Source organism: uncultured Treponema sp., assembly GCF_945873775.1.
Taxonomy (GTDB): domain Bacteria; phylum Spirochaetota; class Spirochaetia; order Treponematales; family Treponemataceae; genus Treponema_D.
On the sequence record NZ_CAMCEC010000005.1, the window covers coordinates 57,672 to 115,342 of the forward strand.

A 57,671-nucleotide genomic window follows, 5' to 3' on the forward strand; every position below is an offset into this window, starting at 1 on the left:
GCAAAGGGAAAAAGCCTTGAGATTTCAGTTGAAAAAGCAAAGGACTACATTTCAGGCTGTCTTGGAGCAATGCTAGACCTTGGCAAAGGAAGCGGTCCGATGAATCACGCATTCAAAATAAACGGAGAATATTAAAAATGAACATAAAGTCAAAAGAAGTAAACATGGCATTGATTTGGTTTGGAGCCGGAGTTTCAATCGCTGAAATTATAACAGGAACATATTTTGCGCCATTGGGATTTTCAAAAGGAATACTTGCAATTTTGGCGGGACACATCATCGGATGCGCGCTTTTGTTTCTTGCCGGAAGCATAGGCTCGTTTTCAAAAAGAAGCTCAATGGAAACAACAAAGGGAAGCTTTGGAATTCTTGGAAGCAAATTTTTCGCGTTGCTGAATATACTTCAGCTTACAGGCTGGACTGGAATCATGATTTACGACGGCGCGCTTTCTATAAACGGAATTTTTAAAAACGGAGCATGGCTCTGGGCAATCGTAATCGGACTTTTAATAGCCGCCTGGATTTTGATTGGAATAAAAAATGTAAGCAAGCTGAACGTCGCATCCTTGTCTGCCCTTTTTATTCTTACACTCGTTTTGTGCAAAATAATTTTTTTCAACGGAGACAATTCAGTTGTAAACTCCACTCAAGAAGAAGCGATGAGTTTTGGAGCGGCAGTAGAACTTGCGGCAGCAATGCCGTTGTCATGGCTTCCGTTAATCAGCGACTACACAAAAGAAAGCAACAAGCCTGTCATGTCCTCGCTTTTGAGCAGCCTTGTCTACGGAGCAACCAGCTGCTGGATGTACCTGATTGGAATGGGTGCGGCAATCTTCACTTCGGAAACAGACATTTCACTCATTCTGTTAAAGTCAGGACTTGGCTGGGCGGCTCTTGTAATCGTGATTCTTTCAACTGTAACAACAACTTTCCTTGACGCGTTCTCGGCTGGAATTTCTTTTGAAACAATTTCTTCAAAGCCAAGCGGCAAGACTGTCGCGCTGATTGTAACTGCGCTAGGCACAATAGGAGCAGTCTTTCTTCCGATGGACAACATCACGGACTTTTTGTACTTAATCGGCTCGGTCTTTGCCCCGATGATTTCAATTCAAATTGCAGATTTCTTTGTCCTGAAGAATGACAGTTCAGCAAAAAGCATTGACCTGCAAAAAGCCGTAATCTGGATTCTAGGATTCGCGCTTTACAGAATTTCATTAAGCTGGAATTTCATCCTCGGAAACACACTACCTGTAATGCTCATAATTTTTGCCGTAACAGTCGCCGCCCAAAAAATTCTAGGCAAGAAAAAATAACGCAAACTGAAAGTATGTAATTTCCACAAACGTTAAAATAACGCAATAGGAAATTACGTGCTTTCTTCAAACGTTAAAATAACACAAGCTGAAATCACGTACTTTATACAAACGTTATAATGACGCAACCAAAAATTGCGCACTTTCTTCAAACGTTAAAATAACGCAAGCTGAAATCACGTACTTTCCGCAAACGTTAAAAAAACACAAGCAAAGCAATGCATAAGACGCAACACAAACTTGCTAATATTGCACTTTACGCATTTTATATTCAGTGTTAAAATCAAGTCATTATCTTAATTTAGACTTTTTACAGGAGATTTTTATGGGAAACAATTATTTCAATTCAATTCCGTGGCGCGAGGCCCGTCTGCAGCTCGGTCACTGCCGCTCAATGGCAAAAGAAGAATTCGCTGACGGAGTAAACGCTCTCAAAGGCAAAAAAATCGTAATCGTTGGATGCGGCGCTCAGGGCTTGAACCAGGGTTTGTGCTTGCGCGACTCAGGTCTTGATGTTTCTTACGCTCTCCGCGAGTCTGCAATCGCCGAAAAACGCCAGTCTTGGAAAAACGCGACAGAAAACGGCTTCAAAGTTGGAACTTACGACGAATTGATTCCTACTGCCGACCTTGTCGGAAACCTTACTCCGGACAAGCAGCATACAGCCGTTATCACAGAAGTTATGAAGAGAATGAAGAAAGGCTCGGCTCTGTGGTACTCACACGGATTCAACATGATTGAAGAGGGAATGCAGATCCGTCCGGACATCACAGTTGTAATGTGCGCTCCAAAAGGACCGGGAACAGAAGTCTGGCACGAATTCCAGAGAGGATTCGGTGTTCCTGACCTTATCGCCGTTCACCCTGTAAACGACCCTGAAAAGAAAGGCTGGGCTTATGCAAAGGCCTTGGCTGTAGGAATGGGCGGAAGCAAGGCAGGTGTTCTTGAGTCCTCATTCGTTGCGGAAGTTAAATCTGACCTTATGGGCGAACAGACAATTTTGTGCGGAATGCTTCAGGCCGGAACAATCGTCTGCTTTGACAAGATGGTAAGCGAGGGAATCGCTCCTGAATATGCCACAAAACTTTTGATGCACGGCTGGAACGTAATTTCTGAGGCTCTCAAATGGGGCGGAATCACAAACATGATGGACCGTCTTTCTAACCCTGCAAAAATCCGCGCTAACGAGCTTTCAAAGGAAATCAAAAAACTTTTGACACCGCTCTACCAGAAACACATGGACGACATCATCAGCGGAAAATTCTCTAGCACAATGATGCAGGACTGGGCAAACAAAGACCACGACTTGCTCACATGGCGCGAAGAGACTGGAAAACTTCCGTTTGAGTCAACTCCAGAATCAAAAGAAGAAATCACAGAACAGGAATATTTCGACAAGGGAATTCTGCTTGTAGCAATGGTAAAAGCCGGATGTGAGCTTGCATTCGAGACAATGGTTGACGCGGGAATCAAACCGGAAAGCGCTTACTACGAATCATTGCACGAAGTTCCGCTCATCGCAAACCTGATTGACCGCAAACGCCTCTACGAAATGAACCGCGTAATTTCCGACACAGCAGAATACGGATGCTACCTTTTCAGCCGCGTTGCAGCGCCGATGATGGCAAAAGAGCTTATGCCGAAACTCCACACAGACGTTATCGGAAAAGGCCTTGAGCTCAAGGATACAAGCGTAAACAACACACAGCTCGTAGAAGTAAACGCCGAAATCCGCAACCACCCGATTGAAGTTGTGGGCCGCAAGCTCCGCGAGTACATGACAGCAATGAAGCCAGTTCTGTAATCTTAGATTAAAGTACTGTAGCAAGGAAATGTCCCAAAAGTATTTTTTATATCATTCTCGTGCTACGACACGGGAATCTGTTGTAAAGTTTCAATAGATTGTCGTATCAAGTACGACAATGACATTTAGAACTTACTAGACAGCCCCTTGCTCTTTTGTATTTTTCAATTGTTTTTTAAGGACTGTCCGAATTTTATTCGGGCAGTTTTTTTTACAACTACTCCGTCAATCCCCTTATAAACTGCTCAATTCCAATCGTGTTTTTTTCTCCGTTTTTCAGGACTGTAATCTGCCATTGCGATTTGTCCTGAATCGGGAGATAGAAAATATGATTTGTTTTTCTTGAACATTCCAAGTAGCAGTTTGTCAAAGCCTTTACTTTCTTTGCGTATTCATCTTCGTCAATATTCAGCTGGGAAGATTTATTCACGCTTTTAACTTCAAAAATATGAATCTGTCCTTTTTTGTCTTTCATCACAAAATCGGGATAAGATGAATGTACATTTCCGTCAAGATAATATTCAAATTTTATTTCTGAATTGAACGGAAAATTCTTTCCCCAAAGAAATTTGTTGCCGAACAGTTCGCTTGAAGTCTGCAAGATTGAAGCAGAGCGTATGTCCTTTAAGATTTCCGCCCATTTTTTTTCGGCTTCGCTGTCAAAAGAAAAATCGTTTTCGTTGTCTTTTCTGCGCCAAACCCAGTCGTCCAAAGTTAGAGTCTTGCCGCTTTCGTTGTAGCAGCTGAATGTAGGAAAACTCACGTTGCCGCAGGCGTACATGCTTTTTGAATAATCCAGAATATATTCGCTGCATTTTGTTTTTATTGAGCCTAGATTTTCTGCAAAGATTCTCCAGTCCGAATAATTTTTTGCGTATTCATAGCACATTTTCTGAATGGCGACATTTTGTTTTTCTTTTTACAGTATTACTCCGCATCCGCTTAAGAAAATCGCCATATTTCCAAACGATTTGAACAAGTCTCTTTCCTGTGGCGGAAGTTTGTTGCATGAATTATAAAAATCTGATTCTTTTAATAGCATATATTCATTATATTTACTTCCAAAAATTCGACACTTGTTAAGAGCATCGCAAAACTCTTTGAACTTAAAAGCACATTCAAATTTCTTCCTCATATAATCAAAATATTCCATTTTATTTCTCCTCTTTTTTCAATCTGTCTAAAAATGTTTTCAGTCTATTTCTGTCCTCTTTTGATTTGTCGCCTTTAAAGTAGATTTCTATAAATGTTACGGTTCTAGTTTTTCCTGCCATACGAATATTATTCTGATTCCTGACTGATTTCCTCTTCTCGGCAAACTTCTGCATGCAAATTTTCTGACTTTGTTTGCTGTATAATTTTTCCCGCAGAACCCTTCGGTTGGAAGAAACGCTGTAGAAGGAACATTCATTTCGTAAAAAGTTTCTATTATGTTAGAAGGTTTCTGTCTCCTGTCAGAAATCTTTATGTTTTTTTTCTCTGCGACATTCTGTAATCCATAGTCTTGTTTAATATTGTATGTGTATTTTTGCTCTTCGCCAAAAAACTCCAAATTCGGTGCGTCACGCATAAAATCCTGCAAAATCATGTTTGCGTATTTTGACGGAATAAAAACATATTCCAGTCCGCTTGCCGAATACATCTGCTTTGCGTACTGAACTTTTGCCTGCGTGCTTGCCTTTTCAATCAGATTTTCGCCCTTGATTTCCACGATATAATATTTGCCGTCGTCCAGTTTCACAAGAAAGTCCGGGTAATAGGAACGGAGCGTGTGAAGTTCCGGGTCGATGTAGTGGACGTAAAAATCGCTCTGCCCGTTGGTGAGCATTCCGGTGAACCAGATGTGCCTTATTCCTGAGTTTCCGAAGAGATTGCGCACAAAAAAACTCTTTTCGGAACTTGAGTCAAAGCCGTAGCCGGAAAGATTGAAACTTTTCTTTGCGTTCTGCGTTTTGGAGCTTTGGCTGTATTCGCGGAATTTTGCGTCGCTTTCTTCCACAAACAGCTCATCGTCAAAGTTCAGGTTATAGCAACCATCCGTTCCGTCCGGATTTTTCGGCGGGTCTTTGGTAAGCCATTTGATGATCTCCTTTTTCTCGCCTTTTTCGTAGCTGATTTTGTAAATCTGCCTGAACAGCTTTGGCACAACCCAGTTATAAAGAATTTCGTTCGAGTAGTTCACTTTTTCAAGGATAGCGTCCATTCCGTCCGTGCAGCGGGTGAGCAGATTTTGAATCTCCACAGGAGACCACCGGCTTGTCTTTTTCCCGGTTTCCTTGTCTGTCTCGTGCTGGGTAAGGTAAAGCGAGAGTTCCTCGACAAGGGAATATTCGGTGAAAGTCCGTTCATCGCTGGAAGCGACTTCGCGGCGGATTGACGCGGAATCGATATTGGAAAGAGTGTGCGTGCTTTTTGTGCGGCGGTATTTTTCAAAGTCAAAACCGCTGCCGTTTCCGAAAAGCGTAAATTCGCCCGGTTTCAGTTCCGAGATTCTATATTCGTAAGTCTGCTCGACCATTCTGACCGGAACTTTTTCCCGCACATAGATATGCCGAGTCTTCTTGCCGGAATCGTCCTTGCCTTTTAAATCTTCTACGCACACCTTGAAGTTCTTGTCCAGTTCGTCCTGCAAAATGCCGAGGTTTTCCGTGCTAAGGAAAATCTGCCCGGTCTGCTGGGTTTCCGTGATGGAACGCAGACAGCGCATTGTGGCCTGCAGTACAAAAATCGTGCTCTTGGGTTTTCGGAACAGGGCGACGCTGAAAAGCGAGCGGCAGTTCCAGCCTTCCTTTCCCTTGCCCACAAGAAGAATGAACTGCTTTTTGCTTTCGGCGGTGTCGAGCTTCAGAAATTCGCGCAGGTCGTCCTGCTTGGTGAGCTTGTCATCGCCTACGTTCACAAGAATGGAATCTTCTGAAATGCCGAACTTTTGGAGCGTCTTTTCAAGTGCGGGTTTTAATTCGCTGTTCAGTTCATCGATTGTGGTGGCGAAGAGCGCCATCTTCGGAAGCATGTTCTCGTAACGCTTCCAGAGTCCTTTTTCGTTTTTGTGCTGATTCACAAAGCTTTCCACCGCATTGGAGACAAAGCTCTGCGTATGGACGTTCGCATAGTCATCGATAAGAGTTTTCTTGAGATAGCCGGAATCAATCGCCTCCTTCAATCCGTATTCATAGACAACTTCTGGCATCAGGCGGTTTTCGATATACGGCGTTCCTGTAAAGTTGTAGCAGGCGACAACCTTTGTTCCTGCCGCGTCCAGTTCTTGAACAAGTCCGTCAATCGTAAGTCGCAGGCTTGTTTCCTTTGTGCGGTCGAGCATATCGTTTTTCAGGGATTTCCCGAAAGCGTGGTGCGCCTCATCGACGTAGATTCCAAGCTGCCTTAGCCGGGTGAGTTTCTGGTAACGCTGGTTCGCCATCAGGGAAGAATCGTCATCGAGCATATAAAGGTCGGCGTTCGGGCTCTCGCGGATTGCGTCTTCCCAGGAATCCTTGAAAAGCAGGTTCTCTGCCGAATCTTCCTTGCGCTTTTTCTTGAGAATGATTTTCTGCGATGTGGAGATGATCAGGTTGAAGTCCGAGCCGTCCATTGTGCTGAGCGCGGCTCCGTCCTCTTCAAGAAAATGGAACTTGATGATTGTATCCAGCTCGTTGGCGTATTTTTCGGTAAAGACCTTTGCCTTATCAAAAGTCTGGATTTCCTTGAGCGACTGCAAGACCGTCGTGTCCGGCGCGAGCACCAGCGCATTGTGGCAGAAACGCTCATCCTTCGGGTATTTATGGGCAAGCAGAAACTCATAGAAGATGCACAGCGCCATCAGGATTGTCTTTCCGGTTCCCATGGTGAGCGCAAAGATGTAGTTCGCATATTCCTGCCGTAAATCCGAAAGCTGTTCAAAGAATGAAATTAGCGTGTCGCGGTTCGTCGTGTCCAAGACAGAGAAAAGCCCATCGCCGTAATAATGGCTATTGTCGAAAGTGAACGGAACAGCCGCATTCTCGTTCGCACCTTGAACCATGCGGTTTTTCCGCCAGTCATCGAACAGGTCGGCCAGGCGCGGATTCCCCAGATATTCTTTTAGGAACACATACATTTCAAACGCCTCGTACTGCGGCTTCCTCAAAAAGGCGTTCGGATTGTCCTTGCGAGGCTCGGCATTTGCAAGAATTGTGCGTGTAAGATTCGTGTACGATTTTCTGATTTCCTTTTTGTTTGCCGAATAGAACTGCCACATAATGCGGTAGAACGGAAAATCGATTGAGTTTTTTTTGACTTCGCCATTATTTTTCCTCCGCCTGAACCGTGCATTCCCAGGATTCGCTGATAAGGTCGGTAATCTTTATATGGATTGCACCGGCCGTTTCTGGAATATCGTATTCGCCTTTTACCAGCGCGTTCTTTTCCGGGATGTCGGTGAGGGACGGGCTGAACGTTACGCCGTCGTAGTTCCAGTCGATGAACACGCTTTCGGCAAGCTCCTTCCAGTCGCTCACGTCGGTCTTTTCGATGCTGAGCTTCTGCAGCAGGTTCATCGGGAAAAAGTTCTCGATGACGAGTTTTCTTCCCTTGACTACAACTTTTGCGTCGCTGTCTCGCTTGAAGCGCAAATCCTTCTTGTCACGCAAGAGGTCGATGATTTCAAGGTCCACCCGGAATCCCATCTTGTCCGCTTCCTCTTCAAACTGCGCTTTTAAATTCGGGTCGTGCCCCATGCACACAAAGGTTATCGCTTCGACAGGCTTTGCAGGATTTTCCTTTTGCCTCTCCTGCCACACGGAAATATCCACGTTGGAAAGCAGCCTGGCGAACTCGCTTGCGGTGGCAATTCGGTTGATTCCGAGAATGCACACCTTGCGGCCGTCGAGCAGCGCGTCATAGACATTGCTGTCGGTGAGCTGCTCCATGCCCATCGCTTCGCAGATAAGGCGTTTGGCTTCCAGCTCGTTGCGGAAGAATTCGTAGTCGTTTACGTTATAGACTTCAAAGCCTGTGTAGAAAGTGCCGGTACGGTCTGGGGATTCCCGTGTCGGGGCACGGGAATGACATTTCGTAGAAAGGGTTCCGTTTGAGGGATCAGAGGGGGGGGAAGCCTTCCCCCCCCTGCGTCGCACTTCGTTGCGCCGACACCCCCGCAACGCCCCCGTCATTCTGCGAAAACAGCGTGTCATTGCCGGGCTTGACCCGACAATCTATCTCCTTCGCCGCTTTCAGAAGCCGTTTTGTGGTGGTCTGGATGGCGCCCAGGTTGATGTCCGCGCCGATAAAGCGCCTGCCGAGCTTCATGGCGACCGCCTGCGTGGTGCCGCTGCCCATAAAGCAGTCGAATACGAGGTCTCCGGGATTGGAAGATGCCTTGATAATGCGTTCGAGCAGGGCTTCGGGCTTTTGGGTGGGGTAACCAAGAAATTCTTTACTTGCAGATTTCGTTGTAGAACTCTGTCCAATTTCCCAAACATCATCTGCTTTCTTTTCGTAAAACATTTCATAGATTAGGCTACCATCAGGATTTCTTGCTGAAACCAACTTTCCTAATTCTGAAGACCAAATGCGTTTATCACGTTTAGTCGGTTTATCAAGAGGAATCATAATTGTATTTGCAACAAAACAATTCCCTTTTTTGAACCAAAGGATATTATTGTGATTTGTAGCAAAACCTTTTACATTTCCCTGAAAATTATCCGCATAATGCCAAATTATTTCATTCACAAAATTTTGATTTCCGAATACTTCATCAAGAAGTAGTCTCAAATGCCCGCTCTTATGCCAGTCGCAGTGCAGATAAATGCTTCCGTTGTCCGCCAAAAGTTCCCGGCACAGAATCAGGCGCTCGTACATGAACTGCAGGTATTCGTCGTTTGTCCAGATGTCGCCGTACTGCTTTTCCTCGAACGTGGTGCTGTCGGTTTCCGCACTTTTTCCGCGCAGCTCAATCTTCTTCTTGTAGTCCGCCTTGGAATCAAACGGCGGGTCAATGTAAATCAGGTTCACCTTGCCCCGGAAGTTTTTTAGCAGGTGGCTCATCACCTGCAGGTTGTCGCCCCAGTAGATTTTGTTCCGCCAGCCGTCCACGTCGTCTCCGTATCTTTCCTTCAGCTGCGCCGGATAATAGGGCGTGCCGGTAAAGGGGCGCTTTCCCGTCCATCGCAGTTCCGGGTAGCCGCGGATCGGCTCGTAGTTGAATTCAAAAAGTTCTTTCTGGTCAGTCATGTTTTCCTCGTTAAATGTTTTTTCCGCAATAGAATCTGAAGTCGCATTCGGCGCACTGGGCGGGGGCGCATTTTCCGCTGCGTGTAAAGTTTTTTCGTTCTATTTTGTGAACAACCTCGTCCACTTCACTGATTGTTTTTTCCACGGAGCTGTTTTCATATCTGTAGCTGATTACCGGATTTTCATCGCTTGTGCCTGTGTAGAATAGGTTCAGCCGGCTGATTTCCTTTCCAGTACGCTCATGGAGAATCTTTGCATAGATTTCGAGCTGACGGCGGTATTGGGAAAGCCGTTCCTTGCTTTCCTCGTTGTTTACATCTGGCTTTTTGCCGGTCTTAAAGTCAAGAATTTCATAAGTGCCGTCCGAGCCGCGCACAAGGTCGATTTTTCCTTCAAGAATGTAGTCTTCCTTTTGGAGAGTAACAGGAACTTCCGCCTCTTTTACTTTCTGCCAGTCGTCTTTTGCATAATCCACATAGTTCTGAATATTCTTTAGCACAACTTTTAAACTGCTTTCTGAAAAATATGCGTTCTGTGCTTTTGAAATCTGCCGGTAGTTCTCTGCTAGCCAGAAGTCAATTTTTTCTTTGGTGATTTCGTTTGCCCTGCCTTCAAGAACTGTCCTGTGAATATCCTCGATTGTCTGATGGACAAGTGTTCCGAACAGAAACGAGTTATTGCGCACCGGCATAAATTCCAGTTCTCTGTAAAACTTGTACTGCAAAGGGCAGGCTTCATACAAAAGAATATGGCTGGTAAATGAATATTCGTGCTTTATCTCGCTTGTTTTTACTTCTTCCAGAACTGGAATTGTGTTTCCGCTTTTGAACAGCTCTTCCCAGTCCGGCACATCGTTACATATAGAAGAAAAATATTTTGAGGGGCAGTTGCGCTGCCGTTCCGCCCGGTTTCCTCGTGAAGTGTCAATGTCGCTCAATACAAGCAGATTCTGTGCGCGGCTGAATGCGGTGTAGTAGAGCCGCCAGAAATCAAAATACTTTGTGCGGTTGAGCGGCTCCCATGGTGTTTTTTGGTGATAGAAATTTGCTATGTCCTCATCAAGAGTGTCAAAATTCTTGCGTGGAGTTCTGCCAAGAGAAGTTACAACAGTTATGGGAAATTGTAATCCCTTTGACTGGTGAATTGTCATAAAGCTTATACAGCCGCTCGGAGTTGCCATGTCAAAGTCTTCGTATTCTTCAAGGCCGCCGTCATACAGAAAATGAAGGTAGTTTCCAAAAAACTGCTTCAGCACCCAGTACAGCTTCTTTTTTTCAGAGATGAAGACATTCACATTGAACATCGCTTCAAAACGTGTCAAAAGCTGGCTGAACTTTGCAAGATTGTAGCAGGGGCGCAAATCCTGCACACCTGAATCAAGTTCCACATCAAGAAGCTCCTTGAATAGCGGAAACTGCAAAAGCTGATAGAACAAATCCGCAAATGCGTAGTCGGTGTTGTGTGTAAGGTTGTTCAGCTCCTTGAATTTCTGCGTCGCAAAAATCAGAAGTTTTTTGTGCTTTTCCTTGTCTTTTCTGATTTCATCTCCAAAAAATCTTGAGCAGTTCTCATAATATGAATAAATATCATCTTGTTTTCGGCTGTCTGATTTTGGCTTTAAGACTTCCTCAATCAGATTTGGAAAGATGAACATATAAAAGCCCACTGCAAGACGGATTTCTTTACGCTCAAAAAACATATCGCTTCTGGGACTGAATGTGGGGATTCTGTGTTCTTCAAGATATTGCGCAAGAAAACGTGTGTTGTCATTTTTTACAGAATATGAAAGGACTGCAATCTGATTGTAGTTTTTTAGAATGTTTTTCTGACGTAATATGCTGATAAAATCTAAAACTTCCTTGCACCATGTTTCAACTTTTGCGTCTCCCATGACGCGGACCACGCCGGGATAGTTCTCCTGTTCCTCCGTGGTGTTTTTTGCATGAAGAATCGTCTTGTCATAGCGGAAAACTTCTCCGTTTTCTCCTTGCCAGTCGCCTGAGCCGCCGTCCTTATCTTCAGCAAGCCATGGGGGTTTCATGTATTTGTTGTAGAAACTGATGATGTCTTTGTGCGAGCGGAAATTTCTGTTCAGCTCGATTTTTTTACATTCACCTTTTGAGAAATTTTCCTGAAAGCGCAAAATATTTTCTACAGTTGCGCCACGGAAACGGTACAAAGCCTGGTCGTCATCGCCTACAACACAGATTCTGTTTTTAGGCGCGGCAAGCTTTAAAAGAATCTGCTCTTGAATACGGTTTGTGTCCTGGTACTCGTCTATCATCAGATATTGGATTTTCCTGCGCAAATCATTCAAGACAAAATCGTCTTTTAAAAGTTCCCACATCATCGTCTGAATCAGCGAAAAATCCAAAGCATTTCGTTCGGAAAGAAGCCCTCTGTATTCTTTTGTGAGTGCGGCAAGAACTGGAAGCGTTTTACTCTCTGTGCAGGCGGAAAGTTTTTCCAGGTCAAGATTTTCTTCGCTTGGACGGCTCACAAGGGCCGCAATTTTTTTTGCAAAATTCCAGCCGAAATGTCCGCTTACAAGAGTGTCAAGATTTTCTATTTTATTGAACCGTTCTGAATTTTGAAAAATAAGATACTGCTTTTCAAAGTCATCAAGCACGCGGTAGTTTCTTTTTAGTGTTGTGTGGGCGCGGTATTCCTCAAGAATGTTCAGAAAAATCGAGTGGAGCGTGCCAATGTACATATCAGAAATATTGATTGTTATTCCAAGTTCATGGGCAAGAGAAGAAATTCGGCTCACAAGTTCCTTCGCCGCTTTTTCGGTAAAAGTCGCCACTAAAATGCTGGATGACGGAATACCCAAATCTGCGACAAGATGAATCACCCTGTCCACAAGCGTTTTTGTCTTTCCTGCTCCAGGGCCCGCAATTACAAGAAGCGGCTGTTCGGTGGTGAGGATAACGGATTGTTGCTCCTGTGTGGAGGCGGAAAAGTCTAAAACTGGCATCTTACATTTTTTAGGCGGTAGAACCGATTTTTATGCAGTAAAATACGGATAAACCCACCTTTTGTATATAATCGGACAGTCTAACCCACTTCTATAGTTATTTAAACGGTTATTTTGACCTTATGAATAATTATAAAAATGATTTTATAGATAACCTGATTTTTTACAGAACTCAAAAAAAAATGTCCCAGCTGGAGCTTTCAGGAATTTGTGATTGCGCAAAAAGCACGATTGGCGGAATCGAGTCAAGAAAAAATTTTCCTTCCTTTGAGCTGATTCTGAAAATAGCCTATGCGCTTGAAATCCACCCTGCAGACTTGTTCTTGCGGAATGCCAGCCAAAGCCGCAAGGAAGTGCGGAAATTCTTTGACGAGGAAGTTTCTGCAAAACTAAAGGAAATGGTTGAAAAAAGATTCCCTTTGGTAGAGTTTGAGTAGTTTTTTCAATGTCTGTTCATTTTTTTAGCTAAAGATTATGTAGAGAAATTAGAAGTAAAGGGCAGTTTATGCCGTTGTTTTTGAAGGAATGTTCATAAATGAGCCGTGTCCGATGATTGTTCCTGCCTATGAGTATTTGCTGCACATTCTGAATTCCAAGCTGGAGAAATATTATATACGAAGTCTTGGCTTTACAAGAAACCGCAGCTGCTGAAACAATTTGTTTATTCATTCCTAAATTTCTTTAGAATGAATCAATCAGATAATTCATTTTCGATTAAATCTTCTGCCAGATTTTTATAGTCCAGATTTTCTATTCCATTTTCACCTGATTCAATTTGTTTTGCAAGTTTACTGGAATAATATTTATCCATGGCCTCCCGCAAATCTATTTTTAATGTTGCCGCAAGATAATTAATAATATCTGTTTCGAGATTCTGTTTATAAATTTCAGTTAAATCTTTTGAATTTGTCATTTATTTTCAACCAAATAGGATTTTTCGAATTTTAAAACAGCAGGAATAATTCCTTGATTTACGATGCAGATTTGATCGTTCATTTTATAATATCTCAATTCTTCTATGGTTCTTTTTTTATCCCATAAACCTCGGAAATACATATCCACTGTTTTAAATACATCGTCATTGGCAACATTTCCAATTATTATATCATAGGCTTCATTCAGATTGTCACCATTTCTGCATGCACATACAAAATCAAGCCATTTTTCATTCTCATTGTCGAACCTTAAAGTTCTGTACTGGGAAAAATCTTCAATTAGTGTATAAACATTTACTGTTGGTTTTCCGTTATACCGGGCGGCTTTTCTAGAAGCCCATTTTTCAGCCTGATTCTGATAAGTGGTGATATAAAATCCTTTTCCGAAATCCAAATAGTTTTTAGAAAAAGAAACATCAGGACTCTGAATTTCCTTGTTGGAACCGTGGAAAACTGTCATACAGCAATTCCTTTTTCACGCACAAAGCCTGAAATATCTTCGGCTAAAGCCTTTTCTCCCTGCGTATGAAGCACATCGTAATATTTTATGATATAGTCGTCGAGTATTTTCGTTTTGTTCAATGTATGATAAACATCGGCAGGTGTCATGTGCCATTTTTTAGCAAGCTGATGTATCATAAAAATTGAAAATTCCATCTCAGTTTTTTTGCACATACCGCACCTCCAAAAATATTCTTCTATAAGATAGCATAATTCTTACAAAAAATCATCCTTTAAATACCGCGTGTAATTACTGCACTAATAGCCTCATTATTAGTTCAGTAATCAACATTCATTTAGTGCAGTATCGGTCTCCTTTTCACCGCATTAGTTAAATTTTATTGAACTTTTTGATTTTTATTCTTGACTTCTTATTTTTGTTATTGTATATTGTGTGTGTAGGTTCAAAATATTTGAATATTTTGATTTATTTAAGGTTTATACAAACCTTAAAAACGGATGAGTCAAGGTCTTGAGCGTAAGCGTACCTTGACCAGACGTATTTTATTAAAGACAGGGTAAAGAGATGGGAAACGAGAAATTTATGGCGAGAGTCCGCGAGCTGCGAGAGTCTAGGAAACTTTCTCAGGAAGCTCTTGCCGATAAGGTAGGAGTGACAAAAAGCGGAGTCGCAATGTGGGAGACAAGGGGCGTTGTTCCAAGAAAAGAAACTCTTGAAAAAATCTGTGATGTTCTTGGAACAACAACTGACTATTTATTGGGCATAGGAGAAGTGAATGTTGCAAATGCAAAAATAAATTCAATCCAGAGAGGACTCAGCAAGCTTGACGAAAAAGACCTTGAGCGTGCGGAAGGCATTCTGCGCCTCGCATTTACAGAAGCATTTGGAGGGGAATAGTGAACGAAAAATTTTCAGCAGATTACAAGACAGACATAGAAGAGCGTGTGAATGAGATTTTGATTAAATCCCGCTTTGCAAAGGAATTTCCTTTAGACTGCTTTTTGCTTGTGGACGAAATTGGAAAAGAGATTGCAATTGCTCTAATGCCGTTCTCCTGGATAGAAGAGCATGGAATGAATGTGGATGATGTCATCAGTTCAAAGGACGCAGAAGCTGTCGAGTTTTGCGGAAGGTACATCATTTTCTACAATCAGAATATGCCTTCTGTCCGGATTGTATTCAGCATTGCGCACGAAATCGGTCATATTGTGCCAGGACATGATATTGAGCATATTACAGAATACAGGAAGAAAAACGATTCAAGGTTCAAGGAGCTTTACGGGCAGAGCGAAATCGAGGCGAATTATTTTGCAGCTTGCCTTTTAATGCCGGAAGCCATAATAAACCGCCTGAAGTCGTTTGGCTGCTGCATAACAAAAGAGTTCTTGCAGACTTCTTTTGGAGTGTCAGAATCCGCATCTGAAATTCGCATAAAGACTTTAAGGCGGAATTCTCAAAGATATGTTTCTTATTGGACCAAGGACAAGTCTTTGGACAATGCAGTTCTGCTGAAATTCGCTGATTTTATAAAAAAGATTTCTCCAAGACGAAAAAGCTATGAGGAAGAATACAGATATGAAGAGGAAATGCAGGAAGAGCGGAACAGATGGCTTGCAGAAGGATATTAGCGGAAACTAAAGCCGATAGTATATTCGGCATAAAAATTAAAATAAAAAAGTCTGAAAACAGTTGCATGTTATGCGACAGGCAGCGGCTCCCAGACTTGACGGCATCAATAACGATACCAAATGTGGTTGTTTGATACTATCATTATTGATCCCCCGTATGCAAGAGCCGTTGCCACAATCTTCTATATTAGAGGAGGCAATGCCCTATGGCAGCCAAATCAAATCTCATGGATTCTATTGAGAATCCTAACGGCCGTGTGTCTGTAAAGTTACAGCGCAACTATTTTTCAAAGGATTCTTCCGACAAGTATGTTGGAAGAATAGTCCGAAACACCCATACCGTCGGGAATGTCATTCAGCTTGTGGCGAACAAGGTTCCTCAGCTGGACATCGGCACGGTTTATTCCGTCTGCGATGCTTTTGAAAAAGTCATTGCAGAATCGCTTGGAGGCGGAAACTCTGTAAACTGCCTGAACCTTGGCGTGTTCTACATCGCCTGCAAAGGCTCAACTGACGGAAGCAGTTTTTCGCCGAACATCACGGTAAAATTTATTCCGTCAGAGCTTACAAAGTCCGCAATCTCAAATGTTACGGTCGAGCATGAATCTTATTCTGAACCGGCTGCGACTATCAGCAGAATTGTTGACATTGACACAGGGGATGATGACGGAAATCTTTCTTTGAACGGCTCTGTGCAGATTTCCGGCAAAAAACTTCTGATTGGAGGAGAGGGCGGCGGAATATGGTTTGCTCCAGCGTCTGGAGATACGGCGGCTATTGACGAAAGCGGTGCGGACTGGATTCCAGTAACAGCAAAACTTTCCATAAACAAGCCCGGAACTCTGCTTTTTCCGTTGCCAAAGACGCTTTCTGCAGGCACGTACCGAATTGTGCTGAAAACAAGGTGCACTTCAAATTTGAAGTATGAGCGAAAGGAGCTTGTCTCAACAGTTTCAGACGCTCTTGTGATAAAGTAATGCGCGTGCTTATCAGGACATTTGTTTTTTGAATTCTCCGACTAATTAACACTTGCATATTTGCAAAATCTTTTGCTAGACTAAGACCGTCATTTTTGTGGCGGTCTTTTTTATTGCTGACATTCTTAAAATTGACTGGAGAACTTTTATGCCGATTATTACAAAGCCGAATTTTTTTGACGCAGATTATTTTTTTGTTTGCAAAGGAAATGAAATTCTAGTAAAGGACAATTCTTTAATTTCAAAAAAAGAATTTGAATTTTTTGCAAATGAAACTTTTTCAGACGACTGGTATATAGAAACAAATCTTTCATACAGCGCAGCCTTGGCAAAAGAAAATTGTTCACTTCCTGAAAACTGCAAATTTATTTCCGTCCGGCAATTCTGCTTTGAGCATAAAGAAACCGCATTCCCCGTTTCAAGAGCCGCAAGCATTTTAAAGCAAAGAAGCACATTTAAATTCTGCCCTTCATGCAAAGGAAAATTAATTGATGACGAAACTGAATCCGCAAGAAAATGCCCGGACTGCAAAACAAAATTTTTTCCGCGGATAGAGCCTGCCACAATAACGCTCGTTTCCAAGAAAGATGAAATTCTTCTTGTAAAAAATAAAAATTCCGCATACAAAAATTACGCCTGCGTTTCAGGTTTTGTTGAACAAGGTGAAACTCTTGAGCAATGCGTCGCACGGGAAATAAAAGAAGAAACAAACATTGAAGTTCAAAATATAAAATACTGCGGAAGCCAAGCATGGCCGTTTCCAGACCAGCTCATGCTAGCGTTCACGGCGGAATACAAAAGCGGCGAAATAAAAATTCAAGAGTCTGAAATTCTTGAAGCCCGCTGGTTCAAAAGAAATGAACTTCCTCCAGAATCACAGTTGCCTCGTCCAGGTTCTGTAGCATGGAATTTGATAAATGGAATTTTTAAAAGCTAAAAAAGCAGAGTTTGACCACAGCAAAAAAAATATATAAAATAAAGAACATTTTCTAATTTTAATTTTTAGAAATGATTTTTTTGAAATTTCTACAGAGGAAAAATATGTCTGAATTTAATTTGATGAAACTGCAAAACGGAAGCGATGTGCGCGGAATTGCAATAGAAGGCGTTGAAGATGAGCACGTAAATCTTACAGACGAAGCCGCAAACTTAATAGGCCAGGCATTCGTTTTGTGGCTTGAAAAAAAATGCGGAAAAAAAGCAGCAGAACTTAAAATTGGAATTGGACGAGATGCCCGCATCACGGGAGAAAAACTTGCGCTTGCAGCCGCGGAAGGAATTTCTTCAACTGGAGCAAAAGTTGTAAGCTGCGGCCTTGCAACAACACCGGCAATGTTCATGTCAATTGTTTTTGACCAGACAAAGTTTGACGGCTCCCTTATGATTACTGCAAGCCATCTGCCATTCAACAGAAACGGAATAAAATTTTTCAATGCTGACGGCGGACTTGAGCACGAAGACATTGAAGAAATTTTAAAGACCGCGCAAAATTTAAATCTGCAAAAAACAAATTCTCCATTCGCAGAAAACTTTGACTTGCTTTCAGTTTATGCAGAATATTTAAAGCAGACAATTTGCAAAGAACTGAATTCAACTGAATCAGAAAAGCCGCTTGCAGGATTAAAAATTGTTGTCGATGCAGGAAACGGAGACGCAGGATTCTTTGTAGACAAAATTTTAATTCCGCTTGGAGCAAACACAGAAGGAAGCGAATTTCTTGAGCCAGACGGAATGTTTCCAAACCACATTCCAAATCCAGAAAACAAACAGGCAATGCAGGCAATTCAAAAAGCCACAGTTCAAAACAAAGCAGACCTTGGATTGATTTTTGACACTGACGTTGACAGAATGAGCGCGGTTTTTCACACAGGCGAAGAAGTTAACCGTGATTCTATAATCGCGCTTTTTTCAGCTATACTTGCGCCAGATTTTCCGGGCAGCACTATTGTAACCGATTCAGTAACAAGCGACCGTTTAACTTTCTTCCTTGAAAAAAAACTTGGTTTAAAACATCTTCGCTATATGCGCGGATATAAAAATGTAATCGACAAATGCCGCGAACTTAATGAAAAGGGAATCGTTTCTCCGCTTGCAATGGAAACTTCTGGGCATGGAGCGTTAAAAGACAACTATTATCTTGATGACGGCGCTTTCCTTGCTGTAAAACTTATTTCGTCACTTGCAAAAGCTGCAAAAGAAAACAAAAAAATCGAAAGCTTTATTTCAGAACTTCCGCCTGCCGGAATTGAAGCGGAGTACAGATTTAAAATTAAGTCAGAAGATTTTAAGCAATACGGAAAAAAAGTTCTTGAAGAATTCAAATCCCGTGCAACGAAAAACAACCTCGACCTTCCTGAAAATTTTGAAGGCGTGAGAATTTCTTTCCATGACAAAAATGCAGAGGGCTGGCTTTTGCTGCGGCTTTCACTTCACGACCCTGTGATGCCGCTCAACATAGAAGGAAAAACTCAAAAAGACAAAGACGAAATTGTAAAAATAGCAAAAGAACTTGTTTCAGGCTTTGAATTGCTAGACACAAGCGTTTTAGACAACTAAAAAAAATGTGGAATTTGCGTAAAAACCAGATTCCGCATTGACATAATTCATTTTTTTGTTCATAATTTAGTTCCCTGCGATATTTCGTTGGTGAGGATGGTGAACAAAGACATGGCAACAATCAATGTTGATGAGAATGAGAACCTCGAAAAGGCAATCAAACGCTTCAAGAGAATGGTTGAAAAAGAAGGTATTATCCGTGAATACAAAAAGCGTGAATATTATGAAAAGCCTTCTACAATCCTCAATCGCAAAAACAAATCATTGGCTCGTAAGCTTTTGAAAAAAAACCACAAGCCGCATGATTCTAAATCAGCTTACTAATTGTGATTGGAACCCTGGAAATCTCCGGGGTTTTTACATTTTAAAACAAGCAAATAAAATTTCAGTTTTTCAAAAAGAGGAGCTTATGAAAATTCAGGACGACAATGAAAATTACAGGCAGCTTTGCTTTAAATGTATGCGGCCAGTTTCTTCATGCTACTGCAAATATACAGCTCCTATAAACTGCGGAATAAAATTTGTTTTTCTAATGCATCCAAAAGAAGCTAAAAAACAACGCACAGGAACAGGACGTCTAGCTTCTCTTTGCCTTCCCGAAAGTGAAATTCTTATGGGAATTGATTTTACAAAAAACAAGCGTCTTGAAGAACTTTTAAATGATCCGCAGTATTATCCAGTTTTGCTCTACCCTTCACCAGATGCCTGGACTTGCAGCAAAGAAGGATTCAAAGAAACAATACAAGGAAAAAAACTGCTTGCAATAATTGTGGATTCAACTTGGTTCTGCTCAAAAAAAATTCTTCGATACAGCACAAATATAAATTCTCTGCCGAAATTTTCATTCATCGGAAACTACAAAAGCATTTTCACTTTTAAACATGAACCGCAGGAATATTGCGTTTCAACAATTGAAACTTGCTACTATCTGATTAAAGAACTGCAGTCAACAGGAATTGTGGACAAAGGAATTTCACCAGAGCCGCTTATGACAGTTTTTAAACAGATGATAAAGTTTCAGCTTCAAAAAGAAAACGACCGCATAGAAGGAAAAATTCCAAATAGCCATGCAAAAGACTGGAAATACACACGCAAAAAAGAAATTCCAAACTTCTAGCAGCCGAGTTTTTTTATTTTTTCACATACGGAATATCTGAATTCTTATAGCCCGGAGTTGCAGTTTTTGCAACAATCCAACAGTCTTTTCCATTTACTATCGGCTGGCCATTTTTATATGCCGCAATAGCTTCCTTTAAATTTTGCCGCGAAAGACTTCTTGTTGTTGCTGTAGGAGTAACATTATCACAGCAAACCGCATTTTCAACAGAAGCACCGTCTTGCCATACTCCGCTTTCTGAAACAATAGAAGCAAAATCAGAAATTCCTTTTTTCCATTCTGTGCAATCTGATTTTGCAAAAACAACCGCATCAAGAATTTCAGAAGTATTGGAATTTCTTAAAACAACTATGTCGCTGGCAGCAAACGGCTTTTTTGTGCATTCGCTCCACAAGTCCCTTGCAGTATCGCAAGAATCCTCATGCGTAGAAAGCTTTAAATTATTTTCAAGCTCATTAAACATTCCTTCACCATCAAGACCTTCTGCAACAATCGTTCTCATGTGCAAGGTAACATAGTCGCCCTTTTTTACTTCAATTGCAGGAAGAATAAATTTTGTTTTGTCTCCATTCGCCGCGCTTATAATTTCAAGTCCAGAAAGATTTCCTTCCTTTAAAACATAAAGCTCAACAAATTCGCTGCGATGAACTCTTTCCTTTGTTTCTTTTATCGTTCTTGTTCCATAAGCATTTCTAAGTTCTGTAATTATAACTTTTGCAGGGTTGCTGTTAAATCCTTTAAACGGAACACTGAACGTCAAGGAATTTCCCGCAGAATCAAAAGCCATGCCTTCAATTTTGTAATCAATTCCAATTGCGGTTTCATTTTTAAATTCAAGCAAAACTGTATTCTCTTCATATTTACATTCTACATTTCCCATGCTTGAAATTTCATCTGATAAAAAAAGTTCCGTGTTTTTCAGCTCGACTTCCCTTGAAAAATCTATGCGCGCAGAATTAGAAGATGTGGCGCAAAACTTTGTTATCTTGGGAACAGAAAAATCCCCAGACAAAAGCTCAAGATTTTCCACAGAAGAACGGCACGACATAGGACAAACTGAAAAAGTGACAGCAAACAAAAGCCCTGCGGAAACAAAAATCATCTGGCTTAATTTTTTTACAAATTGATTTGAATTCATAAACACTCCTATAATTTTTTGATACGACAAGCGCTCTTGATATTTTTATTACCTAAAAATAAAAAAAAATGCATTGTGATTCCATTTTTGCATAAAATTCATTAAACTTTTTTTTATGGAATACAAATCATTTTTTGAAGAAGATAAAAAAATTTTTCATGCTCAGTCAAATATTTATTTCAGCCAATGCAATGCAAACAAAGACCTAAGCTTGCATGAGCTTTTAAAAATAACTTCTGATATTGCAGTTGAAGATTACAGGCAACGCGGAATGTCGCGCGAAATTCTTAAAGACAACGGATTTGGAATTCTTGTTTCAAGATGTTCGTATAGAATTCATCAGTGGCCAAAAGAAAATCAATTTATAGAAGTTGAAACTTGGGAAGAAAAACCGCAGGCTCTTCAGTTTATGCGCGGCTATAGAATTCTTGATGAAAATAAAAATGTCTTAGTTTCTGGAAAATCATCATGGCTTTTAGTCGATATAAATGAACGCCGAATTCTTCCACTAAAAAAATTCACGCTAAGAACTCCACCTGAGTTTTGCATTGAACTTAACTGCGACAAGCCGGATAAAATTCTTCAGCCCGAAAAAAGCGAGCTGTGGGACACACGGACAATAAAGTTTTCAGACTTGGATGCAAACGGACACACAAACAATGCAAGATATGCTGCATTTGTTGAAGATGCAATTCCAGAAGAATTCCGCGGAAGAAAGCCAAAAGACTTCAAAATAAATTTCGCAAAGGAAGCAATGCTAAATGATAAAGTAGAAATTTTTGGCTTTAAAGAGGAAAACAAAATAACTTTCCTTGGAAAAACTCCGGAATCAGTTTCCTTTGAAGCAATCATTTCATATTAAAAAATCATACCGTATAATCTGAAATATCAATTTCCTTGTCGTAACGAAGATAATAAAGAAAAGTTTTTATATCTTTTGTATCGACCTGGAAAATTTCAGAAGCGGCTTTGCGATAACAAGAAAGCTGTTCGATATAAAGTTCTGGCTTTGCAACACGGTCTGTTTTGTAATCAACAATAAAAAATTTTTTGTCTGAATCTTGAAAAATCAAATCCATTGAACCTGTAAAAATCGTATCGTCCATAAGAAATTTAAATTTGTTTTCAGCTTTGCAAAGACGGTTGCTTCTTTTTGCATCTGCAACTTTTTTTCCAAGATCACTTTGTTTAAAAGCTTCACACATAGACACAATAGTCTTTAAAAGAATTTCCTTAGCTTTTTGATTTTCAGAAAGTTTCTTTGCAACAATTCTGTCAATAAAATTTTCAGCATTTAAAAGATTTCCAGTAGAAACAAAGCATTCAAGATAAGAATGCGCAAGTTTTCCAAAATCAGCATAATTAAATTCAGCAGAAGCAGAATCCTCTTCATTCTCTTCTAAAATATCAGAAGCTGGCTTTAAAACAAAATCAACAGAAGAGTATTCTTCGTTTATTTTAAATGCGTCGTCAATTTTTACAGTTGTTTTTGGAGGCAACTTTTCAAGACCGCTTGGCGTTTGAGTTTTATCAAAAAATTCTTGAGGAAAATCAATGTCTTTTTCAAATGGAGTTTTGTCATAAAAAGAAGAAAACAATTCTATCTTTTTCTGCCTAAGTTCATCTAAACTTATTTTATCATCTGCGCGGACTTTTGTAGAAACAGGATTTATTTTTATAAAATCAAACGGCGCGCCATGTTTATTAAACACAGGCACATTGCAATACGATTCAAAAGAAAAATCATTGTCGGCATAAAGTTCCTTCTGATAATAAAAGCGGCAAAGCTTGTGCATCAAGGAAAGTGAGCCATCATATTTTTTTTCAGCATTATCAGACTCGTCAAACTTCTTTAATTCCTTGCTTCTTGAAAGACTTCCGACTAGATGCACATCTTCTTCTGCCCGCGTAATGGCAACATAAATTTTACGTTTTTGTTCAGCAAGTTCTCTTAAAGCAGAGTCTTCTTTTTGGCGTACAGAAAAGTAATTTCCACCTTCGCCCAAAGCGCATAAAGAAACTCCAGTTGCGTTTTTTTCGTCAAATCCGTCTTCATCAAAAAAGAAAGTTCCTGTTGTTTGCGCTTTAGGATTTCCCCAAATTCCAATAACAAAGACATGCTTAAACTGCAAGCCTTTGCTCTGATGAATTGTCATAATTTTTACAGCGTCAGGTTTTTCAAGCGGATAAGAAATCTCTTTTAGCTCAAGTTCAACGCTCTCATCATTCATATAAGATGAAATTTCTTTCTTTTTTGCAATTCCAAGTTGATCAACAAACCAAGAAATGCTTTTTCCTTCGTTTTCAGCCTGACGCGCAGTTTCATAAAGCAAGTCAAACTGCTCTGAATAAAGTGAAAGATTTCTATTTAAAATTGTCTCAAAGTAATATCCAGTTTTATACCACAAAAATTCAAGTGATTTTGTAAGACTTTGAGAAAGAATATCTTCCCGCAATTCTTCATAAAAACTTTTTGCAGACAAATATTTTTTCAGATCAGAATCAGAAAGAGAAAGTTCATCATTTTCCTCAAATGCAGAAAAAATAATTTCAGAATTCTTTGTCTTTTTTACTGATGCTGATAAAATATTTTGAACGCCTTGCATGCTTATTCCAGCAAATGGCGAAGAAAGAAAAGCTGCAAACGCATTTGAATCTGAAGGATAAACGCAAAACCTTAAAAAACTGTAAAAGTCATTTACAATTCCTTCTGAAAAAACATTTGTCTGACGGTCAACTGTATAAGGAATGTTAAAAAGAGAAAGATACCTTTGCAAATAAAATCTTCCTGAACGAGAATTGTCCAGAATTGCATAGTTGTTAAAGTTAGAATCTTTTTTTGAAAGCTCATAAATTTTTCTAGCTATAAAATATGCTTCTGTTTCTTTTTCGCTAAGACATTTTCCATAGTTTACAAAATCAGCAAAGTTGTTTCCGTCTTCATTTTCTCCTGTATTTAAAAGACATAAGTGAATAGGAACATTACTTGCATCAACAGAAGCCGGGATTTCGTTTTTTTTCAAAGCATTGTGTTTATATTCGGCTTCATAGCTTTTTATATCTGCAATTCCATTTTCTTCTGAATAAAACAAAGAAGGAATTTCAGTTTCATTCAATGGCCGTTTGTCATCGCAGTTTCCAAACATCAGATTAAAAGAATAAAGCAAAGGAACAGAAGAGCGGTAATTGTTTGTCATATTCAAGTTAACATTTTCTTCTGAACCAGAGTTATCCTTTAAAGATTTTTTTAACTCATTGAATACGCTTACATCTGCCCCGCGGAATTTGTAAATCGACTGTTTTTCATCTCCAACAAAAAATAATTTTTCCGCAGAAACATTTTTTTCAAGCTCAGCAAAAAATTCTGTTTCAGTTTTGTCTTCAATTAAAAGTTCTTTGCCATTATTTTCAGAAATAAGAAACAAAAGCTCCTTGTTTTTTTTGTTGTTATCTTGAAACTCATCTATCATTATTTTCTTTATAAGATTTTTTTGCTGCTTTCTGATGTCTGGCTGCTCAACAAGAATCCTCAAAGCCAAGTCACCAACATCTTTAAAAGAAAGATTCCCAGAAATGCGTTTGGTATTATTTACTTCTTCAAGGAATTCATCAAGAAGTTCAAACATTCTTTTTTGCGCAGAAAAGTTTTTTATAAAATTCACGACAGAAACAACAATAGGAATCGTTTCTCTTATTATCTTTATAATTTCCTTGATTTCTTTTACAGGTTCTTTGCTTCCGCCTTTATTCATGCTTATTGAGCAAATAGAATTTATACTTGAACAGAACTCCTGCGCAGTTACAGAAAAAGAATTTGCATTTTCTTCATCTAAAAAATTAAATGAAAAATTATTTCTGTTTTCTGTAAAATCATTTTTTTCAACTAATTCTTTTAATTCATTTACAAAAGCATTTTTTTCATCAGCTTCATTTAAAAGTAATTTTAAATTTTCAAACTTCGATTTTATAGAATTTTCATTTTCATCAAAAAAAGAATTCCAGGATTCAAGTATCTGTTGCTTTTGTATCTGAAAATTATCCGAAAAAAAGTTTTTTCTTGTAGCAACAGAAGTACATTCCAAAACTGGAGCAGCAAAATAATTCGCTGCAAAATCTTCTATTTTTCCAGGCATAGAATAAATATTAAAGCATTCTTCAGTTCTATGCTTTAAAACAAATGGAAGGGCAGCATCTTCAACAGCACGATCACAAGATGAAGAACCCGTTGTAAAATCAGGGCGAATTCCGTAGCGGCTAGCAGCAATTCTTACAAGAGAACCACTGTAAGCATCAAGAGTTTGAATCTTGGCATCTGCAAATTCATCTAATGCTCTTTTTGCAAGTTCTACCTGCTTTGGATATTTTTCCTTATCAAGAAATTTTACAAACGCATTAAGTTTCTTATATATTCGATCATAAATTTCAGAAGCTGCTTCTTTTGTAAAAGTAAGAGCAAGAATATTTTTTACACGTATGTTTTCATCGGTCATAAGTAAAAAAGCATATCGAAAAGCAAGAACATCTGTTTTTCCAGAACCAGCTCCAGCGGAAACAACTGCATTATCTTTTTTTGTTATTGCTTTAATCTGAAAAATATCAGGCGATTTTGAATTAGCAGGATTTTCAGTTAAAGGCTCATTTAAAAAATCATAATCAATGCTCATAAAATTTCCTTTTTTGCAATATTAAATGATGTTCTGCAAATTGAATTAAGTCCGCACTTCATGCAGTCTTTGTAAACATTTACACCATGCTCTTTGTCCGCTTGAAAATTCTTAGGCTCAAAATCAAATTCAGCAGATTTTTCATAAAAGTACTCTGCAAAAATTTCAAACTCAGTCAAAGTTTTTTCAAACCCATCTCTGTCTGTGTTATGGCTTCTTGCATTCGGCACTTTTGAAATAATCTGCACAACATCAAAGTTATCTGCGGAATCCTTTTTTATCTTATAAAACATAGCAGAACAAACTTTCATTTCATTGCTTTCCAAAAGCTTTACGTATGAAGCCATTTGAAAGTCTCCTAAAGACGGAATTGAATCAGCATTAAAAATACAGTCTTTTATAGAAGGCGCAGAACCAGTCTTATAGTCAATGATAAACAGTTCGTCAGGCTCATCAGGATTTAAAAGCACGCAGTCAATCTTTCCAAAGAAGTCGAATTGTCCTGAACTGCATGGAACTTCTTTTTCAATTTCAACCCCTTCAATAAAATATCCGCCGAAGTTCTTGCATCCTTTTTTATCAGAACAATCTGGCAACGCACAAAACTGTCTGAAAAACAAAAATACATTTTTACAAATAAGTTCTTTCTGGCTTTCAATAATTCTAAGAGCAAGCGGACTTCTTGAAAATCCTGAACGAAGTTTAGCTTCATCAAAGGAAGAATAAATCAGTTGCTCTATCTGCCCAGAAGTTTCTTCACTGAATACTGGAATCTTTCCTTTATAAATTCCATCTTTATCTTGAAAGTTTTTACATACAAGCTCAATTGTTTTATGAATAAGAACGCCAGCCTCATAGTTTTTTATAAGGTCTACATCTAAAGAATCTTCTTTTAAACTTAAAACTTTTGTAAAAATAAATTTTCTTGGACAAGGAAAAAAACTCTTTAATTCTGTCTGAGAAATTTTTACTTTTTCAGGATTTGAATTTTTTCCTTTATCTCTTAGCTCTGCATTGATTTTATTTTTTAAAGAATCAGATATACAAGAAGAATTGCCGAAAGCAAAAACATTTTTCCAATTATAAAAAGATTTCTGCTGCATTTCTGAAAAAACACGCTCCGAAACAACTCCGTCTTTAAAATCTTTTTTTTCATTATTAATAAAATCAAATTGCTCAAGAGTTTTTTCACCTGCTTGCTCATAAGATTCAAGCGCAGTATGCATAATTGCAGAACCAGAAAATGATTTTTTCGATGCAGAAAAAAACACCTGCTTATTTTTTAACGTTCTCTGTTGACTGCAATAGAGTTTTATAAAATCAACAGAAGCGTCTTTTTCATTTAAATCAAGCAACGCACGTTTTTCAACATCATTTATAAACCCAAGTTTTTTAAAAGGAACTGAAATATCTCTTTGGGTTGCATTTATTACAAACTGATATTCAAAATCCGCGCAAACAGAAAGCCTATAAGGAAAAACATTAACTCCATATTTCTTTTCATTAGGCGTATAAGTCTTCTGGTTAATTTCATTTATAAAAAAATCAAAGGCAGAATTTAATTTATAATTTATTTTTGAAAGATAATCATGCTCAATAGACACAAGATTATTTAAATCAGTAATTATTCGTCCTAGGATTTTATCAGTTGTCTTGTAACGCTCTTCATTAAATTTTTTTTCATCAACAAATTTACTTTTAAAATTGTCCCATGCAAATTTCAGTTTTTGAAAACTAGATGCATTTTCAAATTGCAAAACAGCGTCTTTGATTTTTAAATAAAATTCTCTCTCTGCGCTTCCATCATCAAGTGAAGAAAGCCATATATCTTTGATAGATTCACCTTCTTCATAGCTGCATACACATCTTTTTTCATTTCCTGCTCTTACAAGACGCTCATTTAAATCAAAATCTTTCCACGGAATATATCCATCAAGCAAAAACGAACGTACACTGTCATAAGAAAAGTTAGAAGAAGCGCAGTCTTTTATTTTTTGAAAAATATCTCCGCCGCAATTCTTTGTATATGGAACTCCAGCACGCACAGTGAACGGAACAGAATAAATTGACAGTTCTCTTTCCAAATAAGGTCTGATATTTTCCAAGTCAGGAACATTGACGGCCACTGTACGCAAGTCAATTTTTTCAAGATGCAACTGCCTAAGCCTAAGAGCAAGCATTCTAATTTCCTTTCGCGCATCATTATAAAAAACACACTTGCCGCTCTGCGCATTCTTGGGAATACAAACCAATGTTACATTTTCTTCCGCACAAAGAATATTCTGAAATTCCGCAAAGTCTTCAAGAATCTCTGGATAAAAAATAAAAATTCGCTTTTCATTCTTCTTGAAATTTGAATCTAAATAAGAAGGCTCATAAAAACTGTTCTGCGTCAAAAATTCTTTGTAAAGCTCAAAAAGTTTTTTGTAGTCATTATCTTCATCATCAGGAATTTTTCCTGCGGCGCAATACTTTTCAAACTGCTCATTCCAAAGTTTTAATGAAGGAAGAATCTTTGCAATCCAATCTGTAAAGCTAAAAACATTATCCTTGAACTCTGGCGCAGAAGAAACAATTCTTTTAAAGAAATGCTTCTCATTATTTTCTGAAAGGATTTTTTGAACAAAAACTTTTCGCACAACTGGAGGAATACAAATAAGATTTTCGTCAGCAGCCTTTAAATAATCAGACTTGAATTTATCCCATGCCGTAAACTGATCAAGATTAAAAGCCCGCACACCAGATTCATCCGAATTTTTTACAGTCCAATTTATCCAGCTTGTCTGAACAACATCAGTAGGAAAAACAAAAAGTGAATCTATATTCTTTATATTAGCCGCAATGACTTCTGAAATCTTTTCTTCACTAAAATTCATAGACTAATAATATAGCACATAATTTCTTATTTTTAGACAAAAAGTAGATTTTCGTAGAATTTTTTTTCAATAAAGTGTTTTTTTTTACTAAAAAAATAAATGCACTATAAAACAAAGCAGACTGCCTAAAAGATTGTTCTAATTAGACAGTCTGCTGCTTAGTTTTAAATAACCGCTATTTCTTGCCAGCTATTCCAAATTCCTGCCATCCCGTCTGTGGAATAGTCAGCTTTACACGCTTTCTTGCATCCCTGATACGCAAATCCAATCTTCTAGTTTCTTCTGCAATGTCCAAAGTACAAGTTTTTAGATCAGACTTAAGTTTTTCCTGCTTGCTGTCAAGATTTTGAAGATTTGCAACAATGCTATCAAGTTCCAAAGCATTCTCTTCTCCTAAGCTTACACTTGCAAGCTCCTCTTTGTGAGCCTTAATGCCAGCCGACATCAGCCGTGCGTCGCTCATTTTCTGTGCAAACGTATTGCCCATTGTTCTTCTCCTTTAAAAAATTAAGACAAAGACCTCTCTTTAGAATTAATTTTTTAAGCCGCTCCGAAAAATATTTTACGAAGCATAAGTTGATAAATAGTTTGCAACGCAAACTTCAAATGATTAAAATCAACAGAAGTTCTGTCAATTTCCATTTTCTCTCCTTTTTTCGATTTCAACCTAGAAACCGATAATAAAAAGGTAAAAAAACTTTTAGGAATTTTCAAGGAAAAATCAAAATTTATTTAAAAAAGCAGTTAAAAATTGCAAAATAAAAAAATCTGCAATAAAAAAGCCAATTGCAGACCAAACTAAAGAATAATTATCTGGATTTTCAGAAAAATTAACTATTTTTAAAGCAAAAACACTTCGACCTTTATTAAAAACACTTGTTCCTAGCTCAAATTCATCCGTTTTTTAAAGAAAAGTACTTGTTTTTAGTGTAAAATTATATATCTTTTCTCTAAAAACACATGAATTTCCACAAAAAACATCTGTTTTTAAAGCCAAAACACATATATTTAGTCATAAACTAGATGTTTTTTATACAGATACAAGTATTTTTTCTAATAAACTAAAAAAGCCGAAAAACAAACAATGTCATTTTCCAGCTTTTGTAAGTTATTCAGCAATAAACTTTCTATATTTCTCTATACTTTGAACAAATCGACCTCGTCCCCAAGTTTCTTTATAGACTGAGCCATAAGATTAGAAATTCCAGACAAGGCATTTCCTGTTTCATTTATTTTTCTTGCGCCGGCAGACATTTCACTCATTCCTTGTTTCATGCTCAATGTCGAATCTTGCAAAGTTTTTATTTCATTTAGAATAGCCTTGCCGCCCTCTGACATCTGTTTGGACGATTCTCTTACCTGCACGGTACTATCATTCATCTGTGTAAGAGCAAGAGAAATCTGGCGAGAACCTTCTCCTTGTTCCTGCATAGCATTTTTTATCTGCGACACAAGATTATTTGTCTCTATCATTTCATTTGAAACAGCAGAAAAAGTTTCAGATGCAATCTTTGAGGCGGAAACAATCTCTTCAATTCCATCAGTTATTTTCTGCAGCTGGTCTCCAATTGTCTTTGACTGTTCAGATGAAGTTTCAGAAAGCTTGCGGATTTCGTCTGCAACAACGCTAAAGCCTTTTCCAGCCTCACCTGCGTGGGCGGCTTCAATTGCTGCATTCATGGCAAGAAGATTTGTCTGTTCCGCAATACTTGAAATAACGGCATTTGCTTCCTGCAAAGACTGGGATTCGCTTGCAATGACAAGAATCCTTGAATTCACATCATCCTGCTTCTGCACGCCTTCAGAAGACTTCTGCTCAAGGCTTTCAAATGAAGAGGCCATTTTTCCAACAGAAGAATTTACAGAATTTATGTTGCCAATCATCTGCTCAACAGCCGCGGAAGCTTCTGTAACACAGGCAGACTGGCTTTCAATCATATTATTAAGATTGTCAATTCCAATAGAAATTTTATCAAGAACATTTGTTGTCTGATCTACGCTTTCGGAGTTGCTGTTTATGCCAGTTTCAACATTCTTAATATTGGAAATTATCTGGCTTATAGAAGTAGCAGTATCTTGTGTTCCAGCATCCAAATCAGAATCTACTTTTAGAAGCTCGTCCTTCAGCTGTTTTATAACAAGAATTATGTTTTGCAGTTTTTCCATAAAGGTATTAAAGCTGATTATAATTCCGCCTATTTCGTCATTGCTCATTTTCTTAAGTTCAATTCGCTTGGTCAAATCAGCATTTCCTGAAGCAATTTTATTTATAGACTGCTCAAGAACAATAAGAGGCTGCGTCTTGCGGATTAAATTAATAGCCACTCCAGAAATTACAGCAATTCCTATGATAAAGTTTGAAACAACTATAATAGAAACAATTTTCCTAAAAATACTAAGAACTTCCGCCTCGGAAATAACTATGCAGTTACGCCAGTCAGTTCCTTCAACAATGGAATAAAAAAGGTAATATTTTCCATTAGCAGTATTTATAATGCCGTTTCCATTTACACTTGAACTAGAAAGAATTTTCTTTGCATCTTCTGTTGCAAAAAGCTTATCAACCTCTTTTGAATCTCCAGAAGAAGCTATCATAAGTCCAGTTCCAGAAATAAGGGCAGAAACTCCAGTATTTCCAAGTTCTGTATTTTCTACAAAACGGCTTATCCGTTCCGAAGTTGTTACTCCAGAGAAAAATCCAATTGTCTTCCCGTTGAGTTTAACCGCACGGTTGATGTGGATAACTAATTTTCCAGAAACTTTAGAAGGACTAGGATTGTCTACAAATGAATCAGCTCCATTCTGCATTATCGCCTTAAAATAATCACGATCTGTTACAACTGTATGAGTTCCCATGTCAGATTTAAAGTTTCCGTCTTGGTCAACAAAGGCTACATAATCAAACCAAGATCTTCTTAAATATGAATGGCTTTGCAGCCAAGAAACTATTTCAGCAGGATTTCCAGTTTTGCAAACATCGGCATTGACATATACATCCATTCCGACCTTAGATTTTTCAAGAACAGAAGATATTTCAGAAGAATAAGACCTTGCAAGCTCTGAATAGTCGGAATAAGCGTCTTCCAGCAAATCTTTTCTTGTTAAATTTACAATAATAATAAGCTGAATGGCAACTAAAAACATTATAATAAGCGATGTCTGAACTCCAATTGAAACTGAAAGTTTTCCTTTTTTCATATTTTCACCTATAAAATACTCTTGATTTTTATATTATAAATCCATATCAGAAAAAATAAAAGTGTTCAAAACTTAAAAAGTCAGTTATTTTCATTTAAATTTGTCTTTTTATCTAAAATTTAGTATTATCTTTTACACAAAGGGAGTTTCTAAAAGTTTCAGTTTTTAGAAACAACTCTGAAAATGCGATGTTTTAATTCGTGCTATTATAACAAATTAAAACTCGCAGGCATCTCTAAAAATAAACTGTAATGAACTATAAAGTGAGTTTTAGAGATACCCAAAACATATTTATAGAGGCATTTATGAAGAAATTAACACCTATAACACTCCTATGCGGTTATCTTGGAGCAGGAAAAACAACTCTTCTAAACAAAGTTCTTTCAAATCAGGAAGGATATAAAGTCGCAGTTATTGTAAATGACATCGGCGAAGTGAATTTTGACGAAAAACTTATTGCCGACGGGGCAAAAATTACAGACACATCAAGCATTGTTCCTTTAACAAACGGATGTATCTGCTGCACACTCAAAACTCAGCTCGCACAGAATATAGAGAATCTCATAAAGAGCGGAAAATTCGATTATATTATGATTGAAGCAAGCGGTGTATGCGAGCCAATGCCTATTGTTCAGGAGCTTGAAACTATAAAGAACGGCAAAGTTGACAATGTTGTAGGCGTTGTTGACGCAGCACGTCTTGTAGATGAATTTGCAGGCGGCGACAAACTCTTGAAAAAGGATTCTATTGAGGAAGAAGACGTAGAAAGCCTTCTTGTTCAGCAGATTGAGTTCTGTTCCACACTTGTAATAAACAAAAAGGACTTGGTTTCTGATGAAGAATTTAAGAAAGTACGCAAAGTTATCGAAGTTCTTCATCCGGGCGTAAAGATAATTGAAACAAGCCATGGCGATGTAGACGTAAAAGAAATCATGGGAACAAATTCCTTTGAATTTGACAGCGTTTATGCAAGCGCAGGCTGGTGCAAGCATCTTGAAGAAGACGAAGTTGAGGATGAACATCATGAAGAACACCACCACCATGAAGAAGAGCACGGTGAACACGAAGAACATCATCACCACGAACATGATGAGCACGACCATGAAGGACACGAACATCACCATCATCATGAGCACCGCCACGAAGGAGAAAGCGAAGACGAGTACGGAATAGGAACTTTCATCTATTATAGAAGAAAACCGTTTGACCGCCAGCTTTTAGACGAATATGCAAACACTTGGCCTCGCAATATAATCCGCTGTAAAGGTCTTATGTGGTTCGCAGATGAGCCAGAGATGGCTTGGGTATTCGAAACTTCAGGCAGACAGATTCAAGCAGGCTATTCTGGACAGTGGGTTGCAGCCTGTTCACCTGCCGAACAGAAGAAAATCCTTGAAGAAAATCCAAAGATAAAGGATGAATGGGATAAAGATGTGGGCGACAGAATGATTAAGCTCTGTATAATAGGTCAGAATCTGGACAAGGAAAAGATTTGTGCAGAACTTGATAAATGCCTTGCAAAATAAAAGCACATTCAGCAGTTTATTTTGTTTAAGCTGCTGAAACTACTTGGAATATATTTATGAAAGAAGATTTTGCAGTTAAATACCACAGAATTCTATGCAAAAAAACGCCAGATTTTCTAAGTAAATATATTTCATTGCCTATTTTAAAGCGTCTTGAAGGCGTTGGACTTTTATGCGGAACTGACTGGACGCCTCTTTTTCACAACAGTTTCTTTTATTCTCGGCTTGACCATTCAATAGGAACTGCTTTAATTGTCTGGAACTTTACAAAGGACAAAAAACAGACAATCGCAGCTCTCCTTCATGATGTTTCAACACCTGCATTCAGCCACGTTTCTGATTTTAAGAACGGAGACGCTCTTACACAAAGCAGCACAGAAAATTTAAATGCACAGTTAATAGAAAATGATTCAGAACTTCTTGAATTTCTAAAGCATGACGGAATAAATGTTGCAGAAGTAAACGACTATCATATCTATCCTGTTGCCGACAATGAAATTCCGGGTTTAAGCGCAGACCGTTTGGAATATATGTATCCAAGCGGAGCGGCGTTGGATTCGATTTGGGCTTTAAACGAAATAGAAAGTAGCTACAATCACATAAATATCTTGAAAAATGAAAAAGGAATTCCAGAATTGGGCTTTTTAGAAGAAGATGAATGCCTGATTTATACAAAAAAATTCATTCAAACAAGCATGATTCTTCAGCGGAATGAAGATAAAATTGCAATGCAGCTTATGGCGGACATACTGACACTTGCGGAAGAAAGCAAAATCATAAAACCAAGTGAACTTTTTGCATTTTCTGAAAAAGAACTTATAGAAATATTTACAAAATCAGCAAAAGCAAATCCTTCTTGGAAATTTTCAAAATATTTCAGGACATTCCGTGGAATGAAAAAGATTTTCCGTTCTGAAAATGAAATAAAAGGCTTTTACAGTGTTGATTTGCAAGTAAAAAGACGCTACATAAATCCGCTCGTCAAAACAAAAAACGGCGCAAAAAGAATTTCAGAAATAAATAAAGAAGCAAAAGAAATTATAGAACAGTTTTTACACTTCAATGATACAAAATTTGGCTGTGTGGAGTTTCTATGATTCAATGGAAGCCACGGAAAATAATTTTTATAGGAAACCAGACTCCTCTTTTAAAGATTCTTGCAAAAGAAAATGAAACAGAAGTAATTTCATCTGTTAGTTTTCTTTCTACTTTGGCCACAAGATTTGTTCCAGATTTGATTGTTTTTGACAGCATACAAGACGCGGACATTCTTGAAGTGCGGAAAAATGAAAAACTAATCTTTGTTCCAGTTCTAATTACAGCAGAAAACTTTAAAGAACTCAACAATCTAAATTCAATCTCTGATTTTTCAAATGTAATTATATGCAACCAATCTGTTTCGCAATGCAGCCAATTTGTAGAACGATTGAAAAACCTTATGTCAAAAAAACAGCCAGTTCTTCCTTCAAGAACAGGTTCTATTGTAAAGTACGCAATTCTTTATATGAACAAAAATCTTTCTAAAAAAATCAACAGAAATACGCTTGCAGACCAAGTTGGAGTTGATCCAGACTATCTTACACGTATTTTTCACAAGGAAATGGGAATAGGAATTTCTGCATATCTTAGTCTTTTTAGGCTAGAAGAAGGCCATAAGCTTCTTTCACTTACAGGAATGAAAATTCAAGATATTGCAAAGGAATGCGGATTTTCAAATCCGGCGTATTTTATAAATTCCTACCGTGCAAGATTTGGAATTTCTCCTGGCACAGTAAGAAAAGAAGGTCTTTCACCTGTAAATGCTTTTTAGCAATCTCATTTTAATAGGTTAAATGTCAAGTTTTAGAATTTCTTGAAATTCCTAGTCATTGTCGGGCTTGACCCGATAATCTCTTGCAATTTTTTAAGCAAGATTGCAGTGTCAAGCATGGCAATGACAGTAAACTTACAAAACTCGAAATTGTACCTAATAAATAAAAAGCTCATTTTGCCTTCAAAAGTTTTCAGATTATTGAATTCAAAAGTTTTATAGCCTATAATGCACGCATGATTCAGCTAATTGCATTTTTAGGAAACTATGGAAAGGAATATTCAGGCACAAGACATAATGTTCCATGGATTTTTGAAGAACATCTTCCGTTTGCATCAAAAATTTCTTGGCAGTCAAAGCATAAATCAGAGTTTTCTTGTGTTGACTATGCAGACTTTTTAAATTGGCTAAAAGATTTTTCACTTATAAAACCAAGACAAGACGGAACTTTGCCCATAGCTTCAAATGCCCCAGATAAAATTTACTTTATGAAGCCTTTGACCTATATGAATTTAAGCGGAGAAGCAGTTGGAGAAGCTGCCCGTTTCTTTAAAATAAAACCGGAAAATATCCTTATTTTGCATGATGAAATTGAACTTCCGCTTGGAACACTCAGCTTAAAGTGGTCTGGAGGACTCGGAGGACATAACGGACTTCGCTCAATAAAAGAACATCTTGGAACTGCGGATTTTTGGAGGCTAAGATTCGGAGTTGGAAAACCGGTTCACGGAAGTGTCGCTGATTTTGTGCTAGGATCATTTTCAGAAGATGAAAAAATAATGCTTTCACAAGTTTTTTCACAGGCAAATATTCTTTTTTCAAAAATTTTGACTTCATCACAGCCAGAAAAACTCATTCCTGAATGGGGAAAGAAAAAAGTTATTCCAGAAACAAAGTAAAAAAAATTATTTTATGGAAAAATCAGAACTTACAAAGAAAATAGAAAACATTTCATTGTCTGCGGCTTCATTCAACAGGCTTTTTGAACTTGCAAATATTCTGCGCAAAGAATGCCCTTGGGATAAAATTCAGACGCCGCAGACATTAAGAAGCACGTTAATAGAAGAAACCTTTGAAACCGTTGATGCGATAACAGAAAAAAGCCCAAGCCACGTACGTGAAGAACTTGGCGATGTGTTTTTCAATCTTATTTTCATTGCAAAATGCTTTGAAGAAGAAAACGAATTTACAATCGATCAAGTTTTAAATGAAGTTTGCGAAAAACTTATCCGAAGGCATCCTCATATTTTTGAAAATGCAAGCGAAACCAATCGTTCAACAAAAATTCAAAGCGCATCAGATGTAAAAGCGCAGTGGGACAAAATAAAAGACAATGTAGAAGGCAGAAAACAGGATAGCGCAATTGATTCTGTTCCAAAAGGATTTCCGCCGCTTTTAAAAGCATTTAAAATTCTAAAGAAAGCTGCAAAAGAAGGCTTTGACTGGCGCGCAACAGAACAAGCTTATGATAAAGTAAAGGAAGAATTAACTGAAGTAAGAGAATCTTCGCCAGAAAACACGGAAGAAGAAGTTGGAGACTTGCTTTTATCATGTGTAAATTTAAGCCGCAAACTTAACATAGATCCATCAGTTGCGCTTGAAAGAGCCATAAACAAGTTCAGCACAAGATTCAAGTTCGTTGAAAAAAGCATGAAAAAGGAAAATCTTGAAATGAAAGCCGAAAATGATAAAAAAATGATGGAATTTTGGAAATCAGCAAAGATTATTGAAAATACAGCAGATTTATAGTATATTTTTAGCATGGCTGCTCCTTATATTGCAGTCTTTTTTGGAGTAAAAATGATCAAAAAAATTGATGGCATCGTTTTGGAAGATGAAAAAGAGGAAAAAAAAGCTGAAAACGCAGCTCCAGATCCTCTTGCAGAGAAGTTTTTAAAGACAAGACAAATCCTTTTAAGCGGCGAAATCTGCGAAGAGCTTGCAGAAAAGATTATAAGGCAGCTTTTAATTCTTGAAGCAGACAACGATAAACCTATTTACATTTATGTTGACAGTCCTGGCGGAGATGTTTACGCAGGATTCGCAATTTTTGACACGATACGCTTTATAAATGCGCCTGTTTATATAATCGGAACAGGACTTATTGCAAGCGCGGCGGCATTGATTCTTCTTTCTGTGCCAAAAGAACGCAGACTTGGACTTCCTCATTCAAGCTACCTGATTCACCAGCCTTCAAGCGGAATGAAAGGCGTTGCGACAGACATTGAAATTCATGCCGCAGAGCTTGCAAAGACACGCACAAAGATAAATGAGATAATTTCGGAGCAGACAGGAACTTCATTAGAAAAAGTTTCAAAGGACACTGACCGCGACTACTGGCTTAATTCAGAAGAAGCAGTTCAGTATGGACTTATCTGCAAAGTAATTACAAACCGCAAAGACTTAGGCTGATTTTTTCAAAATGACATTCGAGCTTACAGATTCCATTAAAAATGACATTATATTTGCCATGGAAGACCAGAATTCACAAAGCGTTTTCAATGCTGCGGAAAGTAAGGTTGTAAGCGTTGCAAAGAACTTTGACAATCCGGCAGAAGACTTAAAAATAGATGAAAACAAAGTCTATTCCTTGCCAAACTGGACAAGCGATGACGGTTTTGATCTTATGGAAGCCTTTTCAGAAAACTGCCGTTCACCTTTAGCGAGGAATGAATTAAAAAGATGCTTGCAAAGCAGACGGGGGGTGTTCAGAAATTTTAAGAATATTCTAAAAGCGTATCCAGATGTTGAAAAAAGATGGTTTGCATTCAAAACAAAGACAATGCTTTCTAAAATCAACGAATGGTACAATGACTTGCGCGAGACTTGGGGACTTGAACTTCTTGAAGAAGATTCCGCAGATGAAACTGAAGATCTTGTTCGGAATGATTTTGAGTTCAAGAAATACGATTCCGACAGGGACAAGGAATGCGTTGATCGTGCAGTTGAAATAATGGCAGAAGAATATAAGAACAGCTTTGAAGGCGAGATTGGAATTTCCATTGCTGCAATGTGGCGTTACCAGTCGGCTTTTTCTAAAAATGAGAATAAGTATGGTTTTGTTTGCTATTCCCATTTAAAAGAATTTTTGGGCTGTGTTTTATTTTCATCTTGTCTGTCCTCGGCAAAAAGAACAGCTGTAGTTACTGATTTTTTTGTCTTTCAGAATTACCGTGGCTTAGGCATAGGAAAAGAACTTTTCCAAAAATGTCTGGAAAAAGCAAAAAGCAGCGGAATTCAGTGGGTTTTATTTTCAAATACAATTATTCCGGAATCCATGGAGCATTTATTAAGCCAATTTTCTTTTGAAAAGCTAGGATCCGGCTATGTTGTAGATTTATTAAAAGATTAATTTTTTATTCTGAAAAGCCATGCAGCGGCAAATTCAGAAAAGAGCCTTAGTTAGTTACAGGAGTTTGATTATGGCATACAACAATAACCGTGAAGGTTTTAAATTGAACGAAGAAAACATCGCATCATTTTTGGCAGATGCAGTAAACCGCGTGGAAAAAGCAAGCAATGCAGAAATTGAAACATTAAAGCAGATTAAAAAGCTTTTCAAAAAGAATGTTCCTTTTTCACGCAGAAGTTATGTAGTAGCATTGCTCATTAAAAATGCAAATTCGGGCTTCAAGAGCAACCGTTTCAACCGCACAGAAAAAACAGAAAAGTTCGGACGTTCAGACAGAAATGAACGTTTTTCAAGAAATGAAAGCCGCCAGTCAGAAAGAAATTCAGAAGAACGCAAGGAACGCGCAGAAAAATCTCCACGTGTAACAATCGATCCTTCTGTTGCAGACACAATTTTTATAAGCGTTGGAAGAAGCCGCGGAGTTTTCCCAAGAGATTTAGTTGGACTTCTCGTAAGCGTTGCAGGTCTTGAACGCTCACGCATTGGAGAAATCAGAGTTCTTTCAAACTATTCTTTTATAACTCTCTTTGCGGAAGACTGCGACAAGACAATCAAAGCATTGAACGAATATGAATACCGCGGAAGAAAATTAAGCGTAAGCTATTCGCGCAAAAAGGACGAAAATGAAGCTTCTGGAAATGCAGAACAGGCTTCAACAGAACCTGCAATTTCAGAAGATACAATACCTACAAATGTTGTAAATGACGCACACGCAGACACATCAGCAAATACAGAAGAGGCGAAGATTGCAGCAGAACAGAGCGCATTCGCAGCTTCAATGGACAATGCGCCAGTTGAAGACAAACCGTATTCAGAAACAACTGATGACGGCCAAGTAAAATCTCACTTTGGAAACGGTGAAGCATATTGATTCATGCAATTCAAACAGGACCTTTCAGCGTTAACACTTACATTGTAAACTTGGAAGGTTCTGACGCATTAATTGTAGATCCAGCCTGCTGCAAATTCTCAAATGACGAGGATAAGTTTTTCTCTTATCTGAAGGAAAATGGTCTTGTTCCAAAAGTTATATTTTTAACCCACGGACATTTTGACCATGTGGCAGGACTGAATACAATAAAGCAGAAATTTCCCGATATAAAAATCCTCATTCATTCAAACGACGCTCACTTTATAGGAAACGGAAGTGAAATTTTGCAAAGAATTTCGCTTGAGCCAATGAATTTCCTTGAGTTTTTGCCTTTTGTTTCAAATCTTCCAGAACCAGACTTTTTAGTTTCTGACAATACAACGCTTTCTTCATACATACAGAATATTCCGCTCCTTGAAAACTGGAAAATCCTGCATACGCCCGGACACACAAAAGGCTCTTGCTGCCTATACAATCAAAATGAAAAACTTCTTATAAGCGGCGACACTGTTTTTCACCGTTCCTGGGGACGCACAGATCTTTTCAGCGGAAGCGATGCAGACATGAAACACAGCCTGAACAGAATTTACACAGAACTTCCAGACGACACAAAAGTATTTCCCGGACACAATTATTACGGCTTTACACTCGGAGAAAATTAAGGAAAGCCAACTTTCTATTTAACTTTTCTAAAAAAAAAGCCCTGGCAAATTACCAGAGCTTAATGAAATTATTTTTCTTCAGTTGCGTCTTTTTTAGCACGAGGTTTTCTTGCGCGTTTCGGTTTTTCTTCCGAAGAATTTTTTACTGCAGTTGCTTCAAGCTCATTGCAATGATCTTCAGCCTTTATAATTTCTTGGAATTCCTTGCCTTCCATTGTTTCTTTTTCAAGAAGACGCTGCGCAATGTATTCAAGAAGATTTCCGTGTTTTTTCAAAGTCTTCAGAACGAACTGATAACGTTCTTCCATAACACGGGCAATTTCTTCGTCCACATATTTCTGTGTGTCCTCTGAAAATTCGCGAACAAGCTCAGGCTCCTGAGTTCCATAGCCTCTTCCACTTTTTCCAAGAGTAACGTTCTTGAATTTTTCACTCATGCCATAATCTGTAATCATGCGCTTGATAATATCTGTTGCACGGCTAATGTCATTTGAAGCGCCTGTGCTTATTTCACCAAAAATTATCTGTTCAGCCGCACGTCCGCCCAAAAGAACATCAACTTGCCCCATAAGCTCTTTTTTGCTGTACAAGAACTGGTCGTCCTCTGAACGCTGCAAAGTATAGCCCAAAGCGCCCATTCCGCGCGGAATAATTGTTATCTTGTGAACAGGATCGCTTCCCGGAGTAAACGCCGCCACAAGAGCATGACCAGTTTCATGGTAAGCCACAATCTTGCGTTCATTTTCTTTTACAACACGAGACTTCTTTTTAAGGCCAACCAAAGTTTTTTCTATGGCTTCGTCAAAATCATCCATAAGAACAACTTTTCTTCCAGCACGAACAGCAAGAAGAGCCGCTTCGTTTACAATGTTGGCCAAATCTGCGCCAGCAAATCCGCTTGTAGCATGGGCAACTGCGGAAAAATCAACACTTGGATCTATTTTTACATTCTTTGCATGAAGCCTAAGAATTTCTTCACGGCCTTTTACATCCGGCTTGTCCACTACAATCTGACGGTCAAATCGTCCAGGACGCAAAAGCGCAGGATCCAGAATATCAGGGCGGTTTGTAGCAGCAAGAATTATAAGCCCCTTCTCATTGTCGAATCCGTCCATTTCAACCAAAAGCTGATTCAGTGTCTGCTCACGCTCATCGTTTCCGCCAAGATTATTTACACGGCTTTTGCCTATAGCGTCAAGTTCATCAATAAAAATAATGCACGGAGCTTTTTCACGGGCAGCACGGAACAAATCACGGACACGGCTTGCGCCAACGCCAACAAACATTTCAACAAAATCAGAACCAGAAATTCTAAAAAACGGAACACCAGCTTCACCTGCAACAGCACGCGCAAGCAAAGTTTTTCCAGTTCCCGGAGGTCCTACAAGCAAAGCGCCTTTTGGAATTTTTCCGCCTATATCGGTATATTTTTTAGGCTGTTTCAAAAAATCAACAAGTTCCATCAATTCTTCTTTAGCTTCGTCAACGCCAGCCACATCCTGAAAACGAGTCTTTACCTTTCCTTCATCAACAGCCTTTGATCTTCCGCCGCCGCCAAGAATAGAGCCCATTCCACCAATTCCGCCGCCCATTTTTCTGAAAATAAAGAAATACATTAAGAAAATAAAGCCAAACGGAATCACAAGATTAAGCAAAAGCTGAATAAGATAATTGTTTTGCCGCGTTACAAATTTGTAGTCCACGCCTTTTTCATCAAGGAATTCAATAAAACCTTCCATAAGAACGCCAGAAGTCCGGTAGACACCGCCACTTTCAGTTCCAAGAGGCATTCCCATAAAGCCAAAGCGTGAAGGCTGTGAAGTGCCGGCAGAATGTGAAGTATAGCCTGTAAAATAATTTTCACCAAGCTCAACACGGACAATCTGCCCCTGATCTATAAGATTCCTAAATTCAGAAAAATCAATTAAATCAGTGGGCTTGGAAGAAAACATCATGTTCACAGCTATAAGAACACCGGCAAGAACCAAAAGTATTGTCCAAAAAGGCGGACCTTTCTGAGGACCATTTCCAGAAAGCTTTTTGTCCCCCTTCTCATTGTCTATAGAAAGCTTGAAAAAATCATAAGGATCATTTTCAGTCTGCTTTTTGTCATCATCTTTTTTGTCGTTCATTTTTACCTCAAGTAGAAATTTTGCTATATCAGATAATATACAATATATTCAGTAACTGGGCAATTAAGAATATGACTTTGGAATAAAAAAAACCGGACTGCAAGTGCAATCCGGCATAAGTTTTGTGAATGAAAGCCCTACTCTTTTACACCACCAGCAGTTACACCGCCAATGATATATCTTGAAAGGAAGAAGTAAATCACAATCAAAGGAAGAATAGCAACAGTCATAAGTGTATAGTTAACACCCAAGTCAAACATCATGTAGTCAGCAGAACGAGCATTGGCAATAACAATCGGAACTGTCCAAAGCTTTTTGTCGCTGATTACGAGAGCTGGAATAAAGTAGTTGTTCCATGAAGTAACGAATGCAAAGATTGCCTGAACTGCAAACGCAGGTTTGAGCATAGGACAAACAATCGCATTGAATGTATAGAACTCATTGCTTCCGTCTACGCGGGCAGCTTCAACAATTGAATAAGGCAAAGTTGCTTCCATTGACTGATACATATAGAAGAAAACAACAGGAGCCGCAATAGCAGGGATAACAAGCGGAATATAAGAATTCATAATTCCAAGCTTTGTAATCAACTGCAAGAATCCAAGTGTAGAAACCTGTGTTGGAACCATCATAACAGCCATGATGAACTTAAATGCGCTCTTTTTGCCTTTGAAGTTGTACATATAAATTCCATAAGCTGTCATTGCGCTAAAGTAAGTTGTAAACGCAGCTGTAAAAAGAGCAACAAGGAAGCTGTTTCCAAGTCCACGGAAAATAGGATAGCTTGTTCCGTAAACCTTGCGTTCAACCTGCTGACCTGCAACAACATCAAACCAGCGTTCACTCTTTAAAAACTGCTTGATATGAAGCCAAAGCTGAGTTCCAGGGATAGCAGAGAATCCACTCTGAATCTGCGGATGCGAGCGAGTTGCATTGATAACCATAATATAGAATGGAAACAATGAAAGAATCGCCAAAAGAACCAGAACTGCATAGCAGATAAATCTTCTGGTAGAAAGCATTTTTGCCTGACTTTTTAATTTCTCCATAAAATTATCTCCTATCTTTTATTCTGGTACTTGCTCATAGTAATCTTATAAACAAGTCCGCTCAAAACACCAGTAACTGCAAACAGAAGTACAGAAATAGCTCCTGCAGGTCCGTAGTTCTTGCTCTGAAGATGATTGTTAAGCTTCATAATAATTGTCATTGTGGTTCTGTCTGGAGTACCAGCAGCATTTGTCAAAATCTGCGGAACATCGAACATCTGAATACCACCAATCAAAGAAGTAATGAAAACATAAACAAAAATCGGAAGAAGCAATGGCATTGTAACTTTGAAGAACACCTGAGAAGGAGAAGCTCCGTCTATGCGGGCTGCTTCAAAGAGGCTGTTATCAATTCCCATAACGCCAGCCATAAGCAAAATTGTTGTGTTTCCATACCACATAAGGAAGTTCATTGCAGCAACCAAAGTTCTAGTCCAAGCGGTAGAAGTAAAGAAGTAGATTGGCTTCATCGGTTCAGCCGCACCAAGACCAATAGCTGTTTCATTTGTCTTGTCAACAATAGAGCGGATCATGCCGTTTACAGGACCATTAGGCGAGAACAAAGTAAAGAACAGCATTGCGAATGTCGCCGCCATAATCAAGTTAGGCATATAAATAACTGTCTTAAAGAATCCCTGCCCTTTTAGGTTAAGTTCTGTGTTTGTAAACCAAACAGCAAGAAGCAAAGATATTATAATCTGCGGAACAAATCCCATGACCCACATTATAAGTGTATTAAGGAAATATTTTCCCAAACTGTCGCCAGCGGTAAATATCGCCTTGAAATTTTCCAAACCAATAAAAGTAGGTCCAACAGTAAGAAGTCCTACACGGTAATACTCAAAGAAGCTGAAAATAAAAGTTGTCAAAAGCGGAATGAGCGAAAATATAATATAAATTACAAAGAATGGCGCAATAAAAACATATCCCCAATTATCATACTGGATGGTATGCTTTCTATTTGCACTTTTTTTAACATTATTTTTCATTAAATCCTCTCAGAAATAATAGCAACACATCATAGAGGGAAGTATTTCTATTGAAAAAAGCGGGTAAAAAAAATGCCACCTCAAAAAAAGGCGGCACTTTCTTTCTGCAACCTTGAGACTGAAACCATGAATCCATGGTTTCAGTGATAAGAATTACATCAATTATTTAGACAAGTTTGGATAAAGTTCGATAACAGAAGTATAGAAGTTGTTCCAAGCCTGATCCTGTGAAACTTTTCCGTTGTAGTAGTCAGCCATAGCAGCCATAAGTTTTTCTGTCATACCCTGGTCGTACATAGACATGCAGCTCTTGTCGATAGAATCAGCAGAATCGATGAATACTGCCATGTGGTTCTGTCCGCCCAAGAATGGGTTCTGGTAGTCAGATGCTGCAACTTCGCGCATAGCAGGAGCGTTGTTTGTGAAGTCGCCCATTTCTGTAGCAATGCGAACCATTGTGTCTTTTTCGCAAGTAAGTGTGAGCATGATGTCTTTGATCAAGTCAACATTGTCTGAACCTGCTGCACCGCAAATCCAAGTTCCACCCCATGAGAATCCCATAGGTCCTTTGCAGAATGCCCAGTCGCCATAAGAACCGTTTCCAGCAACATTTCCCTTTGCAGGATCATCGAGAGTGTTAGGAGCAAGACAGAAGTCAATGAACCAAGCTGGTCCGAAGTATCCGAATACTTTTCCGTCTTTCTTTGCACCCTGGAAGCTTTCTGCTGACCAAAGGTTAGCTTTGTTGTTGTATCCCTTGTCTGTGTATGTCTTTGTCATGTCAACCCAGCGCTGGATCATCGGATCAACTTTGATTTTGTTTCCTACAACCCATTTTGTCTTTACGTTGTCAGAGAATACACGGAATGCATCATCAAATCCAGAAAGCATGAAGTATCCTTTTGCTTTTGCTTTTGCAGCAACTGAGTCAAATTTGTCCCAGTTAGCAAGAGCTTCCTGTACTTTTGCTGGATCGTCTGTTCCAAGAACAGCTTTTGCGATTGAGCGGCGATAGATAAATCCAGCCGGACAAGCCTGCCAAGAAACACCTTTGAGAACTCCTTTAGAGTCTGTCATGATGTCTTTTGTATACTTGAACTGGTTGGCCAAGTCAGCCTTTGTAAGACCGATGTCTTTAACTACATCGAGAGTATATGGTGTGTCAACATACTTCAATGCATAGTCAGCTTCAACAAGGAACATATCAATCTTTTCATCTGCTGCAACTGAGTTCTGTGCAAGAAGAGCTTCATCAAGCTTATTCTGATAAGCGTTTCCCTGGTTTGGAGTCTGGATAAAGTTTACTTTTACACCAGCTGGAACTTTTGATTTGTAGTATTTTTCGAAACGTGCTGGGAATTCATCGTTCCAAACAGCGATGTTCAATACTTTTCCGCCAGTTGTCTTACCTTTAGCCTTCTTCTTTCCCCAAGGTGCTGATGTTGCTACTGACGCAACCAATGCTACTCCCAAAACTGTAGCTACTAACTTTTTCATGCAATTGCCTCCTTCATTAGTAATGCATAAACCTTTTTTCTTTCTAAGGTGATTTTTATTATAAATCAGAATTTTTGTTTTGCAACAAAAAAAAAGCAAAAAAAATCAATTTTTGTAGAAACGTTTCAATAATAATTATTGTTATCTTTAGAGCAGCAAAACTATATTTAAAACTAAAAGACACACTTTTTATGCAACATGAAATTCGCTATAATATAAATATGAAAAACAGCGGTTTTAACGGAATCATTCTGGACATAGACGGCACAATCTGGAATACAACTGGAATTGTCGCGGTCGCCTGGAACAAGGCAATTGAAATGTCCGGGCTAAAGGCAAAAAAAGTAAACGCTCAGATTCTTCAGCAGGAATTCGGAAAAACAATGGACACAATCGCAAGCGACTTATGGCCGGAACTAGACAAGGCGGAACAAAGCAAGCTAATGTCTTACTGCTGCACGGAAGAACAGATTGCAATCCGGGAAAATACATTCGACATAACATATCCCGGCGTAATTGAAACAATAAAAGAACTTTCTTCCTCGAAAAATTTTTATATTGTAAGCAACTGCCAAAACGGATACATTGAGCTGACAATGGAAAAAACGGGACTTTCGCCTTTCATAAAGGACTACGAATGCTTCGGGCGCACAGGAAAATCCAAAGCGGAAAACATTCAGATTCTGATGGCAAGGAACGGAATGAGTTCCGCAGTTTACATTGGCGACACGCAAGGAGACGCGGACGCTTGCAGGCAGGCGGGAATTCCTTTTATCTGGACTTCCTACGGATTCGGAAAAGCTTCAAAATATATAGAAAAACTTGAAAACTTCTGCGACTTAAAAAAAATATTTTCAGAATAAGGGGGACAATTTTCAAGTTTTGTAATTTAATGTCATTATCAGGCCATAGCACGAGAATGACATTTGACCTAAAATATATTTTTCATTTGGAGGAAAAATGCTTTATATTTTCGACATGGGCGGAGTTGTAACAAATTCCGCGGTTTTAGATGACAAATTGTGCAAGGTTCTTGGAATTTCAGTTGAAGAATTTGAAAGAATCTGCGGAAAAAAAACAGACGGCGCGAACAAAGGCCAGCTTGAAAGCCTAGGATTGTTCAGCCTTTGCTCCGACGGAATAATCGACACAAACGAATTTTGGGCGGAATTTTCAAAGAGAAGCGGAATTGCAGTAAAAACAGACTGGTTCAGGTGGCTTTTTCATCCTGTAAGAAATGAAAAAACTGTGGCAATTGTAAAAACTTTGCGTTCAGAAGGAAACAGAGTTGTGTGCGGAACAAACACAGTTTCTGCGCATTATTTTAACCACCTCGAGCGTGGCGACTATGCAATTTTTGACCAAACTTACAGCTCATGCAACATGGGAGTTTCCAAGCCGGACACAAACTTCTGGAAAATAATCCTTGAGGCGGAAAACGTTCCTGCAAAAGACGCTGTGTTCATTGACGACAGAAAGGACAACTGCGAAGCCGCCGCTTCAATTGGAATACACGCAATCCAGTTTACCACAGCGGAAGAAGTAGCAGAACTCTTGGGCGTAAAAATTTAAAGTGTGTTTTTCCAGCAGTCTATAAATTCAAGCATGAACTGCTGGATTCCGCCGAACCACTTCTGTTGAAAACGGCAGGCATTTTTTCCTATGTAGCGGAAGTGCCAGCATTCCCAACGGTAGCTGGTAACATCTTCATAGCCTTTTGGAAATGAAAGCGACCAGCCGTAATCCGCGGCATTTTTATAGACCCACTGACCCATCTGCGTCTTGTCAAAGTCATCAGAAATAGAGCCAAAGTCAACTGCAGTTCCAAGCTGATGCTGGCTTGTTCCAGGACGCGCGCTTTCACGTTCAGCTTCTTCAAGTCCGTCTACGCTTACCCAGTAATTAAAAAGATTTTCCTGATAAGAATAAGAGCGGTAAACAGAACTCACCAAAAGCCTGATTCCGTCATTTAATGCGGCTTGCGCCATTTCTTTTAAAGCAGAATAAGCTTCCGGGCGGATTTTCATTCCGGCTTTGTTCAAGTCAAAAAGGCTGTTTTTTTCCAGAGAAATCAAATCTTTCGGCGCATAAGATGAAGACGCGCTGTGCTTTTTGTCAATTAAGAAGAAAAGGCTTTTATCATCCGGGCGGAATGTTTTTTCCTCTTCAAGAATCGCATAAAGGTCTTTTATAAATTCCGTCTTGTTTTCTTCTGTAACACAAATGGCTTCTTTTGCCCTGCCAGACATTTTCTGAAAAACTCTGTTGAATTTTTCTTCTTCCGCAGATGGAATTTTTACAACCGGCTTAGAAGGCTCTGCGTAAACTTTTTTGCAGCAACCGGCAAAACAAAAAATCCCGGCAACTGCAAAAGCCGCCAAAAGCATTTTTTTAGTCATCAGAAACCTCAGTAACTGAGTGAATTATATGGAACATATCAAAAAATCCAGTCCGCTCCAAGGCACGTTTTATCGGCTCGGAAGGATTCATTATAAAAAGCTTTGTTCCAGAACTTTCTGCGTCATTGTGCCCAGCAAGAATAACTCCAACGCCAGAAGAGTCAACTTGTGTAATCTGGCTTGAATCAAGCACAACATTCGTGTCAACAATATATTCAAAAAGCTTTTCCTGAAGCTCAGTAATCGTGTACGAATTCAAAGAGCCTGTAAGTTCAAGCAGCATATAGTTAACACCAATTTTTTCTTTAAGCGCAAGCTGATCCATTTTTTGCCTCTTTTAAAAATCTTTTTATAAAAATCTTAAGCTTGAGCAGCCTGATTTCCCAAATATTTCATAACAAGCATCGTAATGTCGTTTTCAAGTTCCTTTGAAGTAAATTCAACAAGAGCATCGTAAGTGAACTTTGCCATTTTTTCAGCAGGATAGCCGGAATTTTCCATAAGAGCATTCTGTGTTCTTGTTTTTCCGAAAATGTCGCCACGCAAAGACTTTGTATCAATAATTCCGTCCGTTACAATCATAACAATGTCGCCTTCGGAAAGTTTGACTTTCTTTACTTTTATGTACGGAGCAACATCTTTTACGAATCCAAGAATATGTCCTTCGCCCTGAACTTCAATAACATTGTTATAGGCGCGAGTGTATACAAGCAACGCTGGAATTCCGCAGTTGATATAATACATTGTGTCTGTGTTGAAATCAAGAATTCCAAAAGTTCCGGCAAAGAAAGTTCCCTTTGGAAGATTTTCACGGATAAATGTATTCACTTTTGCAACAAGCAGCTTAAAGTCTGTAGTTTCAGAAAGGAAAGTTCTGATAATGGACTTCAAGATAACCATTCCCATTGAAGCCGCGATTCCTTTTCCGCTTAAAGCTCCAATTACAAAAATGTGCCGCGTATCTGTAAGGCGGATCATGTCAACAAATTCACCGCCGATGTTGTGAGCCGGAACCATAAGATAGCCAGCGTCAATTTTCTTGCTTTTTATTAAATCCATGTTTTCCTGAATGGAAGTAATAATCTGCCCGGACATTCTGATTTCGCGGTTTACAGTTCCAACAACGGCTTCGTTCATGATATTCTTTACGTAATATCCTACAACGAAGAAATTTGAATAGAATTTGTTAAAGACTTCGTAATCGTATTCAGAATAAATGTTCCCACTGATTTTTTTGCCAAGAAGAATCAAGCCGATAAACTGGCGTCCTTCGTTCAGCATAATCATAGCATCTGAATTTGTGCTGTCCATTACTCCAAGAATTTTGCTTCTTACAGAGGCAACGGAATTGTTGGTCTGGGCAAATTCGCGGAAAACAATCTGATGATGGTTGTTCAAAAGAACATCCGCAACTGACTGGTCAATCGGAGTAGAAAAACTTTTGTCGCCGTCAGAAGAATAAATGCAGCTCATGTTTCCAACGCCGTCATCAATAAGAATTCTCATTGAAGAAGAGCCGACATATTTTTTGAAAACATTGAAAACGCTTCCTGTAATTTCGTTCGCTTCAAGGCTGAAATCAATTGAAGTTATGTCGCGCTCGAAATCTTCCGAATACATTTTGTTTCTGAAAAGCTCGGAATTCCTGAACTTTCTGCGGAAAAGCATAAACACAAAGAAAACAAACGCAATCGCAACATAAATCAAAAGCTCAAAAATATGAATGTTCACATTTGAAATCGGAAGAAGCAAAATAAAGAACACTGCGGAAATAAGCATCGGCGCAATAAATCCAATCAAAAGGCGCACAAAGCCCATCAAAAGAATTCTAGCGTCAACAATTTCGTCATTGTCATTTGAGCGGGCAAAGAAATACATTCCCGGAATAAATCCAATCGGAGCAAAATTGTTAAGAACAGGCTGAATTTCAGAGCAAAGATTCATGTACCAGAAAACTGCCCAGGAAAGCATAATTCCAAACACATTCTGAAGCATATTCTGCTGCTTGAGTTTTGAACTTGTGTTTTCTGCGCGGACAATAACCATCACGCAAACAAATGCCGGAATCACAACTCTGTAAATGAAATTATACAAAGTAAGCCATGAAACATTGAATGCGCCGCTCAGTTTTCCTTTAAATACGATTCCAGAAGAAATGCGCAGGAAGTTTCCTTTTGCAAGCGAAACCGAAGTAAATGCGTTCGGAGCAAAGAAAACCATGTAAACGGCAAGAATAAAAAGCAAAACCTGAAAAAACGTAACAGCCTTGTATTTTTTATAATCCGGGAAAACAAGCATATAGCTGCAGGAACACATAGAAAACCAGCCCATCATCAGGTAAGTGAATCTACCTGAAAGCAAGGCTGCTGGAAATGAGTTATGAAGCTCAACATGAAGCGACTGCGTTCCATCTGGATTGGAAAGCAAAGTATGTTGCACTGAATTGTCCAGACAGAGTATAATTGTAATCGCCATAAATAAAAATATAACACCCAAGAACAAAAACAAGTTTACAAGGCTTGCGTTTGAAGAATTTCCCTTTACATTTTTATCAATGCTAAATGAAATATAAACAAGAATAGCGCAGATAATAATATTTATAACAGCAAAAATCATTTTCTACCTCTCGACCTTGGCGACCATCATTGTAACGTCGTCCCTGAGTTTTTTTCCACCGTTGTAGTCCATAATAAGATTTACAACATCATCAATGAATTCTTTTGGCGACTTAGACGCGCTCTTTTTAATTGTCTTTTGATAAAGCTCTGTGTCTCCAAGCTCCACGCCTTCGTCATTCATAACTTCAGAAACACCGTCGGAAGCCATAAGGATAACATCATCGCGGAACAAACGCTGCTCATCAACCTGAACATCGTCAATGTCAATAATTCCAACGAGCGAGCAGTTAGAAGTCAAAGGCTTGATTCTATAGCCGGACGGAGAATTTGTAATAATCAGCGGGTCAGACATGGAAGCGTTTACATAGCGGATTGTCATTTTTTCAGTGTCAACAATTCCAATAAAAAGAACCGTGTACTTATCCTGAAGCTTCATGCCTTTAATCGCCTTGTCAACAGCCTTGATCATGGCAGGAAGATTTTCCTTGTCTCCAAGAATTTTTACAGTGTTCATAACAAGTCCCATGACCAGCGCGGCTGCAAGACCTTTTCCAGAAACGTCTCCAAGCATAAGAAGCGTTTTTGTCGGCGAAATCGGAAGAACTGAATAATAGTCTCCAGAAACATTTACAAGCGGACGGTAATATGCCGCAACGGAAAGCTTGTCAATTTTAGGCATATTCAGCGGCAAGAACGACTTTTGTGTGTCCGCAAGCTGTTTCCATTCCCTTGAAAGCGAAGAAATTTCAGACAAATTGCTGATTGTAAGTGCCCTGGCCTGAAAACGCGCGAATTCATCATAAAGAAGCTTGTAAATTTCAGAATCAAAAAGTTTTGTGTAGCGGCAGAAAACGTAAAGATGCTTTTTATTATTTGAAAGAATAAAACCACGTGCCTGGCTCTGCTTTGTTACAATGCCGAATTCATTTCCCATAAAGAAATAGCCTTCACCCCAAGTAACAGGATAATTAAGCCTGAGCGCATCCATTACAGATTCAGAGCAGGAAATTCTGTCCGGGCTGTTGTAAAGAACATAGTCTTTTTCACGGTCAATAAAAAGAACAGAACAGTCGCCTTTAACTTCAAGAACTGAAGAAATCGCCTCGTAAAAATCATCCAGCGAATAGCAGAAACGGATTTTGTCAATGAATTCACTTAAAATGCCGGTTTCCTTTGTAAAAAGCGCCTTGTTTCGGATTATGTTAAGAATACCGTTTTTTGCACGTGTAACAACAACATAAATAATTGAAAAAACAACAGAAGATGTTATAAAGGCAAAGAATATAACATTTTCACGCGCATTTTTTACAGCAGGAGAAACGGCTGAAACTAAGAAAGCTAAAATTACAAGAAAAATGGCTCCCGTTGCAATTAAAACGGCATGTCTTTTAGTCTTATACATTTCTGCACCTCGCTCTTGGGTTTATACAACAGTATATCATACTATCGGCAGAAATTTAAGAAAAAATTATATGAAACTTGGAAATGCGCAAAAACAGAGGAGATGTCCCGCAAGTATCTTTTATGTCATTTTCGGGCTTGCCCCTGCGATGTTTGTGCAGCAAACTCGGTTAGAAATCTAAATGCATATATTACAATCATTTAAAGATTGTCGTATCAAGTACGACAATGACATTTAGAACTTATTGGACATCCCTTGACATTTTTTAAGCCAAAGAATGGCAGTTTGTTTATCAGCCTAAGGACTCTCTTGTCAAAAGGTCTGGCGAAGACGTTGGCTTTTCCAATGCAGCAAAGGATTCCATCGCGGCAATCTGCTGACGGGAAAGTTTTGAAGGAATCTGAACCATAATCTTTACATAAAGATCGCCTTTTCTTGAAGAGCCTTCAACTGGAACACCTTCATCACGCACGCGGAGGAATTTTCCATGCTGAGTTCCTGCTGGAACTTTTATAGACAAAGTTTTTCCGTCAAGATTCTTGATTTCTATGCTAGCTCCCAAAACTGCCTGTGATATGCTTATTGGAACTGCGCAATACAAATCATGCCCGTCGCGCTCAAAATATCTGTCAGATCTTACATTTACAACTATTATAAGATCTCCGGCAGCACCGCCATTTGTTCCGGCGTTTCCCATTCCGTGGATAGAAAGACGTCTTCCGTTTTCTACGCCAGCAGGAATTTTTACGCTCATTGTTGTTGACTTTGCAAAAACTCCAGTTCCGTGGCAAGAAGCGCAAGGTTTGTCGATTACAGTTCCCTTTCCACGGCAAGTAGGACAAGTCTGCTGAACCACAAAGAATCCGGAACTTCTTCCAACCTGACCTCTTCCGCCGCAGCTAGGACAAGTCTTTACAGAAGAACCTGCAGCTCCGCCTGTTCCGTGGCAGTCAGGACACTGTTCATCCCGCCGGAAAGTTATATCTTTTTTGCAGCCATAAACTGCCTCTTTAAAATCAATATGCAAATCGTAACGCAAGCTCGCGCCGTCATTGTTGCCTCTGCTTCTTCCGCCTGAACCACCGCCAAAGCTGAAACCGCCGCCAAATAGATTTTCAAAAATATCGCTGAAACCGCCAGAGCCGCCAAACAAATCGCTAAAGTCGTGGAAAGCATGGCTATATCCACCGCCAGCGCCTCCGCCGCCCATTCCTTCCAAACCGGCAAAACCATACTGGTCATAAATCGGACGTTTCTGGTCATCGCTTAGAACTTCATAAGCTTCTGTCGCTTCCTTGAATTTTTCTTCCGCAGTTTTATCACCCGGATTGCGGTCTGGATGATACTGAATGGCAAGTTTTCTATAAGCTTTTTTTATTGCGTCCTTATCCGCGCTTTTGTCAACGCCTAAAACTTCGTAATAATCACGTTTTGCAGACATAATGTCTTCCTATAAAATCGAGGTTGCCCCGAAATTTCTTTCAAGGCAACCCCGTTTCTCTTACTTTAGATTAGATTTTAGTTTTTTACTTCGTACTCAACGTCATCAGCGTTGTTTGCGCCTTTGAATCCAGAAGCATTTCCATCTTTTCCTTCATCAGGATTTGGATTTGAAGCGCTCTGTGCTCCTGCCGCGCCCTGCTGTTGCTGTGCAGCCTGAGACTTGTAAAGCTCTTCAGCCATCTTGTAAGAAGCCTGCTTCAAGTTTTCAGACTTAGCCTTGATGTCATCGATATTGTCGCCTTTAAGAGCTTCTTTAAGCTCGTTCATGGCAGCTTCAATCTTTGACTTTTCATCAGCAGAAATCTTGTCGCCTATATCCTTGAGAGATTTTTCAGTTGCATAAACAAGGCTGTCAGCTTCGTTCTTTGCATCAATTGCCTCTCTTTTCTTTTTGTCAGCATCAGCATTTGCCTCGGCATCTTTTACCATGCGGTTGATTTCCTCTTCAGAAAGTCCGCTTGAAGAAGTAATCTGAATATGCTGCTCTTTGCCTGTTCCCATATCCTTTGCGCTTACATGGACAATTCCGTTCGCATCAATATCGAATGTAACTTCAATCTGAGGAACACCACGTGGAGCCGCAGGAATTCCTGTAAGGTCAAAGTTGCCCAAAGTTCTGTTCTGGGCTGCCATTTCGCGCTCACCCTGAAGAACATGGATGCTTACAGCAGTCTGATTGTCCGCCGCTGTGGAGAAAACCTGGCTCTTCTTTGTAGGAATTGTTGTGTTACGGTTGATAAGACGTGTAAATACGCCGCCCATTGTTTCAATTCCCAAAGAAAGAGGAGTTACATCAAGCAAAAGAACATCTTTTACATCGCCAGCAAGAACACCGCCCTGAATTGCAGCTCCGATTGCAACTGCTTCATCCGGGTTAACAGCACGGCTTCCTTCTTTTCCGAAAATTGACTTTACAATTTCCTGAACTTTTGGCATACGGCTTGAACCGCCGACAAGAAGAACTTCGTCAATCTTATCTGGCGTAATTTCAGCATCTTTCATAGCCTTCATACAAGGCTCGCGTGTAGCTTCAAACAGATGGTCTGTCATCTGCTCAAACTGCGCGCGTGTCAAAGTTTTCTGCAAGTGCTTTGGACCTGTGGCATCAGCTGTAATAAACGGCAAGTTGATTTCTGTTGTTGTCTGGTTTGAAAGAGAAATCTTTGCATTTTCAGCAGCTTCACGAAGTCTCTGCAAAGCCATGCTGTCTTTTGAAAGATCAATTCCAGTATCAGCCTTGAACTGCTCAATAAGCCAGTTTACAACACAGCGGTCCCAGTCGTCTCCACCAAGGTGAGTGTTTCCGTTTGTAGATTTTACCTCGAAAACGCCGTCGCCAAGCTCAAGAATTGAAATATCAAATGTACCGCCGCCAAGGTCGTATACAGCGATTGTTTTTTCCTGCTTCTGATCCTTGTTGAATCCGAATGCCAAAGAAGCGGCTGTAGGCTCGTTGATAATGCGTTTTACATCAAGACCTGCGATTTTTCCGGCATCTTTTGTAGCCTGACGCTGCGCATCGTTAAAGTAAGCCGGAACTGTAATTACAGCCTCTGTAACTGTTTCGCCAAGGTAATCTTCCGCAGTCTTCTTCATTTTCTGAAGAATAAATGCTGAAATTTCCTGAGGACTGTATTCCTTTTTTGCTCCGTTTTCTTCAACTTCAACACGGACATCTTCACCGTGGTCTTTTACAGTGTATGGAACAAGTTTTGCTTCGCCTGAAAGCTCATTGTAGCGGTGTCCGATAAAACGTTTAATAGAATAAATTGTGTTTTTTGGATTTGTAACCATCTGGTTCTTTGCAGGAAGACCAACAATGCGGTCTCCTTTTGCAGTAAAACCAACGATTGAAGGTGTTGTGCGTCCGCCTTCTGAGTTCTGGATTACAACAGGCTCGCCGTTTTCCATTACAGCGACGCAAGAATTTGTTGTTCCCAAGTCAATTCCAATAATCTTACCCATAATATTTACCTCTTTTTATATTCAATTTATTTTGTCTGAAGAAACTATTTCTGCTCTTCAGTTTCTTTCTTCTCTTCTGACGGCGGATTTACAGTTCCGTCCGGCATGCTCACCATTACTTTTGCATGGCGAATAACTCTGTCCTTGAGTTTGTATCCTTTAAGATAAACAACTTTCAGTACAGGAGAAGCGACTGGATCTTGAGAAGAACCAATAGCTTCATGAATATCCGGGTCAAAAGCATCGCCTGCAACGCCGTAAGCAACAAGATTATATTTGTTCTCAAGCATACTGATGAGGCTTTTGTTTATCATTGTAACGCCATCCGCAATAGATTTTGGATCTGTGGCAGTAGCCGCGGCTTCAACAGTGCGGTCAAAGTTATCAAGGCTTTCAAGAAGATCCTTTAGCAAATTTGTGTTTGCAAAATCAAAGGCTTCCTGTTTTTCCTGAATCGCTCTTTTTCTGTAGTTGTCAAAATCAGCAGCACGGCGCAAAACCTGATCTTTTAAGTCAGCGTTATCTTTTTTTAGCTCGTCAATCTGCTTTTCAAGCTCTGCAATTTTTTCTTCTGCGGAAAGAGTTTTTTCTTCCTGAACTTCCGCATTTTCCTTTTTTTCATTCTCCTGAGCTACGGCATTCTGAACATTTTCATGCTCTTCGTGCTTGTGTTCCTCGTGGTGATGATGTTTTTCTTTGCTCATTTCATTTTCCTATCTGATGAAAAAGATAATAAAATTTATATCGAGTTGTCAACAAATTTTTGAATTTTGTCATCAATAATGCATTTTTTATTTGCGCTTGTCCATTGGAACGTAATCACGCTCTTCCGCGACATTTTTATATGCCGGACGGTAAATTCGTTTTCCGGCAACAATTTCTTCTATTCTATGCGCACTCCAGCCAGCAATTCTCGCAATGGCGAACAATGGAGTGTAAAGCTCGCGCGGAATTCCAAGCATCGAATAAACAAAGCCCGAATAAAAGTCAACATTTGTGCAGATGCGCTTTTTTTGTCCGTGAAGCTCATAAAGAACTTCTGGAGCAAGCCGCTCTATTGAAGTATAAAGATTGAATTCTTCCTCGCAGCCTTTTTCCTTCGCAAGTTCCGCAGCCTTGTTTCTTAAAAGAATTGCGCGCGGGTCGCTGATTGTATAGACGGCGTGGCCCTGTCCGTAGATAAGTCCTGTGCGGTCGAAGGCTTCTTTTTTTCCGATTTTATAAAGATAATCTTCTATTTCTTTTTCGTTGCTCCAGTCTTTTACATTTTCCTTGATATTGTCCATCATTTCTATAACGCGAATATTTGCTCCACCATGGCGACGGCCTTTTAAAGAGCCAACAGCGGCGGCAACAGCGGAATAAGTATCTGTGTCTGCGGAAGAAACTACGTGAATTGTAAGAGAAGAGTTGTTTCCTCCACCGTGCTCGGCATGAAGAATAAGCGCAAGGTCAAGAATTTCAGCTTCAAGGCGAGTGTAGCTTTTGTCATTTCTTGTAAGACGCAGGAAATTTTCCGAAGTGCTAAGTTCTGGAAGCGGATTATGAATGTACATGCTTTTTCCGTCGTAATAACGGCGTTTTGCCTGATAGCCATAAGCAGCCAATGTTGAAAAGCGGGAGATAAGCTCTATGCACTGGCGAAGAATATTTGCAACATCGCGGTTTTCTGGATCCGGATCATAAGAATATGAAGCAAGAACTCCACGCGCAATTTTATTCATAATATCGCTTGAAGGCGCTTTCATTATCATGTCTTCTGTAAAATATTCAGGGAGAGACCTTAGGCTTCCCAAGAAACTTGAAAACTCATCAAGCTGCGACTGAGTAGGAAGTTGTCCGAATAAAAGAAGATAAACGCATTGCTCAAATCCAAACTGATGGTGAAGCTCGGCATCCTTTACAATGTCCTCAACATTATATCCGCGGTAAATCAGTTTTCCAGGAATAGCGACTTTGTTTCCGGCTTCATCAATGTAA

At 39.2% G+C, this 57,671-nt stretch carries 50 protein-coding genes (2 of these 50 cut by a window edge); 24 read left to right on the forward strand and 26 right to left on the reverse strand.

The window, feature by feature from the left end; all coding sequences use genetic code 11:
• The 3 genes from thiD to ilvC form a co-directional block, all read left to right on the forward strand.
• Positions 1 to 135, forward strand: partial view of a bifunctional hydroxymethylpyrimidine kinase/phosphomethylpyrimidine kinase gene (thiD, locus tag Q0N70_RS03970; protein ID WP_013701028.1) — the 3' end only. Its footprint begins 657 nt before the window's first position; only the last 135 of its 792 coding nucleotides appear in the window; its start codon lies beyond the left edge, outside the window; it ends in the stop codon at positions 133 to 135.
• Positions 136 to 137: 2 nt separating this feature from the next.
• On the forward strand, positions 138 to 1,313 hold the full coding sequence (cytX, locus tag Q0N70_RS03975; protein ID WP_294014080.1) for a putative hydroxymethylpyrimidine transporter CytX: 1,176 nt from the start codon (positions 138 to 140) through the stop codon (positions 1,311 to 1,313).
• A 325-nt stretch (positions 1,314 to 1,638) separates the two neighbouring features.
• A complete protein-coding gene (gene ilvC, locus Q0N70_RS03980; RefSeq protein ID WP_013701026.1) occupies positions 1,639 to 3,117 on the forward strand; it encodes a ketol-acid reductoisomerase in 1,479 nt (492 codons plus the stop codon).
• A 217-nt stretch (positions 3,118 to 3,334) separates the two neighbouring features.
• Here the strand turns inward: ilvC and Q0N70_RS03985 are convergent, their stop codons facing one another.
• The 6 genes from Q0N70_RS03985 to Q0N70_RS04010 all read right to left on the reverse strand — a co-directional run bounded on the left by Q0N70_RS03985 (position 3,335) and on the right by Q0N70_RS04010 (position 12,304).
• Positions 3,335 to 4,006, reverse strand: coding sequence for a hypothetical protein (locus tag Q0N70_RS03985; protein WP_294014083.1), 672 nt, complete (start codon positions 4,004 to 4,006; stop codon positions 3,335 to 3,337).
• Between the two features lie 30 nt (positions 4,007 to 4,036).
• Positions 4,037 to 4,270: a hypothetical protein gene (locus tag Q0N70_RS03990; RefSeq protein ID WP_294014085.1), complete on the reverse strand. Its 234-nt coding sequence runs from the start codon at positions 4,268 to 4,270 to the stop codon at positions 4,037 to 4,039.
• A 96-nt stretch (positions 4,271 to 4,366) separates the two neighbouring features.
• Entirely contained in the window at positions 4,367 to 7,354 is a 2,988-nt protein-coding gene (locus tag Q0N70_RS03995) for a DEAD/DEAH box helicase family protein (RefSeq protein ID WP_294014087.1), read from the reverse strand.
• A gap of 46 nt (positions 7,355 to 7,400) precedes the next feature.
• Complete coding sequence (locus tag Q0N70_RS04000) at positions 7,401 to 8,024, reverse strand: hypothetical protein (protein WP_294014089.1); 624 nt, start codon at positions 8,022 to 8,024, stop codon at positions 7,401 to 7,403.
• A gap of 169 nt (positions 8,025 to 8,193) precedes the next feature.
• Positions 8,194 to 9,327 carry a site-specific DNA-methyltransferase gene (locus Q0N70_RS04005; protein WP_294014091.1) on the reverse strand — a complete coding sequence of 378 codons (1,134 nt, stop codon included), beginning with the start codon at positions 9,325 to 9,327 and terminating at the stop codon, positions 8,194 to 8,196.
• Positions 9,328 to 9,337: 10 nt separating this feature from the next.
• Complete coding sequence (locus tag Q0N70_RS04010; protein ID WP_294014094.1) at positions 9,338 to 12,304, reverse strand: ATP-dependent DNA helicase; 2,967 nt, start codon at positions 12,302 to 12,304, stop codon at positions 9,338 to 9,340.
• A 122-nt stretch (positions 12,305 to 12,426) separates the two neighbouring features.
• Between Q0N70_RS04010 and Q0N70_RS04015 the strand changes: the two genes are divergently transcribed.
• Positions 12,427 to 12,741 (forward strand): helix-turn-helix transcriptional regulator, encoded by a 315-nt coding sequence (locus tag Q0N70_RS04015; protein WP_294014096.1) that lies wholly within the window; start codon positions 12,427 to 12,429, stop codon positions 12,739 to 12,741.
• Between the two features lie 88 nt (positions 12,742 to 12,829).
• Complete coding sequence (locus Q0N70_RS04020) at positions 12,830 to 12,955, forward strand: hypothetical protein (protein ID WP_294014098.1); 126 nt, start codon at positions 12,830 to 12,832, stop codon at positions 12,953 to 12,955.
• Positions 12,956 to 12,995: 40 nt separating this feature from the next.
• On the opposite strand, the gene Q0N70_RS04025 is transcribed toward Q0N70_RS04020, so the two are convergent.
• Genes Q0N70_RS04025 through Q0N70_RS04035 form a run of 3 tightly spaced genes read right to left on the reverse strand, consistent with a single transcriptional unit; the run spans position 12,996 to position 13,914 of the window.
• Entirely contained in the window at positions 12,996 to 13,217 is a 222-nt protein-coding gene (locus Q0N70_RS04025) for a hypothetical protein (RefSeq protein ID WP_294014100.1), read from the reverse strand.
• The gene (locus Q0N70_RS04030; RefSeq protein ID WP_294014102.1) at positions 13,214 to 13,699 is read right to left on the reverse strand and encodes a DUF3990 domain-containing protein; all 486 of its coding nucleotides are present in this window, start codon (positions 13,697 to 13,699) and stop codon (positions 13,214 to 13,216) included. Before Q0N70_RS04030 ends, Q0N70_RS04025 begins: the two co-directional genes overlap by 4 nt.
• Positions 13,696 to 13,914, reverse strand: coding sequence for a DUF3791 domain-containing protein (locus Q0N70_RS04035; protein ID WP_294014104.1), 219 nt, complete (start codon positions 13,912 to 13,914; stop codon positions 13,696 to 13,698). The genes Q0N70_RS04030 and Q0N70_RS04035 overlap by 4 nt, the downstream gene beginning before the upstream one ends.
• Positions 13,915 to 14,266: 352 nt before the next feature.
• Here Q0N70_RS04035 and Q0N70_RS04040 point away from each other — a divergent pair, with 352 nt between their 5' ends.
• The 7 genes from Q0N70_RS04040 to Q0N70_RS04070 all read left to right on the forward strand — a co-directional run bounded on the left by Q0N70_RS04040 (position 14,267) and on the right by Q0N70_RS04070 (position 19,980).
• The gene (locus Q0N70_RS04040) at positions 14,267 to 14,599 is read left to right on the forward strand and encodes a helix-turn-helix domain-containing protein (RefSeq protein WP_294014105.1); all 333 of its coding nucleotides are present in this window, start codon (positions 14,267 to 14,269) and stop codon (positions 14,597 to 14,599) included.
• Entirely contained in the window at positions 14,599 to 15,330 is a 732-nt protein-coding gene (locus Q0N70_RS04045) for an ImmA/IrrE family metallo-endopeptidase (protein ID WP_294014107.1), read from the forward strand. Before Q0N70_RS04040 ends, Q0N70_RS04045 begins: the two co-directional genes overlap by 1 nt.
• Positions 15,331 to 15,536: 206 nt before the next feature.
• Entirely contained in the window at positions 15,537 to 16,307 is a 771-nt protein-coding gene (locus tag Q0N70_RS04050; RefSeq protein ID WP_294014109.1) for a DUF4469 domain-containing protein, read from the forward strand.
• 148 nt (positions 16,308 to 16,455) lie between these two features.
• On the forward strand, positions 16,456 to 17,244 hold the full coding sequence (gene nudC / locus Q0N70_RS04055; RefSeq protein WP_294014111.1) for an NAD(+) diphosphatase: 789 nt from the start codon (positions 16,456 to 16,458) through the stop codon (positions 17,242 to 17,244).
• Positions 17,245 to 17,348: 104 nt separating this feature from the next.
• A complete protein-coding gene (locus Q0N70_RS04060; protein WP_294014113.1) occupies positions 17,349 to 18,863 on the forward strand; it encodes a phosphomannomutase/phosphoglucomutase in 1,515 nt (504 codons plus the stop codon).
• Between the two features lie 111 nt (positions 18,864 to 18,974).
• The gene (gene rpsU / locus Q0N70_RS04065; protein WP_013700886.1) at positions 18,975 to 19,187 is read left to right on the forward strand and encodes a 30S ribosomal protein S21; all 213 of its coding nucleotides are present in this window, start codon (positions 18,975 to 18,977) and stop codon (positions 19,185 to 19,187) included.
• 85 nt (positions 19,188 to 19,272) lie between these two features.
• Positions 19,273 to 19,980, forward strand: a complete 708-nt coding sequence (locus Q0N70_RS04070) for a tRNA-uridine aminocarboxypropyltransferase (protein WP_294014114.1) — start codon at positions 19,273 to 19,275, stop codon at positions 19,978 to 19,980.
• Between the two features lie 13 nt (positions 19,981 to 19,993).
• Here Q0N70_RS04070 and Q0N70_RS04075 read toward each other — a convergent pair whose 3' ends face one another.
• Positions 19,994 to 21,118: a hypothetical protein gene (locus tag Q0N70_RS04075; RefSeq protein ID WP_294014116.1), complete on the reverse strand. Its 1,125-nt coding sequence runs from the start codon at positions 21,116 to 21,118 to the stop codon at positions 19,994 to 19,996.
• Positions 21,119 to 21,233: 115 nt separating this feature from the next.
• Here Q0N70_RS04075 and Q0N70_RS04080 point away from each other — a divergent pair, with 115 nt between their 5' ends.
• On the forward strand, positions 21,234 to 21,980 hold the full coding sequence (locus Q0N70_RS04080) for an acyl-ACP thioesterase domain-containing protein (RefSeq protein WP_294014118.1): 747 nt from the start codon (positions 21,234 to 21,236) through the stop codon (positions 21,978 to 21,980).
• Between the two features lie 4 nt (positions 21,981 to 21,984).
• Here the strand turns inward: Q0N70_RS04080 and Q0N70_RS04085 are convergent, their stop codons facing one another.
• From Q0N70_RS04085 to Q0N70_RS04100, 4 genes are all read right to left on the reverse strand, one after another.
• Positions 21,985 to 25,782: an exodeoxyribonuclease V subunit beta gene (locus tag Q0N70_RS04085; RefSeq protein WP_294014120.1), complete on the reverse strand. Its 3,798-nt coding sequence runs from the start codon at positions 25,780 to 25,782 to the stop codon at positions 21,985 to 21,987.
• On the reverse strand, positions 25,779 to 28,658 hold the full coding sequence (locus Q0N70_RS04090) for a PD-(D/E)XK nuclease family protein (RefSeq protein ID WP_294014122.1): 2,880 nt from the start codon (positions 28,656 to 28,658) through the stop codon (positions 25,779 to 25,781). Before Q0N70_RS04090 ends, Q0N70_RS04085 begins: the two co-directional genes overlap by 4 nt.
• Positions 28,659 to 28,833: 175 nt before the next feature.
• Positions 28,834 to 29,145 carry a hypothetical protein gene (locus tag Q0N70_RS04095; RefSeq protein WP_294014124.1) on the reverse strand — a complete coding sequence of 104 codons (312 nt, stop codon included), beginning with the start codon at positions 29,143 to 29,145 and terminating at the stop codon, positions 28,834 to 28,836.
• A gap of 650 nt (positions 29,146 to 29,795) precedes the next feature.
• Positions 29,796 to 31,856 carry a methyl-accepting chemotaxis protein gene (locus Q0N70_RS04100; RefSeq protein ID WP_294014126.1) on the reverse strand — a complete coding sequence of 687 codons (2,061 nt, stop codon included), beginning with the start codon at positions 31,854 to 31,856 and terminating at the stop codon, positions 29,796 to 29,798.
• Between the two features lie 305 nt (positions 31,857 to 32,161).
• Here Q0N70_RS04100 and Q0N70_RS04105 point away from each other — a divergent pair, with 305 nt between their 5' ends.
• The 9 genes from Q0N70_RS04105 (at position 32,162) to Q0N70_RS04145 (ending at position 40,137) form a co-directional block, all read left to right on the forward strand.
• Positions 32,162 to 33,382, forward strand: coding sequence for a GTP-binding protein (locus Q0N70_RS04105; protein WP_273466566.1), 1,221 nt, complete (start codon positions 32,162 to 32,164; stop codon positions 33,380 to 33,382).
• A gap of 56 nt (positions 33,383 to 33,438) precedes the next feature.
• Entirely contained in the window at positions 33,439 to 34,479 is a 1,041-nt protein-coding gene (locus Q0N70_RS04110; protein WP_294014129.1) for a hypothetical protein, read from the forward strand.
• Positions 34,476 to 35,192 carry a helix-turn-helix transcriptional regulator gene (locus Q0N70_RS04115; RefSeq protein ID WP_294014131.1) on the forward strand — a complete coding sequence of 239 codons (717 nt, stop codon included), beginning with the start codon at positions 34,476 to 34,478 and terminating at the stop codon, positions 35,190 to 35,192. Before Q0N70_RS04110 ends, Q0N70_RS04115 begins: the two co-directional genes overlap by 4 nt.
• A gap of 236 nt (positions 35,193 to 35,428) precedes the next feature.
• The gene (gene pth, locus Q0N70_RS04120; protein ID WP_294014133.1) at positions 35,429 to 36,091 is read left to right on the forward strand and encodes an aminoacyl-tRNA hydrolase; all 663 of its coding nucleotides are present in this window, start codon (positions 35,429 to 35,431) and stop codon (positions 36,089 to 36,091) included.
• A 13-nt stretch (positions 36,092 to 36,104) separates the two neighbouring features.
• Positions 36,105 to 36,941: a nucleoside triphosphate pyrophosphohydrolase gene (gene mazG / locus Q0N70_RS04125; protein ID WP_294014135.1), complete on the forward strand. Its 837-nt coding sequence runs from the start codon at positions 36,105 to 36,107 to the stop codon at positions 36,939 to 36,941.
• 51 nt (positions 36,942 to 36,992) lie between these two features.
• Complete coding sequence (locus tag Q0N70_RS04130; protein WP_294014137.1) at positions 36,993 to 37,604, forward strand: ATP-dependent Clp protease proteolytic subunit; 612 nt, start codon at positions 36,993 to 36,995, stop codon at positions 37,602 to 37,604.
• A gap of 10 nt (positions 37,605 to 37,614) precedes the next feature.
• Complete coding sequence (locus Q0N70_RS04135; RefSeq protein WP_294014139.1) at positions 37,615 to 38,544, forward strand: GNAT family N-acetyltransferase; 930 nt, start codon at positions 37,615 to 37,617, stop codon at positions 38,542 to 38,544.
• A gap of 70 nt (positions 38,545 to 38,614) precedes the next feature.
• A complete protein-coding gene (locus Q0N70_RS04140) occupies positions 38,615 to 39,475 on the forward strand; it encodes a DbpA RNA binding domain-containing protein (RefSeq protein ID WP_294014141.1) in 861 nt (286 codons plus the stop codon).
• Positions 39,472 to 40,137, forward strand: coding sequence for an MBL fold metallo-hydrolase (locus Q0N70_RS04145; RefSeq protein WP_294014142.1), 666 nt, complete (start codon positions 39,472 to 39,474; stop codon positions 40,135 to 40,137). Before Q0N70_RS04140 ends, Q0N70_RS04145 begins: the two co-directional genes overlap by 4 nt.
• A 68-nt stretch (positions 40,138 to 40,205) precedes the next feature.
• Here the strand turns inward: Q0N70_RS04145 and ftsH are convergent, their stop codons facing one another.
• From ftsH to Q0N70_RS04165, 4 genes are all read right to left on the reverse strand, one after another.
• Complete coding sequence (gene ftsH, locus Q0N70_RS04150; RefSeq protein ID WP_294014143.1) at positions 40,206 to 42,269, reverse strand: ATP-dependent zinc metalloprotease FtsH; 2,064 nt, start codon at positions 42,267 to 42,269, stop codon at positions 40,206 to 40,208.
• Between the two features lie 137 nt (positions 42,270 to 42,406).
• On the reverse strand, positions 42,407 to 43,318 hold the full coding sequence (locus tag Q0N70_RS04155) for a carbohydrate ABC transporter permease (protein ID WP_294014144.1): 912 nt from the start codon (positions 43,316 to 43,318) through the stop codon (positions 42,407 to 42,409).
• 11 nt (positions 43,319 to 43,329) lie between these two features.
• Complete coding sequence (locus Q0N70_RS04160; protein WP_294014146.1) at positions 43,330 to 44,307, reverse strand: carbohydrate ABC transporter permease; 978 nt, start codon at positions 44,305 to 44,307, stop codon at positions 43,330 to 43,332.
• Positions 44,308 to 44,469: 162 nt separating this feature from the next.
• Positions 44,470 to 45,804: a carbohydrate ABC transporter substrate-binding protein gene (locus Q0N70_RS04165; RefSeq protein ID WP_294014148.1), complete on the reverse strand. Its 1,335-nt coding sequence runs from the start codon at positions 45,802 to 45,804 to the stop codon at positions 44,470 to 44,472.
• A gap of 221 nt (positions 45,805 to 46,025) precedes the next feature.
• On the opposite strand from Q0N70_RS04165, the gene Q0N70_RS04170 reads away from it, so the two are divergent.
• Positions 46,026 to 46,667 (forward strand): HAD family hydrolase, encoded by a 642-nt coding sequence (locus tag Q0N70_RS04170; RefSeq protein WP_294014150.1) that lies wholly within the window; start codon positions 46,026 to 46,028, stop codon positions 46,665 to 46,667.
• A 97-nt stretch (positions 46,668 to 46,764) separates the two neighbouring features.
• Positions 46,765 to 47,376 carry an HAD family phosphatase gene (locus tag Q0N70_RS04175; protein WP_294014152.1) on the forward strand — a complete coding sequence of 204 codons (612 nt, stop codon included), beginning with the start codon at positions 46,765 to 46,767 and terminating at the stop codon, positions 47,374 to 47,376.
• On the opposite strand, the gene Q0N70_RS04180 is transcribed toward Q0N70_RS04175, so the two are convergent.
• From Q0N70_RS04180 to Q0N70_RS04215, 8 genes are all read right to left on the reverse strand, one after another.
• Positions 47,373 to 48,203, reverse strand: a complete 831-nt coding sequence (locus Q0N70_RS04180) for a M15 family metallopeptidase (protein WP_294014154.1) — start codon at positions 48,201 to 48,203, stop codon at positions 47,373 to 47,375. The two genes, Q0N70_RS04175 and Q0N70_RS04180, sit on opposite strands and share 4 nt — an antisense overlap.
• Positions 48,196 to 48,528, reverse strand: coding sequence for an STAS domain-containing protein (locus Q0N70_RS04185; RefSeq protein WP_294014156.1), 333 nt, complete (start codon positions 48,526 to 48,528; stop codon positions 48,196 to 48,198). The genes Q0N70_RS04180 and Q0N70_RS04185 overlap by 8 nt, the downstream gene beginning before the upstream one ends.
• Positions 48,529 to 48,563: 35 nt before the next feature.
• Positions 48,564 to 50,819 (reverse strand): PP2C family protein-serine/threonine phosphatase, encoded by a 2,256-nt coding sequence (locus Q0N70_RS04190; protein ID WP_294014158.1) that lies wholly within the window; start codon positions 50,817 to 50,819, stop codon positions 48,564 to 48,566.
• Positions 50,820 to 50,822: 3 nt separating this feature from the next.
• A complete protein-coding gene (locus Q0N70_RS04195) occupies positions 50,823 to 52,223 on the reverse strand; it encodes a SpoIIE family protein phosphatase (protein ID WP_294014160.1) in 1,401 nt (466 codons plus the stop codon).
• 292 nt (positions 52,224 to 52,515) lie between these two features.
• Complete coding sequence (gene dnaJ / locus Q0N70_RS04200; RefSeq protein ID WP_294014162.1) at positions 52,516 to 53,664, reverse strand: molecular chaperone DnaJ; 1,149 nt, start codon at positions 53,662 to 53,664, stop codon at positions 52,516 to 52,518.
• A 77-nt stretch (positions 53,665 to 53,741) separates the two neighbouring features.
• Positions 53,742 to 55,691: a molecular chaperone DnaK gene (dnaK, locus tag Q0N70_RS04205; RefSeq protein ID WP_294014164.1), complete on the reverse strand. Its 1,950-nt coding sequence runs from the start codon at positions 55,689 to 55,691 to the stop codon at positions 53,742 to 53,744.
• Between the two features lie 44 nt (positions 55,692 to 55,735).
• Entirely contained in the window at positions 55,736 to 56,395 is a 660-nt protein-coding gene (locus tag Q0N70_RS04210) for a nucleotide exchange factor GrpE (protein WP_294014166.1), read from the reverse strand.
• Between the two features lie 87 nt (positions 56,396 to 56,482).
• Positions 56,483 to 57,671 carry the 3' portion of a citrate/2-methylcitrate synthase gene (locus tag Q0N70_RS04215; RefSeq protein ID WP_294014168.1) on the reverse strand. Its footprint extends 176 nt past the window's final position, so only the last 1,189 of its 1,365 coding nucleotides appear in the window; the start codon falls outside the window, past its right edge; the stop codon is at positions 56,483 to 56,485.

Excerpts from the sequence above, each read along its gene's own strand:
- nudC (WP_294014111.1), top strand. The coding sequence starts at position 16,456 with ATGCCGATTATTACAAAGCCGAATTTTTTTGACGCAGATTATTTTTTT.
- rpsU (WP_013700886.1), top strand. The coding sequence starts at position 18,975 with ATGGCAACAATCAATGTTGATGAGAATGAGAACCTCGAAAAGGCAATC.
- Q0N70_RS04175 (WP_294014152.1), top strand. The coding sequence starts at position 46,765 with ATGCTTTATATTTTCGACATGGGCGGAGTTGTAACAAATTCCGCGGTT.
- Q0N70_RS03995 (WP_294014087.1), bottom strand. The coding sequence starts at position 7,354 with ATGTGGCAGTTCTATTCGGCAAACAAAAAGGAAATCAGAAAATCGTAC.
- Q0N70_RS04060 (WP_294014113.1), top strand. The coding sequence starts at position 17,349 with ATGTCTGAATTTAATTTGATGAAACTGCAAAACGGAAGCGATGTGCGC.
- cytX (WP_294014080.1), top strand. The coding sequence starts at position 138 with ATGAACATAAAGTCAAAAGAAGTAAACATGGCATTGATTTGGTTTGGA.
- Q0N70_RS04005 (WP_294014091.1), bottom strand. The coding sequence starts at position 9,327 with ATGACTGACCAGAAAGAACTTTTTGAATTCAACTACGAGCCGATCCGC.
- Q0N70_RS04190 (WP_294014158.1), bottom strand. The coding sequence starts at position 50,819 with ATGATTTTTGCTGTTATAAATATTATTATCTGCGCTATTCTTGTTTAT.
- Q0N70_RS04080 (WP_294014118.1), top strand. The coding sequence starts at position 21,234 with ATGGAATACAAATCATTTTTTGAAGAAGATAAAAAAATTTTTCATGCT.
- Q0N70_RS04110 (WP_294014129.1), top strand. The coding sequence starts at position 33,439 with ATGAAAGAAGATTTTGCAGTTAAATACCACAGAATTCTATGCAAAAAA.
- Q0N70_RS04210 (WP_294014166.1), bottom strand. The coding sequence starts at position 56,395 with ATGAGCAAAGAAAAACATCATCACCACGAGGAACACAAGCACGAAGAG.
- Q0N70_RS04100 (WP_294014126.1), bottom strand. The coding sequence starts at position 31,856 with ATGAAAAAAGGAAAACTTTCAGTTTCAATTGGAGTTCAGACATCGCTT.
- Q0N70_RS04185 (WP_294014156.1), bottom strand. The coding sequence starts at position 48,528 with ATGGATCAGCTTGCGCTTAAAGAAAAAATTGGTGTTAACTATATGCTG.
- dnaJ (WP_294014162.1), bottom strand. The coding sequence starts at position 53,664 with ATGTCTGCAAAACGTGATTATTACGAAGTTTTAGGCGTTGACAAAAGC.
- Q0N70_RS04015 (WP_294014096.1), top strand. The coding sequence starts at position 12,427 with ATGAATAATTATAAAAATGATTTTATAGATAACCTGATTTTTTACAGA.
- Q0N70_RS04035 (WP_294014104.1), bottom strand. The coding sequence starts at position 13,914 with ATGTGCAAAAAAACTGAGATGGAATTTTCAATTTTTATGATACATCAG.
- Q0N70_RS04105 (WP_273466566.1), top strand. The coding sequence starts at position 32,162 with ATGAAGAAATTAACACCTATAACACTCCTATGCGGTTATCTTGGAGCA.
- Q0N70_RS04085 (WP_294014120.1), bottom strand. The coding sequence starts at position 25,782 with ATGAGCATTGATTATGATTTTTTAAATGAGCCTTTAACTGAAAATCCT.
- Q0N70_RS04050 (WP_294014109.1), top strand. The coding sequence starts at position 15,537 with ATGGCAGCCAAATCAAATCTCATGGATTCTATTGAGAATCCTAACGGC.
- Q0N70_RS04130 (WP_294014137.1), top strand. The coding sequence starts at position 36,993 with ATGATCAAAAAAATTGATGGCATCGTTTTGGAAGATGAAAAAGAGGAA.
- Q0N70_RS04025 (WP_294014100.1), bottom strand. The coding sequence starts at position 13,217 with ATGACAAATTCAAAAGATTTAACTGAAATTTATAAACAGAATCTCGAA.
- Q0N70_RS03990 (WP_294014085.1), bottom strand. The coding sequence starts at position 4,270 with ATGGAATATTTTGATTATATGAGGAAGAAATTTGAATGTGCTTTTAAG.
- Q0N70_RS03985 (WP_294014083.1), bottom strand. The coding sequence starts at position 4,006 with ATGTGCTATGAATACGCAAAAAATTATTCGGACTGGAGAATCTTTGCA.
- mazG (WP_294014135.1), top strand. The coding sequence starts at position 36,105 with ATGGAAAAATCAGAACTTACAAAGAAAATAGAAAACATTTCATTGTCT.
- Q0N70_RS04095 (WP_294014124.1), bottom strand. The coding sequence starts at position 29,145 with ATGGGCAATACGTTTGCACAGAAAATGAGCGACGCACGGCTGATGTCG.
- Q0N70_RS04180 (WP_294014154.1), bottom strand. The coding sequence starts at position 48,203 with ATGACTAAAAAAATGCTTTTGGCGGCTTTTGCAGTTGCCGGGATTTTT.
- Q0N70_RS04040 (WP_294014105.1), top strand. The coding sequence starts at position 14,267 with ATGGGAAACGAGAAATTTATGGCGAGAGTCCGCGAGCTGCGAGAGTCT.
- Q0N70_RS04135 (WP_294014139.1), top strand. The coding sequence starts at position 37,615 with ATGACATTCGAGCTTACAGATTCCATTAAAAATGACATTATATTTGCC.
- Q0N70_RS04000 (WP_294014089.1), bottom strand. The coding sequence starts at position 8,024 with ATGGAGCAGCTCACCGACAGCAATGTCTATGACGCGCTGCTCGACGGC.
- ilvC (WP_013701026.1), top strand. The coding sequence starts at position 1,639 with ATGGGAAACAATTATTTCAATTCAATTCCGTGGCGCGAGGCCCGTCTG.
- Q0N70_RS04115 (WP_294014131.1), top strand. The coding sequence starts at position 34,476 with ATGATTCAATGGAAGCCACGGAAAATAATTTTTATAGGAAACCAGACT.
- pth (WP_294014133.1), top strand. The coding sequence starts at position 35,429 with ATGATTCAGCTAATTGCATTTTTAGGAAACTATGGAAAGGAATATTCA.
- Q0N70_RS04010 (WP_294014094.1), bottom strand. The coding sequence starts at position 12,304 with ATGCCAGTTTTAGACTTTTCCGCCTCCACACAGGAGCAACAATCCGTT.
- Q0N70_RS04070 (WP_294014114.1), top strand. The coding sequence starts at position 19,273 with ATGAAAATTCAGGACGACAATGAAAATTACAGGCAGCTTTGCTTTAAA.
- Q0N70_RS04170 (WP_294014150.1), top strand. The coding sequence starts at position 46,026 with ATGAAAAACAGCGGTTTTAACGGAATCATTCTGGACATAGACGGCACA.
- Q0N70_RS04165 (WP_294014148.1), bottom strand. The coding sequence starts at position 45,804 with ATGAAAAAGTTAGTAGCTACAGTTTTGGGAGTAGCATTGGTTGCGTCA.
- Q0N70_RS04140 (WP_294014141.1), top strand. The coding sequence starts at position 38,615 with ATGGCATACAACAATAACCGTGAAGGTTTTAAATTGAACGAAGAAAAC.
- Q0N70_RS04195 (WP_294014160.1), bottom strand. The coding sequence starts at position 52,223 with ATGTATAAGACTAAAAGACATGCCGTTTTAATTGCAACGGGAGCCATT.
- ftsH (WP_294014143.1), bottom strand. The coding sequence starts at position 42,269 with ATGAACGACAAAAAAGATGATGACAAAAAGCAGACTGAAAATGATCCT.
- Q0N70_RS04020 (WP_294014098.1), top strand. The coding sequence starts at position 12,830 with ATGTTCATAAATGAGCCGTGTCCGATGATTGTTCCTGCCTATGAGTAT.
- Q0N70_RS04155 (WP_294014144.1), bottom strand. The coding sequence starts at position 43,318 with ATGGAGAAATTAAAAAGTCAGGCAAAAATGCTTTCTACCAGAAGATTT.
- dnaK (WP_294014164.1), bottom strand. The coding sequence starts at position 55,691 with ATGGGTAAGATTATTGGAATTGACTTGGGAACAACAAATTCTTGCGTC.
- Q0N70_RS04090 (WP_294014122.1), bottom strand. The coding sequence starts at position 28,658 with ATGAATTTTAGTGAAGAAAAGATTTCAGAAGTCATTGCGGCTAATATA.
- Q0N70_RS04030 (WP_294014102.1), bottom strand. The coding sequence starts at position 13,699 with ATGACAGTTTTCCACGGTTCCAACAAGGAAATTCAGAGTCCTGATGTT.
- Q0N70_RS04075 (WP_294014116.1), bottom strand. The coding sequence starts at position 21,118 with ATGAATTCAAATCAATTTGTAAAAAAATTAAGCCAGATGATTTTTGTT.
- Q0N70_RS04160 (WP_294014146.1), bottom strand. The coding sequence starts at position 44,307 with ATGAAAAATAATGTTAAAAAAAGTGCAAATAGAAAGCATACCATCCAG.